Source organism: Melghirimyces thermohalophilus (genome assembly GCF_900102685.1).
Classification (GTDB): domain Bacteria; phylum Bacillota; class Bacilli; order Thermoactinomycetales; family DSM-45169; genus Melghirimyces; species Melghirimyces thermohalophilus.
The window spans coordinates 1-57,671 of the sequence record NZ_FMZA01000019.1 but is presented as its reverse complement, the minus strand read 5'-3'; the positions used below and the strand labels follow the sequence as shown (position 1 = coordinate 57,671).

At 54.7% G+C, this 57,671-nt stretch carries 59 protein-coding genes, 2 tRNA genes, 2 rRNA genes and 1 other annotated feature (1 of these 64 running past the window's edge); of the genes, 2 read left to right on the top strand and 61 right to left on the bottom strand.

From position 1 onward, the window contains the following. The 16 genes from folK to BLP91_RS13425 form a co-directional block, all read right to left on the bottom strand. Positions 1-374, bottom strand: the 5' portion of a protein-coding gene (gene folK / locus BLP91_RS13500) for a 2-amino-4-hydroxy-6-hydroxymethyldihydropteridine diphosphokinase (protein WP_091572137.1). 181 nt of this gene lie to the left of the window's left edge; only the first 374 of its 555 coding nucleotides appear in the window; it begins with the start codon at positions 372-374; its stop codon lies beyond the left edge, outside the window. Beyond that, complete coding sequence (gene folB, locus BLP91_RS13495; RefSeq protein ID WP_091572134.1) at positions 367-732, bottom strand: dihydroneopterin aldolase; 366 nt, start codon at positions 730-732, stop codon at positions 367-369. The genes folK and folB overlap by 8 nt, the downstream gene beginning before the upstream one ends. Then, entirely contained in the window at positions 732-1,586 is an 855-nt protein-coding gene (gene folP, locus BLP91_RS13490) for a dihydropteroate synthase (protein WP_091572131.1), read from the bottom strand. The genes folB and folP overlap by 1 nt, the downstream gene beginning before the upstream one ends. Positions 1,587-1,638: 52 nt before the next feature. Beyond that, positions 1,639-2,238 (bottom strand): anthranilate synthase component II, encoded by a 600-nt coding sequence (locus tag BLP91_RS13485; RefSeq protein WP_091572129.1) that lies wholly within the window; start codon positions 2,236-2,238, stop codon positions 1,639-1,641. 171 nt (positions 2,239-2,409) lie between these two features. Further along, entirely contained in the window at positions 2,410-3,336 is a 927-nt protein-coding gene (gene cysK / locus BLP91_RS13480; RefSeq protein ID WP_091572126.1) for a cysteine synthase A, read from the bottom strand. 99 nt (positions 3,337-3,435) lie between these two features. Continuing rightward, positions 3,436-4,323 (bottom strand): Hsp33 family molecular chaperone HslO, encoded by an 888-nt coding sequence (hslO, locus tag BLP91_RS13475; RefSeq protein WP_091572122.1) that lies wholly within the window; start codon positions 4,321-4,323, stop codon positions 3,436-3,438. Positions 4,324-4,385: 62 nt separating this feature from the next. Beyond that, on the bottom strand, positions 4,386-5,153 hold the full coding sequence (locus tag BLP91_RS13470; protein WP_091572119.1) for a type III pantothenate kinase: 768 nt from the start codon (positions 5,151-5,153) through the stop codon (positions 4,386-4,388). A 175-nt stretch (positions 5,154-5,328) separates the two neighbouring features. Next, a complete protein-coding gene (locus BLP91_RS13465; RefSeq protein WP_091572117.1) occupies positions 5,329-7,029 on the bottom strand; it encodes a formate--tetrahydrofolate ligase in 1,701 nt (566 codons plus the stop codon). An 84-nt stretch (positions 7,030-7,113) separates the two neighbouring features. Then, positions 7,114-9,066, bottom strand: coding sequence for an ATP-dependent zinc metalloprotease FtsH (gene ftsH, locus BLP91_RS13460; RefSeq protein WP_091572114.1), 1,953 nt, complete (start codon positions 9,064-9,066; stop codon positions 7,114-7,116). A 63-nt stretch (positions 9,067-9,129) separates the two neighbouring features. Next, positions 9,130-9,675 carry a hypoxanthine phosphoribosyltransferase gene (gene hpt / locus BLP91_RS13455; RefSeq protein ID WP_091572184.1) on the bottom strand — a complete coding sequence of 182 codons (546 nt, stop codon included), beginning with the start codon at positions 9,673-9,675 and terminating at the stop codon, positions 9,130-9,132. A gap of 120 nt (positions 9,676-9,795) precedes the next feature. Beyond that, the gene (tilS, locus tag BLP91_RS13450; protein WP_176757987.1) at positions 9,796-11,211 is read right to left on the bottom strand and encodes a tRNA lysidine(34) synthetase TilS; all 1,416 of its coding nucleotides are present in this window, start codon (positions 11,209-11,211) and stop codon (positions 9,796-9,798) included. Between the two features lie 171 nt (positions 11,212-11,382). After that, the gene (gene spoIIE, locus BLP91_RS13445; RefSeq protein WP_091572109.1) at positions 11,383-13,872 is read right to left on the bottom strand and encodes a stage II sporulation protein E; all 2,490 of its coding nucleotides are present in this window, start codon (positions 13,870-13,872) and stop codon (positions 11,383-11,385) included. A gap of 441 nt (positions 13,873-14,313) precedes the next feature. Beyond that, the gene (locus tag BLP91_RS13440) at positions 14,314-14,796 is read right to left on the bottom strand and encodes a ribonuclease FAU-1 family protein (protein WP_176757986.1); all 483 of its coding nucleotides are present in this window, start codon (positions 14,794-14,796) and stop codon (positions 14,314-14,316) included. Between the two features lie 177 nt (positions 14,797-14,973). Then, positions 14,974-15,050: transfer RNA gene (locus BLP91_RS13435), tRNA-Met, on the bottom strand. A 63-nt stretch (positions 15,051-15,113) separates the two neighbouring features. Then, positions 15,114-15,189, bottom strand: a tRNA-Met gene (locus tag BLP91_RS13430). Positions 15,190-15,244: 55 nt separating this feature from the next. Continuing rightward, positions 15,245-16,489 (bottom strand): exo-beta-N-acetylmuramidase NamZ family protein, encoded by a 1,245-nt coding sequence (locus BLP91_RS13425; RefSeq protein WP_091572105.1) that lies wholly within the window; start codon positions 16,487-16,489, stop codon positions 15,245-15,247. Between the two features lie 203 nt (positions 16,490-16,692). Between BLP91_RS13425 and BLP91_RS13420 the strand changes: the two genes are divergently transcribed. Further along, the gene (locus BLP91_RS13420) at positions 16,693-18,030 is read left to right on the top strand and encodes a TrkH family potassium uptake protein (RefSeq protein ID WP_091572102.1); all 1,338 of its coding nucleotides are present in this window, start codon (positions 16,693-16,695) and stop codon (positions 18,028-18,030) included. On the opposite strand, the gene BLP91_RS13415 is transcribed toward BLP91_RS13420, so the two are convergent. The 32 genes from BLP91_RS13415 to BLP91_RS13260 form a co-directional block, all read right to left on the bottom strand. Next, positions 17,997-18,332, bottom strand: coding sequence for a hypothetical protein (locus BLP91_RS13415; RefSeq protein ID WP_091572100.1), 336 nt, complete (start codon positions 18,330-18,332; stop codon positions 17,997-17,999). The genes BLP91_RS13420 and BLP91_RS13415 overlap by 34 nt on opposite strands. A 121-nt stretch (positions 18,333-18,453) precedes the next feature. Then, a complete protein-coding gene (locus tag BLP91_RS13410; protein ID WP_245662274.1) occupies positions 18,454-19,026 on the bottom strand; it encodes a superoxide dismutase family protein in 573 nt (190 codons plus the stop codon). Positions 19,027-19,141: 115 nt separating this feature from the next. Beyond that, positions 19,142-19,528: an FtsB family cell division protein gene (locus BLP91_RS13405; RefSeq protein WP_176757985.1), complete on the bottom strand. Its 387-nt coding sequence runs from the start codon at positions 19,526-19,528 to the stop codon at positions 19,142-19,144. Between the two features lie 52 nt (positions 19,529-19,580). Beyond that, a complete protein-coding gene (gene yabQ, locus BLP91_RS13400; RefSeq protein ID WP_091572092.1) occupies positions 19,581-20,165 on the bottom strand; it encodes a spore cortex biosynthesis protein YabQ in 585 nt (194 codons plus the stop codon). Further along, positions 20,162-20,458, bottom strand: a complete 297-nt coding sequence (gene yabP / locus BLP91_RS13395) for a sporulation protein YabP (protein ID WP_091572089.1) — start codon at positions 20,456-20,458, stop codon at positions 20,162-20,164. The genes yabQ and yabP overlap by 4 nt, the downstream gene beginning before the upstream one ends. A 64-nt stretch (positions 20,459-20,522) precedes the next feature. Next, positions 20,523-20,801, bottom strand: a complete 279-nt coding sequence (locus tag BLP91_RS13390; RefSeq protein WP_091572086.1) for an RNA-binding S4 domain-containing protein — start codon at positions 20,799-20,801, stop codon at positions 20,523-20,525. A 2-nt stretch (positions 20,802-20,803) separates the two neighbouring features. Further along, positions 20,804-21,133 carry an HU family DNA-binding protein gene (locus tag BLP91_RS13385; RefSeq protein ID WP_425412230.1) on the bottom strand — a complete coding sequence of 110 codons (330 nt, stop codon included), beginning with the start codon at positions 21,131-21,133 and terminating at the stop codon, positions 20,804-20,806. A gap of 126 nt (positions 21,134-21,259) precedes the next feature. Then, positions 21,260-22,753 carry a bifunctional methyltransferase/pyrophosphohydrolase YabN gene (yabN, locus tag BLP91_RS13380; protein WP_091572082.1) on the bottom strand — a complete coding sequence of 498 codons (1,494 nt, stop codon included), beginning with the start codon at positions 22,751-22,753 and terminating at the stop codon, positions 21,260-21,262. A 14-nt stretch (positions 22,754-22,767) separates the two neighbouring features. Then, the gene (locus tag BLP91_RS13375) at positions 22,768-24,402 is read right to left on the bottom strand and encodes a putative polysaccharide biosynthesis protein (protein WP_091572080.1); all 1,635 of its coding nucleotides are present in this window, start codon (positions 24,400-24,402) and stop codon (positions 22,768-22,770) included. 137 nt (positions 24,403-24,539) lie between these two features. Then, on the bottom strand, positions 24,540-25,082 hold the full coding sequence (spoVT, locus tag BLP91_RS13370) for a stage V sporulation protein T (RefSeq protein ID WP_091572077.1): 543 nt from the start codon (positions 25,080-25,082) through the stop codon (positions 24,540-24,542). Positions 25,083-25,425: 343 nt separating this feature from the next. Continuing rightward, the gene (locus BLP91_RS13365) at positions 25,426-26,466 is read right to left on the bottom strand and encodes a peptidylprolyl isomerase (RefSeq protein ID WP_176757984.1); all 1,041 of its coding nucleotides are present in this window, start codon (positions 26,464-26,466) and stop codon (positions 25,426-25,428) included. After that, positions 26,453-29,995 carry a transcription-repair coupling factor gene (mfd, locus tag BLP91_RS13360; protein ID WP_091572074.1) on the bottom strand — a complete coding sequence of 1,181 codons (3,543 nt, stop codon included), beginning with the start codon at positions 29,993-29,995 and terminating at the stop codon, positions 26,453-26,455. The genes BLP91_RS13365 and mfd overlap by 14 nt, the downstream gene beginning before the upstream one ends. A 160-nt stretch (positions 29,996-30,155) precedes the next feature. After that, on the bottom strand, positions 30,156-30,386 hold the full coding sequence (locus tag BLP91_RS13355) for an anti-sigma-F factor Fin family protein (protein WP_091572071.1): 231 nt from the start codon (positions 30,384-30,386) through the stop codon (positions 30,156-30,158). A 115-nt stretch (positions 30,387-30,501) separates the two neighbouring features. After that, on the bottom strand, positions 30,502-31,062 hold the full coding sequence (pth, locus tag BLP91_RS13350; protein WP_091572069.1) for an aminoacyl-tRNA hydrolase: 561 nt from the start codon (positions 31,060-31,062) through the stop codon (positions 30,502-30,504). An 82-nt stretch (positions 31,063-31,144) separates the two neighbouring features. Next, entirely contained in the window at positions 31,145-31,792 is a 648-nt protein-coding gene (locus BLP91_RS13345) for a 50S ribosomal protein L25/general stress protein Ctc (protein WP_091572067.1), read from the bottom strand. A 91-nt stretch (positions 31,793-31,883) separates the two neighbouring features. Next, on the bottom strand, positions 31,884-32,834 hold the full coding sequence (locus tag BLP91_RS13340; protein WP_091572063.1) for a ribose-phosphate diphosphokinase: 951 nt from the start codon (positions 32,832-32,834) through the stop codon (positions 31,884-31,886). A gap of 38 nt (positions 32,835-32,872) precedes the next feature. Then, on the bottom strand, positions 32,873-34,246 hold the full coding sequence (glmU, locus tag BLP91_RS13335; RefSeq protein ID WP_091572060.1) for a bifunctional UDP-N-acetylglucosamine diphosphorylase/glucosamine-1-phosphate N-acetyltransferase GlmU: 1,374 nt from the start codon (positions 34,244-34,246) through the stop codon (positions 32,873-32,875). 241 nt (positions 34,247-34,487) lie between these two features. Further along, positions 34,488-34,781 (bottom strand): septation regulator SpoVG, encoded by a 294-nt coding sequence (spoVG, locus tag BLP91_RS13330; RefSeq protein ID WP_091572058.1) that lies wholly within the window; start codon positions 34,779-34,781, stop codon positions 34,488-34,490. Between the two features lie 105 nt (positions 34,782-34,886). Continuing rightward, positions 34,887-35,261, bottom strand: a complete 375-nt coding sequence (locus BLP91_RS13325) for a RidA family protein (protein WP_091572055.1) — start codon at positions 35,259-35,261, stop codon at positions 34,887-34,889. Continuing rightward, positions 35,239-36,096 carry a pur operon repressor gene (purR, locus tag BLP91_RS13320; RefSeq protein ID WP_091572053.1) on the bottom strand — a complete coding sequence of 286 codons (858 nt, stop codon included), beginning with the start codon at positions 36,094-36,096 and terminating at the stop codon, positions 35,239-35,241. Before purR ends, BLP91_RS13325 begins: the two co-directional genes overlap by 23 nt. Positions 36,097-36,154: 58 nt before the next feature. Next, on the bottom strand, positions 36,155-37,036 hold the full coding sequence (gene ispE, locus BLP91_RS13315) for a 4-(cytidine 5'-diphospho)-2-C-methyl-D-erythritol kinase (RefSeq protein ID WP_091572050.1): 882 nt from the start codon (positions 37,034-37,036) through the stop codon (positions 36,155-36,157). 173 nt (positions 37,037-37,209) lie between these two features. After that, a complete protein-coding gene (locus tag BLP91_RS13310) occupies positions 37,210-37,362 on the bottom strand; it encodes a small, acid-soluble spore protein, alpha/beta type (protein ID WP_091572047.1) in 153 nt (50 codons plus the stop codon). A 510-nt stretch (positions 37,363-37,872) separates the two neighbouring features. Further along, complete coding sequence (gene veg, locus BLP91_RS13305) at positions 37,873-38,151, bottom strand: biofilm formation stimulator Veg (protein ID WP_091572045.1); 279 nt, start codon at positions 38,149-38,151, stop codon at positions 37,873-37,875. Positions 38,152-38,302: 151 nt separating this feature from the next. Continuing rightward, positions 38,303-38,776, bottom strand: a complete 474-nt coding sequence (locus tag BLP91_RS13300; protein WP_091572042.1) for a ribonuclease H-like YkuK family protein — start codon at positions 38,774-38,776, stop codon at positions 38,303-38,305. 70 nt (positions 38,777-38,846) lie between these two features. Then, a complete protein-coding gene (rsmA, locus tag BLP91_RS13295) occupies positions 38,847-39,737 on the bottom strand; it encodes a 16S rRNA (adenine(1518)-N(6)/adenine(1519)-N(6))-dimethyltransferase RsmA (protein WP_091572040.1) in 891 nt (296 codons plus the stop codon). Further along, the gene (gene rnmV / locus BLP91_RS13290) at positions 39,721-40,308 is read right to left on the bottom strand and encodes a ribonuclease M5 (RefSeq protein WP_091572037.1); all 588 of its coding nucleotides are present in this window, start codon (positions 40,306-40,308) and stop codon (positions 39,721-39,723) included. Before rnmV ends, rsmA begins: the two co-directional genes overlap by 17 nt. Next, positions 40,305-41,084 (bottom strand): TatD family hydrolase, encoded by a 780-nt coding sequence (locus tag BLP91_RS13285; RefSeq protein WP_091572034.1) that lies wholly within the window; start codon positions 41,082-41,084, stop codon positions 40,305-40,307. Before BLP91_RS13285 ends, rnmV begins: the two co-directional genes overlap by 4 nt. A 51-nt stretch (positions 41,085-41,135) precedes the next feature. Beyond that, the gene (gene lepB / locus BLP91_RS13280) at positions 41,136-41,669 is read right to left on the bottom strand and encodes a signal peptidase I (RefSeq protein ID WP_245662273.1); all 534 of its coding nucleotides are present in this window, start codon (positions 41,667-41,669) and stop codon (positions 41,136-41,138) included. A 158-nt stretch (positions 41,670-41,827) separates the two neighbouring features. Next, the gene (gene metG, locus BLP91_RS13275) at positions 41,828-43,807 is read right to left on the bottom strand and encodes a methionine--tRNA ligase (RefSeq protein ID WP_091572032.1); all 1,980 of its coding nucleotides are present in this window, start codon (positions 43,805-43,807) and stop codon (positions 41,828-41,830) included. A 322-nt stretch (positions 43,808-44,129) separates the two neighbouring features. Further along, positions 44,130-44,371, bottom strand: a binding site (T-box leader). Positions 44,372-44,446: 75 nt separating this feature from the next. Then, the gene (locus tag BLP91_RS13270) at positions 44,447-44,911 is read right to left on the bottom strand and encodes a GNAT family N-acetyltransferase (RefSeq protein WP_091572029.1); all 465 of its coding nucleotides are present in this window, start codon (positions 44,909-44,911) and stop codon (positions 44,447-44,449) included. A gap of 14 nt (positions 44,912-44,925) precedes the next feature. Then, the gene (locus BLP91_RS13265) at positions 44,926-46,764 is read right to left on the bottom strand and encodes an ATP-binding protein (protein WP_091572026.1); all 1,839 of its coding nucleotides are present in this window, start codon (positions 46,762-46,764) and stop codon (positions 44,926-44,928) included. A gap of 49 nt (positions 46,765-46,813) precedes the next feature. Beyond that, entirely contained in the window at positions 46,814-47,770 is a 957-nt protein-coding gene (locus BLP91_RS13260) for a DNA double-strand break repair nuclease NurA (protein WP_176757982.1), read from the bottom strand. A 273-nt stretch (positions 47,771-48,043) separates the two neighbouring features. Here BLP91_RS13260 and BLP91_RS13255 point away from each other — a divergent pair, with 273 nt between their 5' ends. Further along, on the top strand, positions 48,044-48,316 hold the full coding sequence (locus BLP91_RS13255) for an AbrB/MazE/SpoVT family DNA-binding domain-containing protein (protein WP_091572021.1): 273 nt from the start codon (positions 48,044-48,046) through the stop codon (positions 48,314-48,316). A 90-nt stretch (positions 48,317-48,406) separates the two neighbouring features. Here the strand turns inward: BLP91_RS13255 and BLP91_RS13250 are convergent, their stop codons facing one another. From BLP91_RS13250 to BLP91_RS13190, 13 genes are all read right to left on the bottom strand, one after another. Further along, complete coding sequence (locus BLP91_RS13250; RefSeq protein WP_091572018.1) at positions 48,407-49,402, bottom strand: DUF7916 family protein; 996 nt, start codon at positions 49,400-49,402, stop codon at positions 48,407-48,409. Next, a complete protein-coding gene (locus BLP91_RS13245) occupies positions 49,402-50,877 on the bottom strand; it encodes a PTS transporter subunit EIIC (RefSeq protein ID WP_091572178.1) in 1,476 nt (491 codons plus the stop codon). The genes BLP91_RS13250 and BLP91_RS13245 overlap by 1 nt, the downstream gene beginning before the upstream one ends. Positions 50,878-51,030: 153 nt before the next feature. Further along, positions 51,031-51,918: a 16S rRNA (cytidine(1402)-2'-O)-methyltransferase gene (gene rsmI, locus BLP91_RS13240; protein WP_091572015.1), complete on the bottom strand. Its 888-nt coding sequence runs from the start codon at positions 51,916-51,918 to the stop codon at positions 51,031-51,033. Continuing rightward, a complete protein-coding gene (locus BLP91_RS13235; protein ID WP_091572013.1) occupies positions 51,899-52,180 on the bottom strand; it encodes a GIY-YIG nuclease family protein in 282 nt (93 codons plus the stop codon). Before BLP91_RS13235 ends, rsmI begins: the two co-directional genes overlap by 20 nt. A gap of 81 nt (positions 52,181-52,261) precedes the next feature. Next, positions 52,262-52,609 carry a DNA replication initiation control protein YabA gene (gene yabA, locus BLP91_RS13230; protein ID WP_091572010.1) on the bottom strand — a complete coding sequence of 116 codons (348 nt, stop codon included), beginning with the start codon at positions 52,607-52,609 and terminating at the stop codon, positions 52,262-52,264. A gap of 72 nt (positions 52,610-52,681) precedes the next feature. Further along, entirely contained in the window at positions 52,682-53,485 is an 804-nt protein-coding gene (locus BLP91_RS13225; RefSeq protein WP_091572008.1) for a PSP1 domain-containing protein, read from the bottom strand. Then, positions 53,445-54,470 carry a DNA polymerase III subunit delta' gene (holB, locus tag BLP91_RS13220; protein WP_091572005.1) on the bottom strand — a complete coding sequence of 342 codons (1,026 nt, stop codon included), beginning with the start codon at positions 54,468-54,470 and terminating at the stop codon, positions 53,445-53,447. The genes BLP91_RS13225 and holB overlap by 41 nt, the downstream gene beginning before the upstream one ends. Positions 54,471-54,488: 18 nt before the next feature. Further along, entirely contained in the window at positions 54,489-54,821 is a 333-nt protein-coding gene (locus BLP91_RS13215) for a cyclic-di-AMP receptor (RefSeq protein ID WP_091572002.1), read from the bottom strand. Next, positions 54,818-55,459, bottom strand: coding sequence for a dTMP kinase (tmk, locus tag BLP91_RS13210; protein ID WP_091572000.1), 642 nt, complete (start codon positions 55,457-55,459; stop codon positions 54,818-54,820). The genes BLP91_RS13215 and tmk overlap by 4 nt, the downstream gene beginning before the upstream one ends. Before the next feature lie 31 nt (positions 55,460-55,490). Next, positions 55,491-56,915: an aminotransferase class I/II-fold pyridoxal phosphate-dependent enzyme gene (locus tag BLP91_RS13205; RefSeq protein WP_176757981.1), complete on the bottom strand. Its 1,425-nt coding sequence runs from the start codon at positions 56,913-56,915 to the stop codon at positions 55,491-55,493. A gap of 31 nt (positions 56,916-56,946) precedes the next feature. Then, entirely contained in the window at positions 56,947-57,153 is a 207-nt protein-coding gene (locus BLP91_RS13200) for a sigma factor G inhibitor Gin (RefSeq protein WP_091571993.1), read from the bottom strand. 216 nt (positions 57,154-57,369) lie between these two features. Beyond that, positions 57,370-57,486, bottom strand: a 5S ribosomal RNA gene (gene rrf / locus BLP91_RS13195). A 71-nt stretch (positions 57,487-57,557) separates the two neighbouring features. Next, a 23S ribosomal RNA gene (locus BLP91_RS13190) occupies positions 57,558-57,671 on the bottom strand; the annotation flags it as partial.

Sequence of the window (57,671 nt, the reverse complement as noted above, 5' to 3'; positions counted from 1 at the left end):
AAGGAACGGTCAGTCATGCGAGGATGGGGCACGACCAGCTGTTCCTCCTGGATGATACGGTCATCGTAGAGGAGCAGATCGAGATCGATGGTGCGAGGCCCCCATCGTATCCGTCGCACCCGGTGAAGCTCCTGCTCCACATCCAATAAAATGTGCAGCAAATCCATCGGAGATCGGGTGGTTTTTATTTCGGCACAGGCGTTGAGAAAGTCGGGCTGGTTCAGGTAGCCGACGGGGGCGGTCTCATAGACGGAGGAGAGTTGGGTGATCCGCACCCCGTTCCGGTCTTCCAGGCGGCGAAGCGCTTTTTCCAGATGAGCCATGCGCCGCCCCAGATTGGTACCCAACCCGATATAGGCAATCGCTTCAGTCATGGGGTCGTCTCCGGGTAATCTCCACCCCGACGGAATCGTAGTGACCGGGGATGGGCGGGTCCGGTTTGGTGATGCGGACCTTCACCTCTTGCAAGGAAAAGGTCTCCAGCAGACGCTGGGCAATCCGTTCCGCTAGGGTTTCCACCAGCGCGTAGGGTCCCGCCTCCGTCTCCTTTTTCACCATTTCATACACCTTGCCATAATCGACGGTCCGATTCAAATCATCCTGGCGAGCCGCCGGTGCCAAGTCCAAACCCAACTCCAGGTCGACGAAAAAACGCTGCCCCAATCGGTTTTCCTCAGGATAAGCACCATGATATGCGTAAAATGCCATCCGGTTGAAAAAGATCCGGTCCATCAAACCCCTCCTGCAGCGTTCACCATGGCGTCCGTCATCCGGGACACCCGGACCATTTCTTTTACGTCATGGACGCGGACGATGCAGCAACCTTTGCTGATGCCAAGGGCGACAGTGGCTCCGGTTCCCTCTACCCGCTCCTCCACCGGCAGATCCAGGGTGCGGCCGATGATCGATTTGCGGGAGGTGCCGAGCAATACCGGAAAGCCCAAGGCGACGATCCGTTCCAGGTTGCGCATCACGATCAGGTTTTCCTCGTGGGTTTTGGCAAAACCGATCCCGGGATCCAGGATGATCCGCTCATCCTTCACCCCAGCCTCCCGAGCCAAGGTGACGCTCTCCATCAGGTCGCTTTCCACCTCGTCCATCAGGGAGTGGTATCGAGCATCCAACCGATTGTGCATTAAAACAACGGGAACATCCAGCTCAGCGGCAACCCGGGCCATATCCGGATCTTTTTTGAACCCCCACACATCGTTGATCATATGGGCCCCAGCCTCCACCGCTTGGCGGGCCACTTCCGCTTTATAGGTATCCACGGAGATAGGCACGTGAACCTTCCGGGACAGCTCCCGCACCACGGGAACCACCCGCGTGAGCTCCTCTTCAAGAGAAACGGGATCGTATCCCGGTCGAGTGGATTCGCCGCCTACGTCAATGATTTCGGCACCGTCGGCCACCATCTGTTGCGCGTGGCGGAGAGCTTGTTCCAATTGATGATGTTTTCCCCCATCGGAAAAGGAATCCGGTGTCACATTGAGGATTCCCATCACCACTGTCCGACGATCGATGGGTAATGTGAAGGGACCGGCCTGAAGCGGCCGGATCCCAGTGTTTTCCGTTGCTTGGATCATGCCGATATCTCCTTCATCCTGGGCCAATCGATGCCCGTTGGTTTTCGTCGGATCAGGTAATGACCCCTTTCGCCGGAACTGCATCGGTATAGGTCTTTAGAAAGTTGGCCAACAGCCGTTTTCCATGGTCGGTAATGATCGATTCGGGGTGAAACTGGACACCTTCCACAGGGAGTTCCCGGTGACGGATTCCCATCACTTCCCCTTGATCGGTCCAGGCGCTCACTTCGAAGACCGCGGGCAAGCTCCCTCGATCGACGATCAGAGAATGGTAGCGGGTGGCCTGGAAGGGCGTGGGGATTCCTTTAAACAGGGATTTCCCGTCATGCTTTACCGAAGAGGTTCTTCCGTGCATCAACCGATCCGCCTGGATCACCTGCCCGCCGAAGGTTTGGGCAATTGTCTGATGGCCGAGACAAACCCCCAAGATCGGAATCCGACCGGCAAAATGCTGCACGGTCTCCAAACTGATGCCTGCCTCCCGCGGTGTTCCCGGACCCGGGGACAGAATGATCGCCTTGGGGGCTGTTTTTTCGATCCCGTCGGTGTCGATCCGGTCGTTCCGGACCACCTGCAGCTCTTCTCCCAGTTCACCCAGAACCTGCACCAAATTATAGGTAAAGGAGTCATAGTTGTCGATCATCAAGATCATTGCTCTTCTCTTCTCCTCTCGTCTCCACTCGTCGGTCACTCGTGATGGATTGAACAAGCGTCCCAGAATAGGAAACAATTCTCCCACCAGTTTACAACAAATCGGGAAATGAAAAAAGGTTTCCCTCCGCACGCAAAAAGGCCCTGCCAAAATACAGGGCCTTTTTGAACGTCAGCTTTCAAAGCGATACAGATCGGTGGTGAGATAGCGTTCCCCGTTGCTGGGAATCACTGCCACCACTCGTTTGCCTGCTCCCAGGCGACGGGCGATTTTCAAGGCGGCAAAAACAGCGGCGCCGGAGGAGATTCCGCCGAGGACTCCTTCTTCCCGGGCCATGCGGCGGGCCCATTGGAAGGCTTCCTCGTTGTCCACGGTGATCACTTCGTCATAAATCTCCGTATCCAAAATTTCCGGTGTAAATCCGGCCCCCAGTCCCTGAATCTTGTGAGGGCCCGGCTGGCCGCCGGACAATACCGCTGAAGCGGAAGGTTCCACTGCCACGATGTGGATTCCGGGAAACTTTTCCTTCAGCACGCGTCCCACGCCGGTGATCGTGCCGCCGGTGCCGATGCCAGCCACGAAAGCGTCGATCTTTCCCTCCATCTGCTCCACCAGCTCCCGACCGGTGGTCTCCTGGTGGATGCGGACGTTGGCCGGGTTGCTAAATTGCTGCGGCATAAAATAGTCCGGATGCTTTCGGGCCAATTCCTCCGCTTTGGCAATCGCTCCCTTCATCCCGTCAGCCCCGGGAGTGAGCACCAGCTCCGCACCATAGGCCCGGAGCAGGTTGCGCCGTTCTACGCTCATGGTATCCGGCATCACCAACATGGCTCGGTAACCTTTAGCAGCGGCTACCATCGCCAAGCCGATCCCCGTGTTACCACTGGTCGGCTCTAGAATGGTGTCCCCCTCTTTCAGCAGCCCTTTTTCTTCCGCGTCTTCGATCATGCTGAGGGCGATCCGGTCTTTGACGCTGCTAGCCGGGTTGAAGTACTCCAGTTTTAGATAGACATCGGCGTCGGCCTTACCCACGATCCGATTCAATTTCACTACCGGTGTACGTCCGATCAATTCGGTAATGTTGTTGGCTGCGCGCATAAAAGAACCTCCCGCTCAATCCCTTTAAATTCGGTTGGATTTAATGGTTTTATTGCATGCAATAGCTGAAAGGCCTGTCAATCGCTACTAATTCGGCTGTCACGCTCTGGCCTCATCCCGCAGCCGCTCCAGTTCTTCTCGGGGAACAATGTAAGCCTCATTACAAAAGTGGCAGATCACTTCCGCTTCTCCCCGCTCCTCGATCAGACTGTTCAGCTCTTCTTTTCCCATACTGCGAAGAGTATTGTAGATACGCTCCAGAGAGCAATGACATTGGAAGGCGAGGGGTTGAGTTTCGGTCACTTCCAGTTCGTCTCCCAACACCCGGCGCAGCATATCCTCCGGCCGATCCCCTCTTTCCATCAATTTAGTGATCGGCGGCATGTGGGCGATCTGCTGTTCCAATTCCCCGATCAGGGATTCATCGGCTCCCGGCAGCACCTGGATGATGAAGCCGCCGGAGTGGAGGATGGAGGCGTCCGGGGCGACCAGCACCCCTACGCCCACCGAAGAGGGAACCTGCTCGGAAGCGGTCAGATAGTAGGTGAAATCATCTCCCAGCTCCCCGGAGACCAGCCGGACGCTTCCCCGGTAGGGCTCTTTCAGCCCCAGGTCCTTCACCACATTGAGCAAACCATTGCCGACAGCATCGCCCACATTCAGTTTTCCCTGGGCGTTGTTGGGCAGGTCCACAGCCGGATTTTCCACATATCCACGCACATGCCCCTGGCCGTCCACATCGACCAAGATCTGCCCGAGAGGACCGTCTCCCTGAACCTGGATCGTCATCGCATCCCGCTCATTTTTTAACATCATCCCCATCATCGCCCCTGCCGATACGGTCCGACCCAGAGCAGCGCTGGCGATGGGCCAGGTTTGATGGCGCCTTTGCATCTCATTCATCATCTCGGTGGTGGTGCAGGCAAACCCCCGCACAAAACCGCCACGGGCTGTTCCGCGTACGGTGTAATCCCCATTCGTACTCATCGTCATCCCTCTTTCGTCGGTCGATGAAAAAGGAACCCCGTTAAACGGGGCCCTTCCACCTCTTATCTTTGATTCCGCTCATAGATCAATTTTAAACCCCTCAGCGTCAATAAAGGATCCACATGGTCGATGGTTCGGGTCTCCTGGCAAATCATCTCTGCCAGCCCCCCGGTGGCGACAACGGTAGGAGGTTGTTTCATCAGGCGTTTCATGCGGGAGACAATCCCATCAACCATTCCCACATATCCGTAGTAGACACCAGCTTGAATCGATTTGACCGTGTTGCGACCCAGGACCGAATCCGGTCTGAGGATCTCCACCCGTGTCAGTTGGGCTGCCCGTTCGTACAAAGCTTCGGTGGAAACGGTAATCCCCGGCGTGATGGCTCCGCCTACATAACGACTCTTTTCGTCGATGAAACAGAAGGTGGTAGCCGTGCCGAAGTCGACCACAATCACCGGCGGCCCGTAGCTATCCAGAGCGGCGACGGCGTTGACAATGCGGTCCGCTCCCACTTCTCGCGGGTTTTCGTATTGGATGTTAAGACCCGTCTTCACCCCGGGACCGACGACGAGAGGGTCCACCCGGAAATATTTTTTTGCCAACAATTTCAGCACATAGGTGAGGGGGGGAACCACAGAACAGATGATCAATCCTTCGATCTCTTCCATCCGGATCCCCACATGGCTGAACAGGTTTTTCAACCGCATGCCATATTCATCCTCTGTCGATCCCCGGTCGGTATGCACCCGCCAATGGTACAGAAGTTCCTCCCCTTTATATATACCGAGCACGATATGAGTGTTGCCGACATCCATCACCATCAACATCAGATATCCACCTGCTTTTAGGTATCAGGCCGGTCGAAACCATTTCTCAGGTGGATGGAAACAGTGTTCCACTGGCCTGCCAGGGTAAAAAAGTCCATTCCCATCATAGCAGGGGTTTGTCTGTAGTTCAATTATCCATTCCGCTTTCATCGGGCTCAACAGAAACGCTTGGGCCTTAAAACAGCCCGTACACCCGGCCCGCGGAATCTATGTCCATGTTTAAGGCGGCGGGCTGTTTTGGCAAGCCGGGCATGGTCATCACATTTTCGGTCAAAGCGACCAAAAAGCCAGCCCCGATCGAAGGTCGGATGTCCTGGATGTGAAGGGTAAACGCTTCCGGCCGCCCTAACAGGGAAGGATTGTCAGAAAGGGAAAAGGGAGTCTTGGCCATGCAGATGGGAAGCTTATCCCAACCATGGGCATCGCATGCTTTGATGCGTTCTTCCGCCTTGGCGTAAAACGCAACTCGGCCGGCCCCGTACACCTTTTCAGCGATGGCGGCGATTTTGTCGCGAATGGGCTGTTCCAGGGAATAAAGAAAGTGGGAGCGGGCGGTACCGGCTTCCGCCAGCCGAATCACTTCCTGTGCCAACTCCTCTCCGCCGGCGCCCCCGTGAGCCCACACCTCGGTCCTAGCGGCGGGAACGCCTCGCTCTTCACACCACCGACGGATATAGGTCAACTCTTCTTCCGTATCGTCAGAAAAGCGATTGATGGCAACCACACAGGGGAGGCCGAAATGATGGATCGTCTCCAGATGGCGTTCCAGGTTGGCCATGCCTTGGCGGAGGGCCTGCAGGTTGGGCTGGGTCAACTCGCCTTTGGGAACGCCTCCGTGCATCTTCAACGCTCGTACAGTGGCTACCATGACAACCACATTCGGTTGCAACCCGCCGGCACGACTCTTGATATGAATAAACTTTTCCGCTCCCAAGTCAGCACCGAAGCCGGCCTCGGTGACGGTATACTCCGACAATTTCAGGGCATGGCGGGTGGCGTTCAGGGAGTTGCAACCGTGGGCAATGTTGGCGAAAGGTCCACCGTGAACAAAGGCGGGGGTGTTTTCCGCCGTTTGCACCAGATTGGGCCGAAGGGCATCCTTCAGCAACAAGGTGGCCGCTCCTTCCACTCCCAGATCCGACACAGTGACCGGAGAACGATCATAGCGGTAGGCCACCACCGTCCGGCCGATCCGCTCTTTCAGGTCCTCCAGGTCCTGGGCCAAGCACAGAATCGCCATCACTTCCGAAGCGACGGTGATGTCAAAGCCGTCTTCCCGCGGGACGCCGTGAGCTTTCCCGCCGAGACCCACCACCACGTTGCGCAGAGCCCGGTCATTCAGGTCGATCACCCGCTTCCAGACGATGCGCCGAGGATCGATGCCCTGTTGGTTGCCCTGATGCAGGTGGTTATCAATCATGGCTGAGATGGCGTTGTGGGCGGAGGTGATGGCATGGAAATCCCCTGTAAAGTGCAGATTGATATCCTCCATCGGCAACACTTGGGCATAACCGCCACCGGCAGCTCCCCCCTTGATTCCCATGCTGGGGCCGAGGGAAGGTTCCCGCAAGGCGACCGTCGCCTTCTTTTTCAGCCGATTCAGCGCCTGACCCAATCCGACGGTGACCGTGGACTTTCCCTCTCCGGCAGGAGTCGGACTGATCGCCGTCACCAAAATCAGCTTCCCGTCAGGACGGGTACGGATTCGATCCCACAAATCGTAGGACAGCTTGGCCTTATAGGTTCCGTAAAGTTCCAAGTCTTCCTCCGTCAGACCCAACTGGCCGGCAACCTCTACAATCGGTAGTTTGTCTACCTGTCGGGCAATCTCAATATCAGCGGGAACGGCTGGCTTTGTTCCGGTTTCACGATTCACAGGGATCCCTCCTATTCCGGAATTTTCGTAAGCGCTTTCATCCTTTGACACAAAAAAGGATGCGCCGCGGCATCCTTTTTCCGATCAGGCTTTGTGATCTTGATCGCCTTCTGGATTGTCCCCGTCTTCCGCGGGAGAGTCATCCGTTTGATCCGATTCATGGGTTTCCTCTTTGCCTTGAATGTGGACGGCGACATCCGAGTCCGAGTCATCATCGATCGGTTTGTCCAGCTTTCCTTTTTCCATCAGCTGACGGATCTCTTCCGCATCGAGGGTCTCTTTCTGATACAGGGTCTGAGCGATCAACTCCAGCTTATCCCGTTTCTCCAATAGGATATTTTTGGCCTTGCTGTAGCAGTCGTTGATCATTTCCTGCATTTCTTTATCGATCTCATAGGCGATCGCATCGGAATAGTTTTGTTCGTGGCCGAGATCCCGTCCGAGGAAGACCTGACCTTGGCTCCGTCCAAACTGCATCGGCGCCAGCCGTTCGCTCATTCCGTACTCGGTGATCATGGACCGGACAATGCTGGTCGCCTTTTCAAAGTCATTGTGGGCTCCGGTGCTGATCTCCCCGAAGATCACTTCTTCAGCGGCGCGGCCCCCTAACAAGCCGGTCACCCGGTCCAGCAACTCGTTCTTGGTCATCAGGAAGCGGTCTTCTTTTGGAAGCATGACAACATAACCACCGGCTTGCCCACGGGGGACGACGGTGATCTTGTGCACTTCATCCGCATGCTCCAAGAAGTAGCCCACCACGGCGTGACCGCCTTCGTGGTAGATGATCGTCCGTTTTTCTTTTTCGCTGATCACCCGGCTTTTCTTCTCGGGACCAGCGATCACCCGGTCGATCGCTTCCTCCACTTCCAACATTCCGACGTCTTTCTTGCCTTTCCGGGCAGCCAAAAGAGCTGCTTCGTTGAGGAGGTTTTCCAGGTCCGCTCCCGTAAACCCGGTGGTGCGCTTGGCGATCGTCTTCAGTTTGACATCATCGGCCAAAGGCTTGTTCCGGGCATGGACCTTGAGCACTTCCTCCCGGCCTTTAACATCGGGGCGATTGACGGTGATCTGCCGATCAAACCGTCCCGGACGCAAGAGGGCAGGGTCCAGAATATCCGGGCGGTTGGTGGCAGCCATGATGATGATCCCTTCATTGGCGCCAAAACCGTCCATTTCCACCAAGAGCTGGTTCAACGTCTGCTCCCGTTCGTCGTGGCCGCCGCCCAGGCCCGCACCTCGCTGCCGGCCAACCGCATCGATTTCGTCGATGAAGATGATACAGGGAGCATTTTTTTTCGCCTGCTCAAAGAGATCGCGCACGCGGGACGCCCCCACGCCGACAAACATCTCGACAAAATCGGAACCGCTGATACTGAAAAAGGGCACGCCGGCCTCACCGGCCACAGCCCTAGCTAACAGGGTTTTACCGGTTCCGGGCGGTCCGACGAGGAGAACCCCTTTGGGGATCCGGGCTCCCACGGTGGCAAATTTCCGGGGATCCTTCAGAAAGTCAACCACTTCGACGAGCTCTTCTTTCTCTTCATCGGCTCCGGCAACGTCACCGAAGTTGACTTTCTTCTTCTCCTCGTTGTACATCTTGGCTTTGCTCTTGCCGAAGTTCATCACTCGGTTGCCGCCGCCTTGTGCTTGGTTGAGCAAGACAAAAAAGAGGAGAAGGATGAGAACAAAGGGAATGATCGACGTAAAGAGCGTAATCCAGACAGAATCGCCCTTCGCCTTTTCAAACGTCGTCTTTACTCCGGCCTTCTGCAGGTCTTCCACCAAGGTTCCGCCTTGGTAAGGGCCGTTGCTGACGAACATCTTGTCCGTCCCTTTGTACTTCCCTTCGAGGTGGTAAGTATTTCCTTCCGGACGTACAGTCACTTCCCCGATTTTCCCCTGTTCCAGTTTTTGCTGGAACTCCGTATAAGATAAGTTATCCGTCTCCGTTCCGGGGTTCCATAGAACATTGACAATCCCGACGGTGACAAGGATGAGTATGATATATAATCCGGAATTCCGGAAGATGGTTTTCATCCTTGACCTCCTCTCAAAAATACCACTTTCATCATTTTACCACAGGCGGAAATTGGCCACAACTCAACCTGCATCGCCGTAAATTTCCTTTTTCAAGATTCCGATGTAAGGGAGATTCCGGTACTTTTCGGCATAATCCAGCCCGTAACCCACCACAAATTCGTCAGGGACTTCAAAACCACAATAGTCCGGTTTCAAGCCCGTGGTGCGCCGCCCAGGTTTATCCAACAGTGTAACCACTTTGACAGAGGCGGCATTCCTGCGGCGCAAAAGATCCAACAGATAGTTGAGAGTTAAGCCGCTGTCAATGATATCCTCCACCACAATGACGTGCCTTCCTTCCACTGTGGTGTCCAGATCTTTAATAATCCGTACCACACCAGAGGACTTGGTCGAATTTCCATAGCTGGAGACGGCCATGTAGTCCATCTCCAGATGGGTATCGATCGCCCGGACCAAGTCGCTCATAAAGGGGGCAGCTCCCTTCAGGACACAGATACATAAAGGATTGAGGTCCTTGTAGTCCTCAGTGAGCCGCTGGCCTAATTCCGTCACTTTCTCCTGTATTTGCGACTGAGAAAATAATACTTCCCGTATGTCTTCGTGCATGGAAACCTCCTGGAATTCGCGAAAATGATCAGATGCCAATGATCACCCTTCTCCATTCACAGCGGGGAGGGTCCTCATCAACAAGTCCTGCAACGTTATGTATGCCCGTAACCTTTGAAGTTACCCGCAGCCTGGAACATTCCCGTCCCATAACCACTCCAGATGAAGATAGCGACGGGTTTGTCCCGTCACCATGGCTTGATCGGACCGGGTGACTCCGGGGATCCAGATCACTTCCTCGCCGGCGACCACCAAGGGGAGTCCCTCGCGACGACGGCGGGATATCTTGGCATCGATCAAGACATCCTTCACCTTTTTGCTTCCACCCAGACCCAGGGGACGGATACGGTCGCCAGGTGCCCGGGGACGGGCGATGAGCGGTGGCTGCAGCCGATCCAAGTCAAAAAGAGCCCGGCTAGGGGAAGGTTGGAAAGCAGCGCGGTCTCCGATCCAACTCTGGATCGTACCCTCAGGAAAGGAGTGCTCCCCTGGAACCGACAGAACGACCGGGTTAAAAGCAGTTTCCTCAGAAGGGACAGCGGGTGGAGAGGTCATGATCCAGAGGCGGCTGTATTCCCGCTCTGCCCACAGTTCTCCGGGCAACGGGACTAAGGCGGAAGGGTTGGAACCCCCCGCCAGCTTCCGCACCTTCTCCACGCTGTCCAGGGTAACTTCCTGTTCATTTCGTTGTGCGAGACAATTTAATATTAGTTTAATCACCCTTCTTTGTAAAGCGACATCGGCTTCCAGGAGAGAGGGAATATGGAGCGCCACCTTCCCCTCTTCCCGCGCCTCAACCACCTTGTCCGATTCCTGCTTCGCCAATTCCTCCCAGTAGCGCTCTTCCTCAGCAGCTATCCGGGACAACTGCAGAATCGCCTTCTGAAAGCGGGGATTGTAGGTTTCCAGTTGAGGCACCAGCTCCAGACGGATCCGGTTTCGCATATAGCGGGGATCGCGGTTGCTGGGATCCTGCCGGGGGCGGAGCCCATGCTCCGCACAGTACGCCTCCACCTCCGACCGACGCACCTCCAGCAACGGGCGCACCAAGTGAATCCCCTCCCACTCTCGCGCCAGCGGAATGCCCGTCAGCCCCGAGGGACCCGTCCCACGCAGAAGCCGCATCAGCACCGTCTCCACCTGATCATCTGCCTGGTGGGCCAAAGCCAGTCGATCCGCCCCAAAGGATGCCACAGCACGGCGAAAAGCCTCATACCGCAGCTTACGGGCCACTGCCTGTCGATTTGCTCCTCCTTTTGCCAATTCCCCTTTCACATCAACCCGCTCCACGCGACAAGGAATCCCCCACGCCTCACAACGCTCCGACACATAGCGGGCATCGGCATCGCTCTCTTCCCCGCGCAACCCATGGTTCACATGGACCGCCGACAGCTGCCAGTGGTACTCGGAACGGAGCCGGTTGAGGGCGTGGAGAAGGGCGATCGAATCGGGACCGCCGGAAACACCGACGGTCACCAGGGACCCTTTGGGCAGCAAGCGCTGTTGCTCGATCGTTTGTCTCATCTGTTCCAGCATGTTGGACCTCCCGTTGATGGATCCTCGCGATGGAAGCAGGAAAACCCGGGGGAATTCCTCCCCGGGTAATCTACCCTGACCATTCATGATGCAAGCAGGGGTATCAACTTACGGACATTGTAGCTATTTTCGACGTCGGAATCAATTTTTGCCTTCCAGGATCCAGAACCGTCACAAACCTGCCACATGCTTCCGCTCCAAGCGGGAGGCGCCTGGCAAGCGGATGGTGGACCACTCGGGCACGTGGCGATCCACCTTGGCCACCACCACCGTCATATCGTCATCGATGACCCCATGGTGCTGGCGGACCACTTTCTCCAGCAAACAGTCGGCAAACCCCTGGGGATCCTTGGTGTCAATCCCGGCAATCAAGCGTTTCATATAGGCCTCTTTGTCGGAGGCATGGCGAGGAGCTTCGTAAATGCCGTCAGTCATCATCACCACAAGATCCCCCGGCTGCAGCTGAAAGTCGACCGGCTCCACGTCAATATCGTTAAGAATTCCCAGAGGCGGATTGCCGGCGGAAATCATGATCACCTCTTTGCCCCGTTTGACAAAGCCTGGGGTGGATCCGATTTTCAGGAAGCGGGAACGGGCGGAATTGAGATCAACCATAGCAAGGTCGATGGTGGCAAACATTTCGTCCGTCGACCGCAGGCTCAGGATGGAGTTGATCGTCTCTACTGCTCTCTCTTCCTGAAATCCAGACTGCAACAATCTTCGCAACAGCTCCAAGGCAGCGCTGGATTCCTGCTGGGCCCGAGTCCCATTGCCCATCCCATCGCTGATGGCGACAGCGTACTTGCCGCTGCCCACGTTCATGTAGCAGTAACTGTCGCCGGACAACCACTGCCCACCCTTCGCTGCTCCCGCCGCTCCGGTCTTCACTTCAAATCGCTGGGCGGACCCCAAGGTAACCACCGCACCGGAGGAGCGTTCGTGAACCACTCCTTTACGCTGCACAGCGATGGGCTCGCCGACGATTTCGGTGAGCAACGGGGCGATCAATTTGCGACACTCGTCCAGGGCATCGCTGTGAGGCAAGGTGACTTCGATTTCCACCTTCCCCTCCTCCAGGTTGATCACCTCCACCCGCTGAATAGACAACCCCAACTCTTCCAGCGCCTGATGGATCTGTTCCTCCTGGGCGGCCATCACCTGGGTTTCGTTTTTGATCTCTTCTCCCAGACCGGCCATCACTTCGGAAATTCCCTCCAGCTGCTCTGATACGAGGCGGCGGGTCTCCTTTAACCGATCTCTCCAGATCATGTCCTGTTCATAGGCGCTGTAGCCCTCCTGGATCAGCTCCAACACCTTGTCCGCCTTCATGCAGTGATCCGACCAGGAGGCTGGCGAGGTGAGGGGCTTTTGGGTCCCGTGCAATTCCACCAGCGCCATGAGGTCGGTCATCCCGTTGTAGGTGGTGACAAAGTTTTTTTCCCAACACTGCCGGTACAAAGGACAGCTCCGGCAGGAGTGATCCATCACCTCATCGATAAACCGGTTCATATGACTTTCGTCGCCCTGATGGTCGCGAGTGGTGTCCTCGCGAAAACTTTTCGCCATCTCGCTAAACAGCTCGGTAAACTGTTCCACCTTAGCCGCGGTCACATCCCGCAACCGGCGAATATAATCATGGCGCGCCGCATCATTTTCCGCCGTCCCAGGGACGAACCGAGCAACCGACTGGACGAGGCCGTTAGGGGTGGCCAAAAAGAGGAACATAGCCAGGACCGATTCACGCAAGGAGATCCAGACCTCGGCGGAACCGCCCCCGTAGAGGGAAAGGATGGAGGTGCCTAATAAAAATCCAACCGCAACTCCCCATTTTCGCGCTTCTTTAAACAACCCCGCCAACATCCCGGCAAAAGCTAATAGGCTGATCTGAACCATGGCCCGGGGATCGGCCAGAGTGAGGATCATTCCCGTCACGACCCCCATAGAGGCTCCCAACATGGCTCCCCCCACCAAAGCCAGAATCATGATCAGGTACCGGGAGACCACGTGGATCATGGACATATCTCCCAGGTTCCAGCCAAGGGTGCCGGTGATCACAGAGCTGGCCAAAATGGCCAGACAGATAATCTCCTCATGGCGGAGGGAATACTGTTTACGCCGGACGGTAAACAGAGGTAACGACTGGACGAAAATAAAGGTTAGGATGAAGGAGAGAAATACATCCACCCCGGCCATCATCCCAGTATAAGGGGTCCACCCGCTCAGATACAGTCGGAGCAGATGGGCTCCGGCAGCGGATAGCAACACGACGAAAGGGGCGTAATTCAGATGCCCTTTACCCAATAGGTGAAAAAGCTTCTGTACCACCAACAGCCAGATCAGCGAACCGGAGATCCATGCGGCATGGGATGTGCCCAGGGTGGACGCTCCCATCACCAAAGCGATCATCGCCAAGGGCCACTGCCTCCGGCACAGATGCATCACCACCCCCATATAAGCGATGGCGAAGGGGGATAAGGAGTCGAGAATCATTGCTCTCCCCAACAGAAAGCCCATCACCAGTACGGGCAAGTTCCAAGCAGATAACAGGCGGCTTTTTCGCTTTGCTTCTCTTTTTTGTTTTTGTGCTTGCATTTGCTCAGGTGCCAGTCTCTGGAATAAACGGGAAAGATAAGACCCTGCACCGGTCATCAAGTTTTGCATGATCGATTCACCCTTTCGTCTTTTTCCATGGCCCGGTCAGAATCGATGCTTGTCTTGATCATGTGTAGGAACCATTATAGACAGGTCTGAGGAGATAAGTTTGTCATAATTGCTGAACGGCGAAAAAAATCTTCCGACATTTTTTAGGCGGCCATCGATCGGCAAAACATAAGTAAGTAAAAACGGATTTTTACCACCCCACCCTCCGACCGTACGTTCTCCTCCTCTTGTCGTCCGATGGCGTCCTGTTACTGTCCATCGGTGTCGATTCCGTTCGAATCGGGACTCATTTCTACAAAACTGTTCAAAATGGTTCAATCATTGACGTGACCAGCACAAAAAAACCATCGGCGTAAAACCGATGGTTGCCTCCGCTTTTGCATCGAACAGCGAGCGAGCTGAAGGGTGTGTCCGGGAATCCGTACACCAGGACGGATCCTCTCACTTCTTCTGCGAGGAGTCCAGAGGAAACATCCGGGCCTCATGTAAATACTTCGGAATAAAAGAGCCTTTTGTCTGCATCCGGATCATTTTATCGAGAGTCCGCAGCGAATAAACCTGTTGCCTTCGTTTCAGCTGCCCTTTCTCGATGGCGGTTGCAAACTCATCCACGTCGATCAGGTGATAGCGCCCGTCCGGATAGACGATGAGATCGAGTAACAGATCCACCATCACATAGCGCAGGCGTCCCACCTGACGCATATCCATCACATCGCAGTAGTAGTACATAAACTCCCCGGTACGATGAAACACCTTGGAAATGGTGTAGCCCTTTTTTACGAAGTAATAGGTGAGAAAGATCCGTTTTCCGTCGGGATTGGGATATTGGGTCGCAAAACAGTGACGACCGTGCCAGTCGCGTACTTTTTCCGTATAGGTCTTATTGATGGTTGTAAATTTGATCTTTTTTATCGTGACATCCACAATACCACTCCTACACCCGAATCGCACTCAGGGCCGGGACGTACATAGGATTCCCCGGGACGCCATCGACCAGTACATCAAGCGGGGCCAAGCTCAAAAAACTCCGCAAGAAAAAGAAAAAAGGCGAATCAGTGCCCCCTTGAACCCATCAAGGGGCTTAACCTCGCCTTCCTCGTCTGGTAGCGGCGGAGGGTTTCGAACCCCCAACCTCACGGGTATGAACCGTACGCTCTAACCAATTGAGCTACGCCGCCACATCGAAAGGGGAGGAATCCGGATTCCGGAGTTACCGAACCCCTCACCCAGTCTTTTTCACTTGGTTGCGGGGGCAGGACTCGAACCTGCGACCTTCGGGTTATGAGCCCGACGAGCTACCGACTGCTCCACCCCGCTGCAGTCACGGACTTTATTATACAGATAAGCCCGTGACTGTGTCAAGGGGCGGGATTTAATTTTTTGGGGGATAGATCAGGTAGTGAGAGCGGAGCTTCTGGAAATCCGCCAACTCCTGCTGCCAGCTCTCCACGATTTCCCGAGCGGGAACTCCCTCATCGATCTGCTTCCGGACCCGGTCAGAGCCGGTCAGTTTATCGATCCAAAACGGTTCCTCTGTCTCTCGCCATTGGAACTCGTCAGGGTATAACCGTTTCGTCTCCTGGATGATGGTAAGGCCCGTCAATATGGGGGAAAATTTTTGGGGATCCTCCACATACACCTGAACGCCTCCCACCACTTCGCCCTCGTATTTGGAAAAGGTGGGGGTAAAGTAAGCTTCCCGGAAGGAGACACCGGGTAAACCCGCCTGATTGAGGGCCTCAGCCAACTCCCACCCCTTGATGTAAGGAGCCCCCACCAGTTCAAAGGGCCGAGTCGTTCCCCTGCCCTCCGACAGGTTGGTCCCTTCGATCATGCCTATTCCGGGATAGACCAAGGCGGTCTCCGTGGTAGGCATGTTGGGGGAAGGAAGCACCCACGGGAGGCCCGTCTCCTCATAATCGTCGGTCCGTTTCCATCCTTTCATAGGGACCACCGTCAGATCCGCCGCTTGGGAAAGGAATTCCCGGTTAAACAGTCGGGCCAGCTCCCCCACCGTCATGCCGTGTCGCTGCGGAATGGGGAACAGCCCTACAAAGGAAGCATACTCCGGATCCAACACCGGGCCTTCCACCTTGGTACCGCCGATGGGATTGGGCCGGTCGAGGACGATAAATTCCTTTCCCGTCTGGGCCGCCGCCTCCATAGCATACGCCATGGTATAGATATAAGTATAAAAGCGGCTTCCCACATCCTGGATGTCAAAGATCAATACATCAACACCCTCAAATTCGGGAACCATCTCCTTCGGCTGTTTACCATACAGATTGATAAAAGGAAGGCCCGTCCGCGGATCAATAGTGGAGCCTGGGGTATCCCCTGCTTGTTCCGTCCCCCGCACCCCGTGTTCCGGACCGTATACCTTAACCACATCGATGCCCGCCGCCAGCATGGCATCCAAACCGTGTCGATAATCGGAAGTGACCCCCGTTGGATTGGTGATCAGCCCCACTTTTTTCCCGGCTAGCTGTTCCGGGTGATGGAGCAGCACATCCAACCCGGTTTTCACTTTGCCGTTCCCTCCCTCGGCTCCCGGGATACCCATCAGGCCGAACATGAATATCACCACCAGAGCCAATCCCAGCGCTCGTTTCCACATGTCCTTTCTCCTCCCTTTCCTCCGGGAGACTGGGGTATGACCATTTCCGGCCGAGTTCCGCTGGTGTCCATCTGCTCCCACAACAGGATTCCTCGATTGGTTTTCTTTTTCTCCTTTTTGATCGGAAGTCCTTTCTTTTCTTTTACCTTTAACCATGATATATATGTTGGGTAACGCTTTTGCGTTGAAAGGATGTAGGGAACATGAATGTAAAAAAACTCTCACCAGCCCAATGGCTGTTTACCATCTATCTGGCAGCCGCCGCCTTGTCCAGCGTGCTGCTTTATCTCCCCTTTTCCCACCAGCCCGGGGTTGAGATCCGTTATCTCGACGCCTTGTTCACCGCGGTCAGCGCAATCAGTGTGACGGGGCTGACGGTAGTGAATACAGCCGACACCTTCAGCCCGATCGGCATCTTTTTTTTGATGCTGATGTTCCAGTTTGGCGGGGTCGGTTTTATGACCTTGGGAACCTTTCTGTGGATCGCCACCGGCCAGCGCATCGGGATTCAACGGCGACAAATGATCATGCTGGACCAAAACCGCCTCGATCTGGCGGGGCTCGTTCGGCTGATTCGAGACATTCTGTTTTTATCTCTAGCCATCGAACTGCTCGGCGCCCTCATTCTTGGCACTTATTTTTATTTTTCCTATTCTTATGGCGTCGAAGCTTTTTTATACGGTCTGTTTAGTTCCATCTCCGCCTTTACTAATGCCGGGTTTGACATTTTCGGCAATTCGCTGGGCAACTTTGCCGACGACTACTTGGTGCAGATGGTCCATATGTTTTTGATGATCGCCGGTGCTATCGGTTTTCCTGTGCTGGTGGAAACAAAGGAATGGTATACCAGCACCAACCGCCACAATTTCCGGTTTTCCTTGTATACCAAGATTACCGTCAGTACCTATTTCCTTCTGTTGTTCTTGGGAACGGTTGCTCTGTGGTTGCTGGAATCCCAGCATTTTTACGCCGACAAAAGCGGAACAGAAGCCTTTTTCTATTCCCTGTTCAATTCCGCCACCTCACGCAGTACCGGGTTGTCCACCATGGATATCCAGGATTACAGCCTTCCCTCTCAATTGTTTCTGTCCCTGCTGATGTTCATCGGTGCCAGCCCCTCCAGCGTGGGCGGTGGTGTCCGAACCACGACCCTGGCTGTGGTCGTATTGGCCATTTACGGCTATGCTCGAGGCAACCGCCATATCCGCGTCTTCCGCCGTCAACTGCTGGATGAGGATATCCGCAAGGCTTCCGTTGTCTTCGCTACCGGAGTCCTGCTGGTGGCCTTGGCCATCGGGGCGGTGGCGATCACCCAACCCCATCACTCTTTGATGAACATCATCTTTGAGGTGACTTCCGCCTTCGGTACCTGCGGTTTATCCATGGGACTCACTCCCGATTTGTCCACAGCTGGCAAGATCAGCATCATGGTGCTGATGTTTATGGGTCGGATCGGGATTCTGGTGCTGTTGTTCCTGTTGCGAAAACAGACGCCGCCGGAAACCTATCATTTCCCCCGGGAGCGGGTCATCATCGGGTAAGGGTTTTTCGGTGGAGTTGGCATCACAAAACCTACACCCATTGAACCCCCCATTAGTCCTTTTGACATGATCGTCTTTACGAGTAACGCTGTGATCATCACTATTGACCCGAGTATAACTCCTGTAATGACCTTCTGCGCTTTTGAATAATCGGAAATCTCTTCTGGCAAACAACTTGCGACAGCAAGCCATAGCATCACCGCTAACACGCCTCCTAAAACGCGGGTTAGGGTGTCCATTTGAAGGAAAATCGCCATCAGTAATGCTACGGCCACCCCGCCGGTTCTGAACCACTTAGACAATCTACTCCACTCTCCTTCAACACAAGTGGTGCCACATCTACTCTGTCAAAATCCTGATTTCACCATCATCAGCACATTAATAAAAGGAAGGACCCCCGAACAGGAGGCCCTTCTTTTTTTATCACTTCTCTTGTATCACGCCGCAGGCCACACGGTCACCGGCATCTCCTGCCGGATCGGTTTTCATGTCATCCGGCTCAGCATGAATCACCAGGGCGGTCCCCCCTTCTTTTAGAAGGGAGTTCTTCCCTTCCTCCAGCGTCGCCCCTTTGGCTGTCGCTGTCAACTCACCTTTGCCGTCGGATCCGATCTCCAGGTTAGGTAGATCTCCCACATGGCTTCCTTGGGGGTTGTCCACTCCGTGGGCTTTATCTTCCGGGTTAAAATGGCCCCCAGCGGATTTGAAGTCCGGCGCTTCACATGTCCCCGTTTCATGGATGTGAAATCCATGCTTGCCGGGTTTGAGATCCTTAGCTTCCAATCGGATCTCCACCCCATCCTCCCCTTCTGTCAGGGTCGCTGTTCCCACCTGATCTCCATCAGCATTCTGCAATTGCGCAGTCGCCGTCATCGTTTGCTGTTGCTCCGTCTCCTGCTGCTCCTTTGAATCGGGACCGGTGGTAGTCCCTTGGGAGCATCCTGCCAGTGGAAACACTGCCAACAGCGCACTTAAGGTCCACATCGTCCAGCGCATCATAGATCCCTCCGCTTAAGTCATTCGTGGTGAAAAATTGGGGCAGGGGGGGAACCTTCAGATATTCCGTCCCGTCCCCGCTCCAACACGCTTTAGATGAACGGGAGCTTGTCCATTACCGCATATCCGGCAAATCCAAGATCTCCTCTCCCGGCTTTTTATACCCCAGTTTCCGAGCCAGTTCAAACAGGTAGGCTTCATCATGAAGCCGATCCACTTCCTGCTCCAAAGCCCGATTTTCTTGTTGCAACTGTTCCAGGTGCTTCTTTTCTTTCAGGAGGTCCATCTCCTTGGAATGAACCTCCCGGGCTTGGACAAATAACTGACTCCCGCTCCACAAGATGATGATCAACATTGTGATCAACCAGATCCAACGACGGCGGCGAACATGGGGTGGGAGCGGAGGGCGAGAGGGGGTGGGCTGATTGGGCGGGTTCGACTGGAATGCCTGTGACGAACGGGAACGAAAGGAAACGACCTTTTCCTCAGACCCTCTGTTCATCATCCCATCATCCTTCTCTGGTGTTTTCAACGATCTCCGGGGAAAGATCCGCTTATGGATCCTCTCTGTCCCTGCCTCTCCACCAGCGGCGAATTTTGTCAACCCCCCGAATCAGGGGGCGAAGAAAGGGATCCACCGGCCGGAGGAGCCGATTTCCCCAGGACTTCAGGCGACGGCCCAGGGGAGCAAACAGCGACAGAGGCAGACGCAGGATCCGTTTCAGCCCTTTATAAATCAGCTGTACGATCCGGGTCAGCAACACCCCCAACCACATGAGGGGCACCCAGATCAACAACCGAAGCACCCGCAGACAGAAGCGGAAAGTCTGAAACACCGCCTCGACTCCCCACTCCATTCCCCGGGAGACACCGGGGCTGAACCAGGTATAATATGTGATCCACCCCGCCAGGATCGCAACCAGGATATAAAAACGAAATTCTCCCCAGTTGCTCCACATTAAAAGAGAAAAAACGAGACCTGCCGCAACCACCCAGTAGAGAAGATCGATCAAGGAGACCGCCCAACCGCCTAAACGAAATCGGCGGGTGAGGATCCGGTACAGATCCAACATCATCCCCATCAGACAGCCCGACCCCAACATCAAGGCCATCGTCACCCACTGGGTATGGAGCGTCACCGAAACAACCTGCCGATCCAGCCCTTGGTCTTTTCCGTCCGGGATGTACCATCATCCAGGTAGTTCATTTCAAAAAATTCCCCGTTGATCGCCACTCTTCCTTGCTCCAGATCCAAGGTTTTAATATGGAGATTGGAACCGCGGACGCCCAGATATCCGCATTCGGTTTGCAGCAGGAACTCCTCACTGTCGAAACTTTCCACGCCGATCACCCCGGTGACATCCAGGGTATTCCGGTCGACCAGGTTCACCTCATGTCTGGGGGCCCCAGACAGAAACACTTCCTCCGCCATCCCATATACCTCCTTTCGGTACATGTTATGACAGAGGACAAGGTTTAGAACCGACGACTCCCATTTAGGAGCCGGTGTGGCCCGCATCATCCGGTGAAGATGGTTCCAGCATTGTGTACAACTCACCCGCTTCGGATTTGCGGGTGGTTTCTTTGAGCGAATCCACCCGAACGCGAAGACGGCGATTGCCGAAGCGAATCAGCACCTCATCGTTTACCGCCAATACCGTGCCGGCTTTCGCCGGGCGGCCATTCACTTCCACCCGCCCTTGGTCACAAACTTCTTTGGCCAGTGTACGCCGTTTGACGAGGCGGGAGGCCTTCAAAAATTTATCCAGGCGCATGTTTACTTAACTGCTTCTTTCAGCTTGCTGCCCGCTTTAAAGGCAGGAACCGTGGACTCAGGAATCTGGATGGTGGCGCCTGTTTGCGGATTGCGACCGCTGCGGCCGGAACGTTTGCGGGTTTCAAAGGTGCCGAAGCCGATCAGCTGAACTTTTTCACCGGATCCCAGCGCATCGGTTACTTCGTCGAGAAATCCGTTGACCACTAATTCCACATCTTTTTTAGTCAATCCGCTTTTTCGGGCGATGTTGCCGATCAGATCATTCTTATTCATGGAAAAACCTCCTTCACAGTCCGTTGTGGGATATACTTTCTGGGCAAAAGAGAAAATTCCTCCTGCAGATCCAATCTTTCCTCAGAAGTTAACCGACATCACACCTCCGCTCCACTTCGCCCACGGTGCCTTGGGGTCATCTTGAAATGGATATTTTAACATAACGCTTCAAGCAGAGCCATGCTACTCCTTCGATTCCCCTTTAAAAGCATTCCCATCCCACTCTTCTTCTTTAGCCGCATCCCACCAGCGGTCCAACTGTTCCAGGGGAAAGGACTCCACTTTCCCGCCTGCTTTCCGGGCAGCCTCCTCCACCTTGTGGAAACGGCGGACAAACTTGTGGCAAGCAGCCAACAGCGCCTGCTCCGGATCCACATCGTAAAACCGGGCCAGGGCGACGGCGGAAAACAATAGATCTCCTACTTCCCCTTCCCGTTCCTCCGGGGAAGCCGCCATTAACTCCACCAGTTCCTCTTCCAATTTGTTGAGGACCCCGTCGGCTTCTTTCCAATCAAAGCCGACCTTGGCCGCCTTTTTTTGCAGCTTGTGCGCTCGTTTAAGCGCCGGGAAAGTGGAGGGAATCCCCTCCAGCAGCGACTGGCGGGCCTCTCCCTTTGCCGCTCGCTCCCGCTTCTTAATCTCTTCCCACTTGGCCTTCACCTGAGACGAGTCTTCCGCCGATTCATCGCCAAAAACATGGGGATGCCGGCGCACCAGCTTGTCCGCCAGGTTTTGTACTACGTCCCGAAGATCGAAGTCTCCGGTCTCGGAAGCGATCTGCGCGTGGAGAAGAACCTGGAGCAACACATCCCCCAGCTCATCGGCCATCGATTCCCGATCTCCCTCGGCCACCGCTTCGAGGAACTCATAAGCCTCCTCCAACAGATACGGGCGCAGGCTTTCGTGGGTTTGTTTCCGGTCCCAGGGACACCCGTCGGGAGCGCGGAGTCGGGCCACAATCGCCGCCAATGTGGAAAATTGCCGGTGGAGCACAGCTGCATCTTGAGCAGGGGGCACGTAGACGGTACTCAGATTGCCGTATCGCTCCTCCCGATCCAGCTCAAACAGCGATACCTCGGACACTTGTTCCATTCCGGCCACTCCTGCCGCCGTCACTACAGTGACGGGGAAATCATCAGGATAGACCTCCATCAGGGTCAACTTCACCTCCGAGGCGATCATCCGATCATACACCTGGGCGATCAATTGGTGAAAGCGGGGGTTGAGTTGATCCGCTTGCAACGCGGTCCCGTCCAAAAGTTGAAATCCTTCCACCGGATCCACTCCGAGACAGGCAAACACAGGATCCAGGAAACTGCTCCCTCCCTTCACCTCTACCGTGACGCCGTGATCGTCCCCCTCCCGCAGCAGGATGCCGACGACCTCCTCCGCCACCACCGGATGTCCAGGAACAGCATACACCGGGTCCTTTCCCTCTAACGCCAGGGCGAGGAGGCCATCGGCGATCTCCCGATACACCGAGGGGAAGTCTCCATGCTTTTCGTACACCGCGTCAAAGGTTCGATAGCCCACACCTTCCTCGGCCAACTGGTCGACGACAGGATGCTTCTCTGTGCGGAGCCAAAGCGTCTTCGCTCGGGTCAACAGGCGGTAAACTCCCAGCGGCAGACTCTCCTCATCCCCGTAACCCAGGCCGACCACAGTGATCTTTCCCAAGGAAATCGCCTCCTTCAGTCTTTAAGCAGCCGGAGCTTCTCAAGCAAGGGAATCAACCGGGCCCCCACTTTGGGAACCCGCTCCAGATCTCCGCGGCGGAGCACACCGAAAAGCAAAAGCGCCATTCCGTACACCACCGCTCCCGCCAGGACGCCGCTCAGGGAGGTGGCGCTCATGGCGGCGCGCTGACTCCAATCCAACGTCCACCACGTCATCCCTTGTACGGTGAGCCAAACCGCCGCTCCCATCAACAGGGCTGCTGCGACCAAGGGCCCTTTCGTGGATCCGAGTCGGAAAAGGAAACCGACGCGTTTTTTGAGCGCCAACAGATTCAATGCCGCCGCCGCCGCGTAGCCGAACACGGTAGCTAGCGCAGCTCCCCGGATATCCCACTGGGGAATCAGGATCAGATTGCCTAACAATTTTACCCCGACCCCGATCAGCAGGTTTCGGGCCGGCAAAACCACGTGGCCCAACCCCTGGAGAATCCCCGAAGAGGTCATGGCCAGGGTGGAAAACAAGGCGGTAACTGCCAGGATAGCCAGGGCCTCCGAACCGGCGGCATCTCGATACAACATGATGTTAGTGGGCTGTGCCACCAGTGCCAGCCCCAGGGAGGCCGGTACCCCCATCAGCAGGGTGAGACGGAGGGCGAGAGACGAACGCAAGCCGATACTCCCTTCGTCGCCTCGAGTTTGCGCTTCTGCCACCGCTGGAACGATGGAGAGGGAGAGCGCAGTGGCAAAAAAGGAGGCAAACTGGATCAAAGGCTGCCCCCGGTCAAAAACGCCCTTCGCCTCCACCGCCCGATCCTTGGACCAACCCCCTGCTTCCAAGAGATTGGCTACAGTAAAGGAATCAGCTAAGGAGAAGAGGGGCAGGATCAAGGCCCCCAGTGAAATGGGAATCGACAGCAACACCAGCTGCCGCACCAGCTGACCGAGAGCTTCCCGGTCACGGAAACGGTTCGGTCGCTCAGCTTCTTTCACCAACAGCTGTTGCTGCTTTCGGTTCCGCCCCCAATAAAAAAGCAGAACAGCCAGTCCCGCCGCGGCTCCTGTAAACGCGCCAAACACCGCGCCGGATCCGGCGTAGATCACACCGGCTCCCGACGACATAAACCACCAAGCCAAGGTGAGAATGGTCACCACCCGAACTCCCTGCTCCACTACCTGGGAGACAGCCGTCGGCGTCATATTTTGATGCCCTTGAAAATAACCCCGAATGGCCGACATAACGGGTACCACCAACAGGGCAGTGGAAACCGCTCGGATCGGCAGCGTCAACAGCTCCCGACTGCCCATCCACGTCGCCACCGTCGGCGCTCCGCTGTAAAGGAGCAAAAATAAGAGGATGCCCGAGGCGGACAGAATCACCGATGTGACCCGAAACACCCTTCGGGCCCCCTCTTCATCGCCCCGGGTCAGCCGTTCCGACACCAGCTTGGAAATAGCGATGGGAAAACCAGCGGTGGCCACTGTCAGCAGGGTACTGTACAAAGGGTATACCTGTTGATAAACAAACATTCCTTCATTTCCGGTGATGTTTTGGTAGGGGATTTTATAAACCGCGCCTAGCAGCTTCGTGATAAAAGCAGCCACTGCCAGGATGGCCGCTCCTTTCATAAATGATTGTTTCCCCGGAGCCATCGTAATCCCCTTTCCTTATTTGCGAACACATCCTCCAGTATACACTTCCTGCCGGGGGTTTGCACAATGGCAGACAGAAAAAAGCAGGCTCCCAAACCGCCTGCTTTTCCACGGTGATTCTTCGCTTTTATCTCCCATCACTGTTCCATCTGTTTGCCTAAAAAGGAAGCGGCGATCGACGCCATTTTCATTTCCAACTCACCCATCCGCTCCCCATCCTTTTTGGAGAGGAGGATGACGGCCCCGATGGGGTCACCACCAGCATTAATGGGAACAATGATGTAAGATTCATAAGTCTCCGGTGCATCTTGAATCAGTTCCGCCCGGACGGAGGAGGTTTCCTGATGGGGTTTGCGCTGATCCATACACGTCTCCACGATGCCGCCTACCGGCTTTTCCATATAATCTTTCTTGGAGGCGCCGGCGACAGCGATCACTGAATCCCGATCGCAGATAAGCGTCACCGCATGCAAGTTTTCGAATAAAGACTCTGCATACTCCTGGGCGAAATCACCTAATTCCCCAATCGGGGAGTATTTTTTTAAAATCACTTCTCCATCACGATCAACGAAAATTTCCAGCGGGTCTCCCTCTCGAATACGAAGGGTACGGCGTATCTCCTTGGGAATTACGACCCGTCCGAGATCGTCGATCCGACGTACGATACCGGTTGCTTTCATGGGTCTGGTTGCCTCTCTTTCACGATGATTTTTTCCGATCGATCAGGCCGCTTCTCTTCCCTCTGTTTACTGTTGGTTACGCCCCTAGTATTCATTCATTTCCAGTTTATTATGCGAAGCACATCAAACGAATAAGAAAGCAGAGGAATAGGTCCTCTGCTTTTTTGACTCCTTTTTCCCTTTAAAAGGTGCTAAGTCCCCTTCCACCAGTTAAATGGCCAGCCCTAAGGGTGTCCACCTGCTCGGTTCAACCTTCTTGAAGGCAATGGATATATAAAAACGCCTATCCTAAGCAGGATAGGCGCAGAAGTCATTTCCGTTATTGATCCAGGGTCCGGATGATTTACTTCTCTTTCTCATCGTTCTCCTTATCCCCGGGGATGTCCATCTTTTTCACCTTAACTTCTTCTTTAATGAAATCCTGGTACATCTTTTGGATTTCTTCCTGTTTCATCTGCTCCTTCACCTTGTCGAAGGGCTGCTTTTTCCGTTCATTCACTTTGAGCACATGATAACCGAACTCCGTTTTGATGGGATCGCTGATTTTCTTCAGAGGAAGGGTTTTGGCTGCCTTACCAAATTCGGGCGCCCATTGATCGGGGGTCCCCTCTATTTTTCCGCCCTTATCCTTGGAGCCCGGATCGTCGGAATACTTCTTGGCCACATCGGAAAATTTCTTGCCTTCCTCCAGCTGTTTCTTCACCTTCTCCGCCAGGGCTTTCGCTTCTTTATCGGAGCGTTTTTTCTTCTTGCCTTCAGGATCCTCCTGAGTAGAGATCAGCACATGCTGAAGATCGATGGTGTAGAAGTCTTCCGAGTCCTCATATTTCTTCTTCAGATCGCTTTCCTTCACTTTATTCTCAAAGTAGGCGGATACCTTGTTGTTGTTGATGAGGAACGTTTTCAGATCGGACTCGGTAATGCCGTTTTCCTTCAAAAGACTGTCCATATCCTGCTGTTTCGTTTCTTTTTCCTTACCTTGCGGCATATTCTTCAGCTGTTCCTCAAATTGTTTCAGGGACTTATCCGCCTCTTTTGTGTACTTCTCATCATCCTTTACCCGTTTCACGATCATCTGTTCCGCGATGTACTGCTCCACGATCTTCTTTTTCGCCTCCGGCGAATTGACGAGAGCTGCCATCTGCGGCTGAAAAAAACGGAAAATGTTCAGGTAAAGGTTGAGTTCCCCTTCAGTCACTTTGCCGCCATCATACTCCGCTACCACTTTTTTACTATCCGTGGGCAGCGGTTTTGCTTGTCCATTCGGATTCGTCGAATCCTTCGCGTTGCCGTCCTCCCCACCGGATCCACAACCGGCCACCAGAAGGGAGATCGCTGTCAGCGCGCTCAGCAACGTCAGCAATCGCTTTTTAATGGGCTGCATCTGGAAGTGCTCCTTTCGTTTTGGGAACCGCTTCATATTGTATCAGAAATTGTTCCACCATTTCCAGCCCTTTCGCTATCGGAATTCCCTTTAATCGGAAAGTGACACCGATCCGTTCACCGGAGGAGAGGCGGACACGACCGGGAAAATTTTGAGCGATGCGGAAAAGTTGCTGCCCGTCGACCGTTTCATTTTGGTCCGGGTGCAAGCGGATATGGATCTCCGACTGTTGCTGCTTGATCTCCTCGATCCCATAGCGAATAGCGTACGCCCGCAAACGAGCGATGCGGAGCAGGTTTTGTACCGGTTGCGGGAGATCGCCGAAGCGGTCTTCGATCTCCTCGTCCAAATCTTTTGCTTCCTCCAAGGTGTTGACGGCGCGAATTTTTTTGTAAATCTCGATTTTCTGCTTCTCGTCCTGGATATAGTCGGAGGGGATGTAGGCGTCTACGTCCAATTCGATCACCGGATCAAAAGCGGTTTCTTCTTCCTTTCCACCCTGTTGTTCCTTGATCGCTTCCTTCAACATCTGGGTATACAGCTCAAATCCGACCGAAGCGATATGTCCATGCTGTTCCGCTCCCAGCAGGTTGCCGGCCCCGCGGATGGCCAAATCCCGCATGGCGATTTTAAATCCGGAGCCCAGCTCGGTAAACTCCTTGATTGCCTGCAGCCTTTTTTCGGCTGTCTCCGACAACACCTTGTCCCTTTGGTAAGTGAAATAGGCATAAGCAATCCGGTTGGACCGGCCCACCCGGCCCCGCAGCTGGTACAACTGGGACAAGCCCATCTTGTCCGCATCGTGGATGATCAGCGTGTTGACGTTAGGGATGTCCACTCCGGTTTCGATGATGGTGGTACTGACCAACACATCATACTCACCATCCAGAAAATCGAGCATCACTTTTTCCAGTTCGGTTTCCGCCATCTGCCCGTGGGCGACAGCAATCCGGGCATCAGGAATCAGCATCCGGATCTGGTCCGCCTTTTTGTCGATATCATGAACCTGGTTATATAGAAAGTAAACCTGCCCGCCCCGGGCCATCTCCCGTTCGATCGCTTCCCGGACGAGGGCAGCGGAGTATTCCAAAACATAGGTTTGCACAGGAAAGCGGTTTTCCGGCGGTGTTTCGATCACCGACAAGTCCCGAACCCCCATCATCGACATATGGAGGGTGCGCGGAATCGGAGTCGCTGTCAGGGTGAGCACATCGACATTGCTCTTCAGTTGCTTGATCTTTTCTTTGTGTTTCACCCCAAAACGCTGCTCCTCGTCGACGATCAACAGGCCCAGATCTTTAAAGCGGATATCTTTGGACAACAGGCGATGGGTACCGATAACAATATCGACGGTGCCGTCCTCCACCCCTTTGATGGTTTCCCGTTGCTGTTTGCGGGTACGAAAACGGGACAAAACATGAATCTCCACCGGGAAGTCGGCAAAGCGCTCCCGGAAGGTTTCGTAATGCTGCTGGGCCAGGATGGTGGTGGGAACCAGCACCGCTACCTGCTTTCCATCCATGGCTGCCTTAAAGGCAGCCCGGATGGCCACCTCCGTCTTGCCGTAACCCACATCCCCGCATAACAGACGGTCCATGGACTGGGTTTTCTCCATATCCCCTTTGATCTCCTCGATGGAGCGGAGCTGATCGGAGGTCTCCTCATAGGGAAACAGCGCTTCAAACTCCCGTTGGTAAGGAGTGTCAGGGGAGAAAGCATATCCTTTGCTCGCCTGCCGCTTGGCGTAGAGCTGGATCAAGTCCGATGCGATATCTTCCACTGAGGAACGGACTTTGTTTTTAACCTTGCTCCACTCACTGCCCCCGAGGCTGTATACTTTCGGCTTCTTTTCCTCACTGCCCAAATATTTCTGCACCTGATCGATCTGCTCGATGGGCACGTACAACTTGTCATTGCCGGCATATTGCACCACCATGTAGTCTTTGTGGATCCCGCCGACATCCAGTGTCTCTGTGCCCTGGTAACGCCCGATGCCGTGGTTGACATGGACCACGTAATCCCCCGGTTTCAGTTCTTGATAATCCTTGATCTTTTCCGCATGATCCAGTTTGGCGGTGCGCCGGGGACGCCGTCGTTTCTGGGTAAATACCTCCCCTTCGGTGATCACTGCCAACCGGGCGCTCCCCATCTCAAACCCGCCGGCGAGGGAAGCGACCCGAATCGCGGGCACACCGGGCACCAGCTTGCCCTCCTCTGTGGACCGCACCACTTCCATACCGTAATCGGAAAGAACCCGTTCCAGCCTTTCTGCACGATCATCAGTGCTGGCCAAAAACAGCACCCGGTATTTGGATTTGACCCAGCGGTCCCACTCGGTTTTCAGTACGTGCATCTGCCCGTGAAACTGCTGCATGCCGCGGCAGATAAACTGGACGATATTTTGAGGCTGAATCCCGCCGACCTGTCTCATAAAGAGGGAAAGGTAAATGCGCTGATGTTCCTGACGTAAAAAGAGTTCGTCATAGGAACGGGAAATCGATAATTGCGGCAGAAATTCCCCCTGTCCCAACAGGGCAGTCTGCCACTCGCTCTCCTCGCTCTCCACCTGGCGGGCCGACTCCTGAATCCGGGCGGGTTCGTCCACCACCCATACCGTGTTGTCAGGCATATAGTCAGCCAGGGTACGACAATCGGGATAGATTTGACTGATATATTTGTAGATTCCGGTGAATGGCGTTCCGGATTTTAACTGCTCCACTTCCCAGGTGATTTTTTCGACCAGCTTTTTCTTTATCTCGGGATCCTTCACCTTGGCTAAACGCTCTTCCAAAAGATGGGCCACCCGATCTCCGGCTTGATACATCGTCTCCGCATCAGCAAACAGCTCTTTGGCCGGAGGAATTTCCACCCGATCCAATTTTTCGAAAGAGCGTTGATCCGTCACGGAGAAAGGACGAATCGAATCCACTTCATCGTCAAACCATTCGATGCGAACCGGGTGTTGAAAAGTAACCGGATACAGGTCCAAGATCCCGCCCCGCAAACTGAACTCGCCAGGTTTTTCCACCATATCGACTCGCTCGTAGCCGATTTTCACCAGTTGCTCCATCAACGGTTCGATGGGGTGTTCCTCACCCACGGTCAATGTCCGATGATTGCCGGCAATCACATAAGGTGGGGGAAATAACTTTCTGAGCCCGGCAAAAGGAACGACAAATACCCCCTGAAAGCCTTTGGAAAGGTGGGACAACACCTGTATCCGCTCTCCGAGAGTCTCGTGTCCGTCCAGGGCGATCTCCGTCGCAACCAATTCGTTGGCGGGGTAAAGCATCACCCGGTCTTTGGGTAATAATTCGTAAAGATCCTCCACCGCTTTTTGCGCCTGATTCAGGTTGTGAGTCACCACCATCACGGGGCGGTTCGACTCCAAGTGGAGGGAAGCTGCGTACAGCATCCGGGCCGACCCCGTCAAACCGGCCACTAATTGTTCCTTCAACCCGTTTTTCAGTGACTCGATGGTAGCTTGAAACTCATCATCCCTGCGAAATAGTTGGACCAGGGTATCCAAATAGGTTCATCCTCCCCTCCTGTATATCGTACACTCCTGCCACCAACATACAAAAAGCAGCCTCAGCTTGGGACAGCTAAGGCTGTATCTCTTTATCTCCTGCAAACCGTCACTGTCCTGACGCCGTCCCCGGTCAGGCCTTCTGTCGACGGCAGGCCACTTACTGAAATGGACGGGTCAATAGGGACAGTTCCGGATTTCTGTTCAGCATTTCCTGGCACGATTCACAAACCACTCGAACGGTTGTTTGACCGTCAGGATCATAGGATATTATATCCTTCCGCTCTTCCGGGGTCAACCAATGGAACCCCAGTTGCATTTCCGTCACTTGATCATCGTCGATGTATCCGATAGCCGCGTCACAATACCGGCAGAGGTACTTTACCGTCATCCTATGCCCCCCGTAAGCAACATATTCGGCTACAGTATCTCCTATTGGAAGGAATCCTATTCCTTTTTGGTTTAGGGGTTAGGGATTCGGAATGGGGGAAAGAATGACCTTTAATCTATCGGTTATAACGGTTCATCACTTCTGCAAAGGGGTGATCGATCCATTCCTGCACCGCCCGGACAGAACGGGTGACCGCTTCGGCGACGGCTTTTTCCTCCGCTCCCTGAAAACGGGACAGGACAAAGTCCGGAATCGGCATCGGCGTCGACGGGCGGCCAATCCCGATTTTGATCCGTTTAAACTCTCGTGTACCCAGGTGGTCAATCACCGATTGCACTCCCCGGTGTCCGCCGGCACTGCCTTTCAACCGCAACCGAATTTTTCCCGGGGGCAGATCGAGATCGTCGTAAACCACCAACAGGTCCTCCCGATCACCTTTTAGCCAGTCCAGAGCCGGGCGGACCGATGCACCTGACAAGTTCATATAGGTTTGGGGTTTCATGAGGATGACCTTCTCACCGCCGGCGTGCCCTTCGCCCACCTGCGCTTTCCACTTTTCTTTGTTGACAGAAATCCCCCAGGATTCCGCCAAACGGTCAATCACCTCAAAGCCGATGTTGTGGCGGGTTCGTTCATATTTTAATCCCGGATTGCCCAAGCCTACGATCAATCTCATGGCGGTCCTCCTCTGACACAGGCAGGGCGCAACGTTTGCGTTGCGCCCTACCCTTTTGCTCTATCTATTTATTCGCTAATCGTTATGATTCTTCCTCTTGATTCTCCTTCGCGCGGTCCTCCGCCTTTCCCGCTTCGGAGGCAGCCTCCGCTTCCTCCTCCGCTTCTTTCTCCTGTTCCACCTGCGGTGGCAAGACGGAGGCGACCACTTCTTCCGAATCCGTTACAATTTCTACATTCTCAGGAACGTTCAGCTGGCCGACCGTAATGGAATCGCCGATATCCAGCTCGCTGATCTCCCCTGTGATCCGTTCCGGAATGTCACCAGGCAGGCAGCGGACGTGGACGGTGCGCAATTGAGTTTGCAAGATGCCATCCATCTTGACCCCTTGTGGCTGCCCTTCCAACTCAACGGCAACTTCGGCTTCAACCATTTCGTTCATCTTAATTTCTTTAAAATCGACGTGGAGAATTTTGTCCTTGATCCGATCCTGCTGAACTTCTCGGACCATCACCTGACGAGACTGCCCGTCGGGATACCGAATCTGATAAACTCCCGACATCCCTTCTCGCTGCAGCGCTTTAATAAGCTCACTGCTCTCCATATGGACCAGCTCATTTTCCATCCCTTTTCCATAAACAACAGCCGGCACGCGTCCTTCCCGGCGCAGCCGGGTCAAGTTTGACCGCGGTTGACTGTCGCGTTTTTCTACAGCGATGGTATAAGCCATGAATTCGGTTCCCCCTTCATTTTATAGAGAGCATCCATTTTTTCCATTCTTACTATGGATTCCCTATACTCATGAAGGCTAAACATGTCCATCAATCAAACAGCTTGCTTACGGAAAGCTCCTTGTGAACGCGGATGATCGCTTCGCCGATCAGGGAGGCGACAGACAAGACGTGCGTCTTGTCCAGCTGTTTTTCCTCCGACAACGGGATCGTATTGGTCACCACCATCTCCTTGATGCTGGATTCGCGAATCCGGTCGATCGCCGGGCCGGAAAAGACCGGGTGGGTACAGCAGGCATATACTTCCTTTGCCCCATAATCCAACAAGGCGTTGGAGGCCAAAGTGATGGTGCCAGCTGTATCGATGATATCGTCAATAATGATACACCGCTTCCCTTTCACATCGCCCACGATATTCATCACTTCCGCCACATTGGGCTCCGGGCGGCGTTTATCGATGATCGCGATGGGGCTTTCCAGGCGTTCGGCCAGCTTCCGCGCGCGAATCACACCGCCATGGTCCGGAGAAACGACGACCACGTCTTCCAAACCTTTGTCCCGGAAGTAGTCGCCCAAAATCGGAACCCCCAACAGATGATCGACAGGGATGTCGAAAAAGCCTTGGATCTGGGTGGCGTGAAGATCCATGCTGATGATACGGTCTGCCCCTGCCGTCTCAATCAGATTGGCCACCAGTTTGGACGTGATCGGATCACGAGCCCGGGTTTTTCGGTCCTGCCGGGCATACCCGTAATAGGGGATCACCACGTTGATCGTCCGTGCAGAGGCCCGCTTGCAGGCGTCCACCATGACCAAAAGTTCCATCAGGTTCTGGTTGACCGGATGACAAGTGGACTGGATGATGTATACATCCGATCCCCGCACACTTTCATCCAGACGCACGTGGATCTCTCCGTCGCTAAACCGACCGACGACGGCTTTGCCGAGGGGCACCCCGATATGTTCAGCAATCTCCCGCGCCAGTTGCGGATTTGAATTACAGCTAAAAACATGCAATCGCCCTTGCGTTTCCGTGGACATCTTTCCCCCAACCCTCCACTTTTAATGAAAAAATAAGTTCAGTCTTGCTTGCGGAGCTTTCGTGCGTACTGTTCTTTGTTGGTTTGCCGTTGTCGAGCGATGGCCAGCGCATCCCCCGGCACATCCTCTGTCACCGTTGATCCAGCCGCCACATACGCTCCGGCTCCGATGGTGACTGGGGCTACCATATTGACATTGCAACCGATAAAGGCTCCATCTTCAATCACGGTCTGGTATTTATTCTGCCCATCATAGTTGACGGTCACCGCTCCACAACCGATATTGACCCCTTCCCCGACACGGGAGTCACCGACATAACCCAGGTGGGAGATTTTGCTTCTGCGCCCCAGCTCGGTCTTTTTCACATCGACAAAGCAGCCTACCTTGCTTTCTTCTCCCAATACCGACCCCGGACGAACATAAGCGTAAGGGCCCACTGTTGCGGCGCGCTCCACCCGACTGTCCTGGATGACAGAGTAACGGATCACCGTGCTCTCCTCAGCCACCACATCAGTCAGTTCGGTCTGGGGACCGATCTCACAATCGGATCCGATTCGCGTCTTTCCCTTTAGGATGGTACCCGGATGCACCACTGTATCCGCACCAATTTCCACACCCTTCTCAATATAGGTGTGGTCCGGATCGACGATGGTGACGCCGTTTAGCATATGTTGTTGCAGAAGACGACGGCGCATCTCCTTTTCCGCCTCGGCCAGTTGAACACGGTTGTTGACCCCTTTGGCTTCACCAGGATCACTGACACTCTGGGCGCTGACCCGATGTCCTTCCGCCTTCAGGATCGTAATCACATCGGGAAGATAATATTCTCCCTGAATATTGTCGTTGTCCACTTTTGAAAGTGCTTTCCATAACAGACGGTTGTCAAAGCAGAAAGTTCCCGTATTCACTTCCCGGACCCGACGTTCCTCTTCCGATGCATCCTTATGCTCCACCACCCGGTCGACGGAGCCGTCCTCCCGGCGGATCACCCGTCCATAGCCTGCCGGGTCCGGCAAAACTGCGGTCAGGATCGTAGCGCCCGCTTGAGATTCCCGATGGTGACGAATCAGATCTTCCAGCGTCTCTTTGGTGAAAAGAGGATGGTCTCCGTTTAGGACCAGGGTCACCCCGTCTTTACCGACCAGCGCCTCCTTTGCCTGCATCACCGCGTGGGCCGTTCCCAACTGTTCCGTCTGGCGGGCGAAGGTGGCCCGGCCCTCGAGGTGATGCTCCACCGCTTCCGCTTCATGTCCCACCACAACGACGCATTCCTGTGTCCCCACATCCGACAGCGTATCGATGATATGGTCAATCATCGGTTGGCCGCAGACCGGGTGCAAAACCTTGTGTGTCTTTGACTTCATGCGGGTACCTTTTCCCGCGGCTAACACGACGGCAAACACATTTTCCATTGAAGTGAAGCCCCCCTGAATTCCCTTGCAAAAAACTCCACATCCGACTATATCCCAAAGATTTTTTCGATGCAACACAGGGCGATTTGTAAGAAAAAACCATACAGAGGGCCCCCTAATCTATATGAAAACAGGGGTCCGTGATCGGACCCCTGTTGTTCTTCATTTCCGGCCTGTCGTGGTTCTCTTCTGCACTTAAAGAGCCCGATGGTAACACGACTTGAACCTCTCGGTCTCCCTGTCAGGAGGCGCTGTCTCCGACCGCCGGGTTGATCTCTCCATCGCCGGCGCGATGGTACTCTTCCAGGACAGCCATCTCCACCTTCTCCCGGGTATCGGGAGAGATCGGATGGGCGATATCCCGAAATTCACCATCCGGCCTGCGTTTGCTCGGCATCGCGACAAACATCCCGTTATTGCCGTCGATCACCCGGATATCATGAACCACAAACTCGCCATCGATCGTGATGGAAGCGATGGCTCGCATCCTGCCTTCACGATTGACCCGGCGCAGGCGAACATCCGTGATTTCCATCCCTCTTCACCACCCATTTCCAGAGATGATGTAATTCACATATTCTAGAAGTGTGGTGAATTTCCTTCATGTTCCCACCAACGTTTTTGGAAATTTTCCATGATTTTATTCAACAATAGCCATCGCTTCGATTTCCACTCGCACGCCTTTCGGCAACTGGGCGACCCCGACACAGGAACGGGCAGGCTGATGCTGACTAAAAAACTCGGCGTAAACCTCATTCACTTTCTGAAAGTCACCCATATCCGTCAGAAAGATGGTCGTTTTGATCACTTGATCCAGACTGCTGCCCGCTGCTTCCAGCACCGCCCTCACATTGTTGAGCACCTGGCGTGTCTCTTCTTCAATCCCACCTTCCACCCGTTCTCCTTCAGGAGAGAGTGGGATTTGACCTGAGGTAAAAAGGATAGAACCTTGGCGGACGGCCTGAGAATAAGGTCCGATCGCTTGCGGCGCTTTATCGGTCTGAATCTTTTCCATGAAGGATTCCTCCCTGTTGCTCCATGTTGAAATTTCCCGGTACCACCCGGATCTTCTTTTCCTTTACATCCACTTCGGCCACTGTTGTCAAGGAGATGTAATCCTCTACTAACCGCTCCTCGACCAGGCTGTCTGTCATCACACCGACGCCCACCACATCCGCGTGAAACTCGTGCAACAGATGGATCATCCCGCGTATCGTTCCGCCCGCCTTCATAAAATCATCGATAATCAAAACCCGGGCCCCTTCCTGCAGGCTGCGCCGGGACAACGAAAGGCTCCCGAGACGTTTGCTCGATCCAGAAACGGTATTGATGGTTACCACGGAGCCCTCAGTAATGCGGTTGTGTTTGCGAACAATCGCTACCGGAACCCCGAGATGGGCGGCTGCAGCATATGCCAGCGGAATGCCTTTGGTTTCCACTGTCACCACTGCATCCGCCCCGCTGCGGGCAAAAACGGAAGCAAAGATGCGCCCCAAGTCCCGAACCAGGGCACTATCCCCCAGGAGATCCGACAGATACAGGTAACCCCCGGGCAGGATGCGCGCCGGATCAGCCAAGCGGCCGCACAGCTGGTCGATCTGATCGCGGGCGGTCGCCGGATCGACTCCGGGAAGAAAGCGGGCTCCCCCTGCAGCCCCGGAGACGGTTTCCAATTCCCCTAATCCCTCCTCCTGACACACCTCCTGGATAATGGCCAAATCCTCACTGATGGAGGATTTGGCCGCCTGGTAACGTTCTGCAAAGGAACTCAGGGTTAACAGGCGGTGAGGATTTTGCATCAATTCCTGGGTCATATGGACCAAGCGCGAACTTCGCTTCCACTTTTTCATGAACATCCTCCGCTAAAATCCGAATGTTATTAGCAAAAATATAGCATTTTATACGTCTTTATTCAAGTCGGTTGGGTTCCCCCAGCCCTCCAAGAATTCGGACCGCGTACACTTGTCGGCAAAAACCACGGAGGCTGTTTACCACCCGCCGGGCGGCATTCTCCTGCTCCACCAGACTGAACACCGTCGGACCGCTGCCGGACATCAGTACACCCGGCGCCCCGAAACGCTGCATCTTCTCTTTCATCAGACGTACCTTTGGATACTGATCCAGCGTCACACTCTCCAGTACATTGGACAGGCCCTGGCAGATACCGTGAAAATCCCCTGCGGCCAGCGCTGCTTCCATCTGTTCCAGCTGGGGGCGTTTCTCTACCTTCTCCTGGCGGAAGGCCCCAAATACTTCTGCTGTCGATACGCCGTGGGGCGGTTTTGCAAGAATCACCCAACAGGGAGGCGGCGGCGGAAGGGGGGTCAGCCGTTCTCCCCGCCCCTGGGCGATCGCTGTCCCGCCTAAAACGCAAAAAGGAACATCGGAACCGAGTTCCACCCCCAACTCCGCCAGTTCCTCCAGGTTAAGCCCCAGTTGCCACAACTGGTTTAAACCTTTCAGGGTGGCGGCCGCGTCGGAACTCCCTCCGGCTAAACCGGCGGCGACGGGGATTTTTTTATCGATCTTAATGTGGACCCCCTTGTTTATATTGAATCGCCCTTTGATCAATTGTGCGGCCCGGTAGGCCAAGTTCCGGTCGTCAAAGGGGACAAAGCCCGAGCTGCTTTCCAGTTGGATTCCTCCGGCCGCCTTTTCCGTGAGATCGATTCGGTCGGCAAGGTCGATGGTGGTCATCACCATCTCCAATTCATGATAGCCATCATCCCGTTTATGTAAGACATCGAGGGTCAGATTGATTTTGGCCGGAGCTTTTATGCTCACATCCATATTTTCGCCCCCTTTCTGACACCTTTTCATTAGTTCAAGACCGCGTTGGCCTATTTATTGTAACATTGCAAACCCCCCCGTAAAAGAAAATACAGCGGGGATTTTCCCCGCCGCTATCCCGCAACCGAATCATTTGTTCTTCCGGAACGAAAGTATTAAAGACAGCCCCAGGGTTATCGGTCTGACATCCGTTCCTCGGCGAGCTCGATCGCCCGTTTCACCATATTTCCGGCGTCGCGGGCTTTGATCCCGCCCCAACCTTCCTGTTGAACCACGTCATAAAAACCCAATTCCTTGGCCAGTTCAACTTTCATGTCTTCCGACATAATACCCCTTCGTGCCACCTGAAATCCTCCCTTTGTTTTCGACTGCGGGCTGCGTTTAGTATTTACCCTCGTCCACCCACCTGATTCCTCCGTCTTAAAGCAATGTGAAAAGCGAGTGGCAGCATTGATCCGAAGCCACTCCAACTGCACCATCAGGCACAAGTCTCATCAGCTCGCTTTGTTCCCGGTCTCGCCATATTTTCCTGCAGAGAAGTATAGACCGTCCAGCCAATCATCCTGCTGCGAAGGGACAAATCCGTCTTGTAAGTAAATGGTGAGTCGCCCGGAAGCGCCCTTGCATGCTGATTCTCCGCAGGGTAGAACAGCGTCCTCACCTTTTGTCGTCAACCCTATCGGTTCGTGGCTCACGGGTGCAAAGACGCTCTTTCAGGTAAACCGCTTCCCTCGCACAAAGACCTGCCATTGATCGCCATGCTTTTAGGGCATCCCCTCCGCAAGGAACATAAAAAAATCCGATCCGTGTGATCGGATTTAAACCCGTATATATTATTAAACATCTTTTACGTATTTGACCGGGACTTGTCCCTCATCTTGGAACACTGTCAATTGTACGGTCTCGGTCAGAATATCGGCGTAGCTGTAAGAGACCCGTTCAAAGGAGTGTTGGTCTTCGTCCAGTTTAACGATGAATACGGAGGGGTATGTCTCCTCTAAAACCCCACTCCGCTCAATGGTTTTGCGACGTCCACTGTTGGCTTTCAAGCGGATTTTCTGTCCGATGTAGCCATCCAAAGTCCGTTTTATTTCAGACAACGCATTCCTACCCATTTTCGCTCGACCACCTCACTCGATACTAATTATAGCACGGTGAGGTCCATTTGTCAAAAAGTGAATTATAGCAGGGGAACAAGCCTTGTGTCAACGGGTTTTCGCCATATGACAATAAAAGTGAAATACTGACAATATTTTAGATGAATATTTATTTGGTAAACCGGTCCGCTACGGAGCTGGCCGCGTAGGCATCCGGTTTAATCTTGGCCGTATATCCCACGGCTGTCACCCAACCCACCACTTCCTGAATCAGCTTCCGCGTCTCCCCTTGTCGGCCCACATCCAAGTGAACCTCCACGGGCAATTCCAAGGATGCCCCTAAAAACCCTTTCTCCTTTAACCGTTCCATCAGGTCTAAGCTGTACTCCGTCTCTTTGTAAATCCGAAATCGGAGATCCAACAGGGGGCGGCTTCGCTTTTTCGAGTAGTAAAACAAAGCCCCTTTACCCACCCGGTGTAATATGATCGCTGTGACAAACAAGGTTTCCTTATGGTTGGTCTGGGAATCGGTCCCGATCACCATTTTGTACACGGCATTCCGATCTTGTTCGATAAAAGCATAAATATCGGATATGATCTGGTCCAGGCTGATGCGCCCGGTACGTGGATGGTAGAACTGCACCCCATTCCCCTCCGAAGTTCCCGACTTCTCCGGGTTGTTAACCTGTGCCGCCGGGGTGGGTTTTCTTATACTATATGAGAACTCCTTCCACTTCATCCAAGCGGTTGGCCAGCCGAGCAAACTCCTCCAGGGAGAGCGTCTCCCCCCGCCGTTGCGGGTCGATCCCAGCCTCCTCCAGCCAACCGATGATCTTTCCTTTTTGCTTTCCGGTAAAAAGCCCGTGGGACAAGGCGTTGGAGAGGGTCTTTCTCCGTTGACCGAAGGCCGCCCGAACCACTGCAAAAAAGAGCGACTCGTTCCGCACACTTACCGCCGGACGCGGCCGGACATCCAGACGGACCACAGCGGAATCCACCCGGGGGCGGGGAACAAACACATGGGCGGGAACCCGAGTCACCCACTGGGTTGTCGTGTAGTAGCGAACCGCCACCGTCAGCGCACCATATGCCTTGCTGCCCGGCTCGGCCATCATTCGTTCAGCCACTTCCTTTTGAATCATGATCACAATTCGATCCAAGGGAAGCTGTTCCTCTAAAAGGCGCATCAAGATCGGCGAGGTGACATAGTAGGGGAGGTTAGCCACCACATGAATCGGGGAACACCCCGCCAACTGTTCCCGGATCAGGCGATGAAAGTCGATCTCCATCGCATCCCCGTGATGGATACCGACGTGGGGCCGATCAGCGAAGAGCTGATTCAGCAAAGGGAGCAATCGCTGATCTAACTCGACTGCAACCACTTTTTTGGCCTCCTGAGCCAGGCGCTCCGTCAGTGCCCCAATTCCGGGTCCAATCTCCAACACGCCGGTATCCCCGCCCATTCCCGCCGCCTCGATCATTCGGTCCAAGACCTGTCGATCGGTTAAAAAGTTTTGTCCGAGACTTTTTTTCAAGTGCAGACCGTGTTCCGCCAGCAGCCGACGCGTCCGTTCCGCAATTCGCTCCTCAGTCATCGCCAACATCCTTTCCCACTCGGGCCAGCGCTTGCTCAAACTCTTCTCTGGTGATACGCAGCAGGTGGAGCCTCCGGAAAAACTGCTTGGCATTGCCGTACCCGATGCCTAGAATTTCAGCCAACTGCTCCCGCAGCTGCCGGGAATCCGGCCTGCCGACCAAGCCCGCCTTCATGTACATTTCCCGGGAAATCCTCATGTGATACGGCGGGGCTTCCTCCCAGCGAGCGGACTGAAGTGCCTGGCGGATCGCCTCGGGAGAAGCGTACTCCACCCCTACCCCTCTTTCGCCGACGGCTTCCTCCCGGGAGACAAAGGCGTGTTTGCAACCAGGCACCGCCTGGGAGACGATGCGTCGAATCCGTTCCCCAGCCCCATCGGGATCGGTCAGAATAATCGCTCCCCGGGAGCGAGCCGCCCGTTCCACCTGAGCAATCACCTCCGGTCCCACCGCCGATCCCCTCGTTTCAATCGTGTCCGCCTCTACCGCCCGGCGGACAGCAGCGGTATCCTTTTGTCCCTCAACCACAATCACTTCTTTAATCCATGTCTGTTTGATCGGCCCCACCTTTTCTGTCATTGGCCGTCCTCGATTTGGAACAGGCGGTTGGCGTTTTGATACGTATGACGAGCCAATTCTTCCAGCGGCATCTCACGCAGTTCCGCAATTTTTTCCGCCACCAGCCGAACATAACCCGTCTCGTTCCGTTTGCCTCGGTTGGGATGGGGAGCCAAATAGGGACAATCCGTCTCCACCAGCAGGCGGTCGATGGGAACTCGCTTAGCGATCTCCTTGGGCTGACGGGCGTTTTTAAAGGTGACGGGGCCACCGAGGCCGATCATGAAGTTCATATCGAGACACTCTTGCGCCATCTCCCAATCTCCGCCGAAACAATGCATCACTCCGCCCACTTCTTCCGCTTTTTCTTCCCGGAGCAGGCGGACCACATCTTCATCAGCTTCCCGGTTATGGATAATGATCGGGAGGTTGAGTTCTCGGGCGAGACGAATCTGCTGTCGAAACACACTCTCTTGAATACCTTTGGGCGATTTGTCCCAATGATAATCCAATCCCATCTCACCCAGAGCTACCACTTTGGGGTGATCCGTCAACTCTTCGATCCAATCCAGATCTTCTTCCGTGCAATCGATAGCATCCACTGGATGCCAGCCCACGGCGGCATAAATAAAGTCGTAGGAGTCCGCCAGTTTCAGGGTATCCTGGATGGTCTCCCGGTCGAAACCGACGTTCAGGATGCGACTAACCCCATACTCTTCCCGGGCTCGCCGAATCACTTCTTCCCGTTCTCCTTCAAATTGACTGTCATTTAAGTGGGCATGGCTGTCAAAAAGCATGGTTTCCCTCCTGTTTCTTGCTTACACACGCGGGCATTCCGCGAAGGGCACCTACCAGAATAGAATCTGAAACGCCTTGGGCGGCGCTACAATCACGTCGGCCCGGCCGACGACTTCAGACTCCCGGATGGCGCCGATATCCCGGCTGTCCCGGCTATTACTTCTATTGTCTCCCAGCACAAACAGATGACCCTCCGGAACGACGGTTTCCGGCATGGTTTGTTTGATCCGAGTACCGGCAAAGGTTTCCCGTTTGATGTAAGGTTCCGCCAAGGTTTTTCCATTACGGATCACGCGACCTCCTTCCACCGCGATCCGGTCTCCCGGTTTACCGATCACCCGTTTGATGTAATCCCGGTTTTCCTTTGTGTGGAAAACGATAATATCCCCGTAATCCGGTTCGGAAACATCGTAAACCAACAAATTGACGATCAACAACTCTTCTCCCTCAAAGGTGGGAGACATGGATTGTCCGTGGACTTCATAAGGAGCGAAAAGGAATACCCGGATGACGAGCATCAGAGACGCGGCTACCATCAACGCCGTCAACCATTCGTTAACGGCGCGCTTCACCCTCTTCCCCAACCAAACCCCCTCCAAACCCTATGCTCTTTTTTCTCCTTCTCCTTTTCGACCCACGAAAACCCAGTCCCTGCCAACCGACACAGGGATTCCACAAAAAACGGGGACTTCTCCAGAAAAATTCAGCAGAAAAAGCCCTCCGCTTGAGGGAGGACTTTAATTTATTTCAGACGTGTTCCCTCAGAAAGCCCATCTGGGACAGTGGAAACAACCACCCGGTCGCCCTCGGTTCCGGCGAGGATCATTCCTTGGGACCGCTCCCCGCGCAGCTTGACAGGTTTCAGGTTGGCGACCACGACCACCTTCTTGCCGATCAGCTCCTCCGGCGAATAATGCTGGGCGATTCCGGAGACCACCTGGCGCTGTTCAAAACCGAGATCCAGCTGGAGTTTTAAGAGGCGGTCGGCCCCCTTTACTTTTTCCGCTTCCAGTACTCGCGCCACTCGGAGATCCACTCTGGAAAAGTCGTCGATGGTGATGGTCTCTTCCAGATCGGTCGGCTGCTCCTTCGCTTCTTCCTTCTGCTTCGGTTGATCGGATTCCCCGGATTCACCGACGGGGGTACCTCCCATCATCCGCACGATGGCCTTGGCTTCCTCCTCCACTTCCAAGCGGGGGAAGAGGGGTTTCCCTTTTTGCACCTTGGTTCCAGCGGGATAAGAGCCGAAACGGTACAAGCTTTCCCAGGACGTAAATTCCCCGTCAGCAAGACCCAACTGCTCCCACATGCGAGCCGGCGTCTTCACCAGGAAGGGTTGAATCATGATGCTGACCATGCGCAGGCTTTCCACCACATGATATAGGACTGAGCCCAGGATCTCCTTTTTCTCCGGATCCTTGGCCAGCTCCCAGGGCATCGTCGCCTCCAGGTAACGGTTGGTGCCCCGCACCAGCTCCCAGATGGAGACCAACGCCACGGAAAAGCGCATCTGGTCCATGGCCGCCTCCACTTTTTGCACCGTCTCTTTGGCCAGTTTCTCCAACTTCTCCTCTTCGCCGGTGGCATGAGGCACCCGCTCTGGAATGACACCCCCGTTATATTTGTTCACCATCTTGAGGGTGCGGTGAAGAAGATTGCCCAAATCATTGGCCAGGTCGGCGTTGGTCCGTTCCACGAATCCTTCCGGTGTAAAGACGCCATCATCGCCGAAGGGCACCTCACGCAACAGATAATAACGCACCGGATCCAACCCGTAACGATCCACCAACGGCACAGGGTCGACTACATTGCCTTTGGACTTAGACATTTTGCCGTCTTTCATCATGAAAAACCCATGACCGAAGATATGTTTGGGCAAGGGTAGATCTAGCGCCATCAGAGTGATCGGCCAGTAAATGGCATGGAAACGGACGATATCTTTACCCACCAGGTGGACATCGGCTGGCCAGTAGGTCTGGTAGCGGGCATCCTCCTCTGTGCCGTAGCCCAGCGCCGAGATGTAGTTGGTCAAGGCGTCGATCCAAACATACATAACATGTTTGGGGTTGCCCGGCACCGGGATTCCCCAGTCAAAGGTGGTGCGGGAGACGGCCAGATCCTCCAGACCCGGTTTGATGAAGTTTTGTACCATCTCGTTTTTCCTGGACTCCGGCTGGATAAAGCCGGGGTTTTCTTCGTAATACTTCAGCAGGCGGTCGGCATATCTGCCCATGCGAAAGAAGTAAGATTCCTCCCGGACCTTCTCCACCGGGCGTCCGCAGTCGGGGCAGTTTCCCTCTTCCAGCTGCCGTTCTGTCCAGAAGGATTCACAGGGCGTGCAATACCAACCCTCATACTCATCCAAATAGATGTCCCCCTGGTCCAGCAGCCTTTGAAACAGCTTCTGAGCCACCTGTTTGTGGCGGTCCTCCGTTGTCCGGATAAAGTCATCATAGGAGATCTCCAGTTTGTCCCACAGATCCCGGATCCCTTGGACGATGCCATCGACAAAAGCCTGCGGCTCTTGCCCTTTTTCTTCCGCACGCCGCTGGATCTTTTGTCCGTGTTCGTCGGTTCCCGTCAAATACATCACATCGTAACCACGCAACCGTTTGTAGCGGGCCATGGCATCCCCCGCCACCGTAGTGTAAGCGTGGCCGATATGCAGTTTGTCATTGGGGTAATAAATCGGTGTGGTGATGTAAAAAGAAGGCTTGGTCACGGCAATCGCTCCTCGTTAAGAGTCTAAGGCCTTTTCCGGAATATTCATCTTGGAAGGGAGACCGTTGTGTATCTCCCAAAGGAGAGCTTTTGCACCAAAGGCACACCCATGGGATGAGCCGGCGCCTTTAAGCAGATGAAGCATCGAACCCCGCAGCCCCCGAAGCAGGATGATTGGCCACAATCCCCTCCATGCCGGACGGCATAGCGAAGCCGGAAACGAAGGGCCCCGGCGAAAGGTACCCTCTGGTGCGACGGAACTGGGGCACTCGATCCCCAGGCAGAACAAAGTACTGAAGGGGCACAAAAAAACCCTCACCCAGCCATGGGGCGAGAGATTCTCCTCACGCGGTACCACCCAAGTTTAGTGCCGCCTCACGGCAGACACCCTCTAACAGTGATCACACTGTCCCGGTAACGACGGGTACGCCCACCCCTACACACCGGCGGCTTCAGAGTGGGTTCTCGGGGGCCATGTTCACCTTTTGCACCCATACCGGCTTTCACCTTCCCCGGCTCTCTGTCATGGGCGCTCCAGGTTACTCTTCCCCGTCATCGAATGGATGGGATCGTTTTTCTCAAAAACCATTATAGACAAAAAAATTATGCCTTACAACTGAACAGAAATAATTGACCACAATCACCAGTCGATGCGCATCCGGGGCAACCTCCTTCCCGGAATCGACCCGGACGGGACCTCCTCGATCCGACGTCCGCCCATGCGGCGGTAAAATCCTTCTGCGAATGGATCCGCATCCCAAATCATCGCCCGACACCCCATTCCCCGGGCGATGGCTACGGACCGCTCCCACAGGCGCCGACCCCAGCCCCGGCCCATAAAGGCGGGATCGACGAAGAGAGAGACGAGCCGCATCACCCCTTCTTCTCCCTCGGGAACGAGTTCAATAAAGGCGACGATCCGATCCGCTTCCACCGCCACTTCCACCTGGTGTCGCATCCGCTCCGGCGTCATCGTCAATTCCTCCCGGCAGGCAGCCATAAAGGCTTCATCATAGCCCCAATGAGCCTTGGATCGGATGGCCAAATCCGTCAGCACCTTTTCCTCTCCAACCCGGGCCCGCCGAATCCGCTTCTCCTCGACCATGTCCCTCCCCTTTCTCATTTGGCATCATACCGAGTGACGAAGGGGGATTCCTTTTTTACAATCCGCCCCATTTTCGACCATTCTTCCAGCTCCTGTTTCAACCGGTCCACATCCCAGTCCAGACCGCATTCCCGATTGATGAGGCTAACGGCGTCCAGTAAGTCGGTGTCAAAGAGGGGCAGCCGCTCCTGAATCACGTGGAGCACCCGGTCGTCCCGGTCGGCTTTCACCGCTTTCAACTCCTCAAAGGGATTGTCCACATGGGGGCTGTCGGTGTAAGCCGCTCGAATGCGCACAAATACCGTACGGCCGAAGAGAGCCGAAGAGACAAAGGTATCTCCGGAACGGAGATAGGGAAGCCTTTTGCCCTCCTCCGCTGTCAAATCGGTCTCCTCTCGCAGAGTGGCGATATCCGTACCCCGCACGGTCCGAAAGACAAATTTGGTGTTTAGCTGGGCTGTCACCGTCTCATCCAACAGGGTGGGCCGCTGGGTGGCCAGGATCAGGAAGGCTCCATATTTCCGTCCTTCCTGAGCAATCTCCTTCAGAATCATCTTAGGCGGGGAATCCACCCCTTTGGGGGCGAAGTTGTGGGCTTCGTCGGTCACCGTGACAAAGGGAGGGAAAAAAGTCCCCTCCTCCCCGTTCATGCGGGCATCCTTGTAGTCCCTGCGCTTGCGGTAGAGGGCGCCGATCACATAAGTAGAAAAGACCTGCAGCACCCAGGAAGGTCCCTGAACCACCACCAGACGGCCTTGCTCCAGCCCTTGCTCGATCGGCCGGATATCCTGCTGGAACAGCCCCGCCTTGTCCAGCCGGTTCAACCGCCACTGAACCCCTTTGACCGACGCCAGAGGCAGGCTGCCATACTGTTGATGCAGCTCGATCAAGTCTTTGACCCGCTCCACCTCCGTCGGGGTCAAATCATCTTCCCTGAGACGCTTCTTCAGTCCTTGGACCCCTTCTTCGATCGCCTGAGCCACATTGTGGAGGCGGTCACTGAAGGATGGATAGGAATCCCGGCGCCGGTGAAGAGATTGAATCACATTGACCATCGACTCGGACAGACTGCCGCCTGCCGCTCCGATCAGACTGACCACATCCCGGGTGGAGAGATCGGAAAAGCGTATGCCCACCTCCTGACCCACCTGTACCGATAACCAACGATCATCCAAGTCCGGTGCCCCGTCCCCCCATGCAGCCATGCGCTCGGCGAACTGCATTTCAAAGTGTGGATCGAAAACCAAGGTGGGGATGGACAACTTCATCAACTCTTCCAGCATCACCCGCAGACCGAAGGACTTTCCGGAGCCTGATCCCCCAAAAATACCGATATGGGGATATTGCTGCATGGACTGGATATCGAACAGAAAGGGGACGCCGCGCTGGGGATGCAATTGACCCTCCTCCAACAGCTGAACCCGATCCCGCAAATCCTCGTCCAACGTCTCCCCGAGGGATTCCGTCCCCCGAATCTCCCCGAGAATCAACCCTCTCTCCGGGGTCGTATTCACCAGAAACCTCCGCACCTCTTCGAAGCGGGGAGACCGCACCCCGCAACCGGTGCGAACCGGGTGAGGCGCCTCCGAAAAGAGGCGCAGTTTTGCCAGATTCACCTCATCGGATCCAATATCGTAGCCGATCTGCTCAAGGGAGCGGATCACTTCCGTATCGACGACGGTTTTATCCAGTCCCATAGGAATCAACCGGTTGTAAGACAGGGTTTCCACCACTTCACCTTTGGGATGGTCCAACATCTCATCTTCAATCACCAGAATTTCATTGATCCGAAATTTCCGGTCTTTACTCGCTACATAAACCTCCTGCTGGGTGGTCACACCAACTACTTGCATATCGGTTTCCCCTTTCTCCCTTCTTTATTTCTCCCATCGCGTGCATGGATCAGAGAACCCGATCGCTCCGTTTAGGGACCAGCAGCCGGTGGCGCAAATCCGGATCAATATGCTGCTCCACCATCGCCTCCACCAGGGAGTCGGTCACCCGCACCTCCTGGTCCACGATATCCAACCACAAAGGGATGCCCCGCCCTTGAACCGGTGTCAAAGAATAGACGAGACGAAGCAACTCCTCACGGGCAGCAGACTGGCTCAACAACCCGTCCACACCTACCGGCTGCGGATTCCGGGTGGGGGCGAGCACTGCCTTCCACAAACCGCTGCCCGGCGGCTCCAGTTCCGGCGATATATAAACTTCCCCCGGCTGCATCACCCCGAACAGCACCTCCCGGTCCGAATAATTCCCCTGGCCGGGAAAAAGTGTTCGAGCCAACGCCTGGGTTCCGATCTCCTCCGATACACCGACCAGCAACACCCCGGCCTTCTCCGCTTCATTGGCCAACTCTTCCCACGCTTTTCCATGATCGATACGAAAATGATACAAGGACCCGTCCATCAGGATCACCCCGGGACTCCAACGCCGGACCGCTTCCAGCGCCGTCCCAATTTCCAGTCCGGCCAACAGCCGACCCCGGTGTTGAGCTTCCCGTGCCAACTGCCCTTCCTCCGGTTTTTCTTCCTTCTCCAGCAGAGGGGTATATAGATCGGCGGCCCAGTACTCTTCACCGCCTGTCCCTTTGGCTAGGGCCTGAAAAACGGACAAGGTGTGCGGATGGGTGCCGGGGGTGGAGTTGACAGAACCATCGACACCCACCAGGGAACGTCCCCTCAGCCACGCCTTCATCTCCGGTCCGGACCACTTGGACACCTGGCTAAACTGGCCGATGGTGGCCAGGCGCTCCTTCATCGCCGACCGGTTAAACACTTCTTCAGGATAAACTTTCCGCAGATCTCGGTTGGTCTCCTCCAGCTTCTGCCGTAACTTTTCGGATACCGGAAGCAACATCATCCCTCCTCGCCTCCGACGTGAACAACCTATCTTTTTTCCAGTTTACAAGAAAACAAGAATCCCGTCTGCCCACTCCCAGTCTATCGAAGCTTCGGATGATTAGATGCCTGCAGAGACTTCTGATATTTTGTATAATATTTCGTTGTCTGTTATATTGACTGTTATGGGAATCGCTGGTATGATGATGGTAATCGCCGCTGTCGAAATTTGACGGCTTCGAGACCAAGACCAAAAAAACAGACCAAAAAGTGAGAGGAGACATTCGCAATGCTCAAATCTACCGGAATTGTCCGTAAAGTCGATGAACTGGGCCGGGTCGTAATCCCGATTGAACTTCGTCGCACCTTGGGAATCGGAGAGAAGGATGCCCTGGAAATCTATGTCGACGGAGAACGGATCGTGTTGAAAAAGTACGAACCGGCGTGCATCTTCACCGGCGAAGTGGACGAGACCGTCCGGTACAAAAACAAAGTGGTCAGCAAGAAATGCATTGAAGAAATGTACGAGCTGCTGAAGGAAGAGGAAGGCGTTAAAGCCTGATCGCGATTCCGCGGAAAGCAGACAGGCAAGATAAATTTTCCGCTCAAAAAGGACCCCCGCCGGAGGGTCCTTTTTGAGTTGAATCGGTTATTATTTGAAGCGCGACGGGCGTGTAAGAGACTGGCCCATCCGGCGATAAGTATGCCGCTTGCCCCGCAGGGCGATGGAGTAAGCCATGATATTTTCCGGGGGAGCCATACCGGCAAAACCGGCATCCCCGATATGAAGCACATCCCCGCCGGCGGCTTTGCCATCCAAAGCCAGCCGTTCCAACACGGTTGGTGCCGCCCCTTCCTGGGAAGTGCCGACGGTTAGCATAACCATCATTCCGAAGCGGTGAGCGCGATCCACCCATTGCTTCACATGATCCGGTGTCACCCCGGGAACTGTTCCGGATTGAGGCAGCAATAACACATCCAAACCTGCTTTAGCCAGCTCCTCCAGCACGGATTCCTCCAGCCAGACGTCCTGGTTTTCCCAGGTACCCGCACCATGCATCTTTCCCGCCATCACCGGCAGATCCCGCCCCAGCTCTTCCCGAATGCAGCGGACCTGTGCGGCGACAGCGGACCAGGTAACCCCGGTGCCAGGATTCCCCGTCAGAACCAAGAAGTCGACTCCCTGTTCCACCGCTTTGCGAGCATTCCCCGCCGTCGCCCTGCGCCCCGGCGCAAAGCCTTTTGGCAACTCTCCTTCCGGAATCGGCTCCAGATTGATCCCCACCGGGCGACCGGCGATTCGGCGAATCTCGCCGGCGGTCATCCCCCAACCCATCACCTCTTCCACACCCGATAGGCCGAACTCTTTCAAAAGCTTCGGGTCAGGGCCCGTCCCTTTGCGCGCGGGGAAACCGGCCACGGCGGGCCGGTTCACATCATACAGATTGAGCAGAATCAAATCGGCGCCGAAAGCGGCGGCCAACTCGGGATTGCTGCAACCATCCACCAACGGGGGCACCGTGACCACTGTTTCCGCCAGCACCGTCCGCCCCTCGGCGGCCCGGATTGCGGCCAACAGCCCCCGGCCGGACAAACGGGTGAGCGCGGCCGGATCCAGATCCAAAATACGATTCGTTTTTTGGCTCATCAGGAGGATTCACGCCCGATCAAACGGAGAATCCGCTCTTTCAGCAGCTCTGATTGAGTACCGAACACGGCTTGGTAATAACCAGGCCCGACTCGGATCACCCCGGAAGCTCCCAGTTCTTTCAACCGAGCCTCATCCAAAGGTTCTTCGTCTTTGAGCGTCATCCGCAGACGGGTGATACAGGCATCCAATCCCTCCACATTCTCCTCTCCTCCTATCGCCGCCAACACGTCCCGAGCGAGACGATCCAGATGATTGGAGGAGTCATCCTGGGTCGAGTCTGTCGTCGCTTCTTGGGGTTTCGATTCCTCCATTCGCCCCGGTGTGGGCAAGTTAAACCGACGGATAGCCAATCGGAACACCCCGTAATAGATGACGGCATAAGCGAGACCGATCGGAAGAATCCACCAAGCATTGTGGGACAGGTGAAAATTGACCACGTAATCGATCAATCCCGCTGAAAAACCAAACCCATGTTTCACATCCAAAAGGTACATCAGGGCCATTGAGGTCCCGGTCAACACCGCATGGATCAGATAGAGGACCGGAGCCAGAAACATAAAAGCAAATTCGATCGGCTCTGTGATCCCCGTCATAAACGACGTGAGAGCAGCACTGCCGAGCACCCCACCGACCACAGCCCGCTGGGACGGTTTTGCCTCGTGAATCATCGCCAGACAGGCAGCCGGCAAGGCAAACATCATGACCGGAAAGAAACCAGCCATAAACATGCCCGCGGAGGGGTCTCCGGCCAAAAAGCGGTAAAGATCGCCAGTCACCACATCACCGCCGGGCGTTTCATATTTGCCCAACTGGAACCAGGCGACGGCATTAAAGATATGGTGAAGGCCCAAAGGAATCAACAGGCGGTTCAGCACACCGAAGCCGAAGAGTCCCACAGCACCAGCCCCGATCACCCAATTGCCGACCGCATCGATCCCCGCTTCGATAGGAGGCCAGATAAAGAGAAACAAGATGCCCACCAAAAACATAACAAAGGAAGTGATGATGGGAACAAAGCGTTTGCCGCCGAAAAATTGAAGCCAGTCCGGCAATTGGATATCATGAAAGCGTTTGTACAGATAAGCAGTGATCAGGCCCGTGATAATCCCGCCGAGAACACCCGTCTGATCCAGTTTCACCTGCCATTCCCCGTTGTCCGGCGGAGCCACATTCATGCCGACAATCGAATTGAGCACCATATAACCGGTCACCGCAGCCAATCCAGCCGCACCGGAACTGCCGCTCAACCCGACGGCGACACCGACGGCAAAAAGAAGAGGCAAAAAGCCCAAAATCCCGTCGGCCCCTGCAACCATGGTGTCACCCACTTGTGTGAGCCAAGTACCCTCCACGGCAAATTGGTCCGCCAGGGTATTGATCAATACCCCCAGCGACATCAAAATCGCCGCCGCAGGCATGACTGCGATAGGAAGCATCAAGGCCTTACCCACCTGTTGCAACTTTCCAAACACTGCTTTCAATCGTTACACCCCCAAGAGATTTCAGATTATTACACATTATGAAGGCCGTCCCGCTTTTAGAGCGCCGCCCCCTTGATTTTTCGGCGCTTGGCGAAGAAAGCCATCCAAAGGTAACATTCGCTTTTTTACTACCGAAGTCCTTTTCTACGGATTCCCGGCCGATTCGTCCCCTCGATGGTATGTATGATACACTTCCCTCTTCGGCAAGGAGCGTTCAAGAGCGACCGCTTTGATCGCCTCTTTTTTACCCTTTCCCCGGTGGACGTGCCAGTCCACGTGTTCGGTAACGGTTAATGCCTCCCACCAGGGTTTTGTCTTTTCCTTTGCCCCCTCTTCCGAAGCACCTTCCACTACCACCGTCATCTCGCCGCGAGGCTTTTCCTGCTGAAACCAGGTTAAGCAATCGGAAACGGTACCCCGCAACCACTCTTCGTGCCTTTTCGTCAACTCCCGCGCCACCGCCACCCGCCGGTCGCCAAGCACCTCTTTCACATCTTTCAACATCGGCTGGATTCGGTGGGGAGCTTCATAAAAGACCAGGGTGGCCGGAGTCGGTGCCCATTTTTTCAGCTCTCCGATTCGCTCCTTTCCATGGCGGGGGAGAAAACCGATAAACACAAAGGGCTGTGGCGATAACCCCGAGGCGACGACAGCGGACAAAGCCGCATTGGGACCGGGAATGGGAATTACAGGGATCCCTTCTTCCACCGCTTCCCGAATCAGTTCCTCTCCTGGATCGGACAACCCCGGCATACCCGCGTCACTCACCAAGGCAATCCGCTCGCCTCCTCGAAGCCCTTCGATTAATTCCGAAAGGCGGGAGTAGCGATTATGCTCATGATAACTTATCGATGGCACCGACAGATCCAAGTGAGAGAGCAGTTTGCGGGTATGACGGGTATCTTCTGCCGCTACCCGATCGCACGATGCCAACACTTGCCGCACACGGTCGCTCAAATCCCCCAGGTTTCCAATCGGCGTTCCCACCACATAGAGCTTGCCCCCTGCCTCTTCAAAACTTTTTTGTCGCATCGTCGGCCATCCCCTTCCCGATCATCGCCAACTTCTGTCTTCGGCTCAACTTTTTGATCTCCCGCTCCCTGACCAACGCCTCGGAACGGGTAAGGCCCTCTTCCGTCCAGACCAGGGAAAACGGCCCCCGCCCCCGGGTGTATTTGGCTCCGTTGCCTCTCTCATGCTGCTGGATCCGTTTTGACAAGTGATTGGTGATCCCGGTATACAGTGTTCCGTCGGCACACTCCAGTATGTATAAGACATACTCCTTTTTTGACATGTTCTCCCTCCCGTGACAGAAAGAAAAGTGCCGGTACCCGGCACTTGATAAGGCTGAGTCCCAACCCCTGTTGGGCCAAACTCATTTCTCCTCTTGGGAGGTTTTATTTAGAAAGGAGAGACAAAACAGGCAGTCTCCATTGCCGCGCATATTTCCGTAATGAACATTACAGATGTGAAAACCTTCATGGTAGAGGCGGGCCAGATTATCGTGTCCTTCTCCTCTGGTCTCAACAGGTGCAGGATCCGGCTGATCACCGGACTTCAGCTGGTCCAACTGTTCTCTTAACGCTTCGTTTTCCAGGACTAGACGGGTATTTTCCTCCAGCATTTGAACAATTTGTTCCTTCAACCCGCCCAGCTCTTTATACAATTCCCCGATTTGGTCATCGATCTGGGTCATCCGGGATAAAATGGCCTGCTTGTCCAAGCCCCCCACCTCAAATCACCCGCCGTCTGTTCAGGATCTCCCAGGACCGGCCTTCTACAAGCGAGGTCCGGACTATGCCTGGGCTGTAACTTCTTCCGCCGGATGCTCCACCGTCCGTCCCGATTCGGACAATTCCACCTGCACCCGACGTTCCAGAAGGTTGAGCACTACCACACGGCCAACGCCTTCCGGTGTCGTCACCTGTGTGCCCACATCCGGCATTTTTTGTTTGGCCTCCACGTAGTTGTCATTTTCGTATTTCAAGCAACACATCAAACGACCGCAGAGACCGGAGATTTTTGCCGGATTGAGCGACAGATTCTGATCCTTGGCCATCTTGATCGATACCGGCTCAAAATCCCCGAGAAAAGAGGAACAACAGAGAACCCGCCCACAGGGGCCGATCCCGCCGAGCATCTTCGCTTCGTCCCGAACACCGATCTGACGCAACTCGATCCGGGTCCGGAAAATAGAGGCCAAATCGCGAACCAGTTCCCGGAAATCGACTCGACCGTCGGCAGTGAAATAAAAGATGATCTTGTTCCGGTCAAAGGTGTACTCCGCATCCACAAGTTTCATCCCCAACTTGTGGTTTTTGATCTTCTCGTTGCAGATGGACAACGCTTCCCGGGAAGCAGCCCGGTTTTTTTCCATCTGCTCAACATCTTTGGGAGAAGCGATCCGGATCACTTCTTTCAACGGCAGTACCACTTCTTCTTCCGTCACATGACGGATTCCAGTCACCACCGTTCCAAATTCGACTCCGCGAACAGTTTCAACAATGACCGCATCGTCTTTTTTGATCGGAAGCGATCCCGGATCAAAATAATATATTTTACCCGCTTGTCTGAAACGGACGCCCACGACTGACAACATGATCAAATCCCCCTTGCATGGCCAGTACCATCTGTTCCAGCACCGCCTGGGGTTGAACCGGACCGGTCAAAGCCTTCTGGGCTTGAATGACCGCGTCCATCGCGTTCAGCAGGCCGGAATGTGTCCATTTGGACGCCTGGCGCCGGAGGGAATCGTCGTTTTCCGAGAAGACAGGAGGCTCTTCCATACCCAGCTGGCGGTGTTGCAGATCACGCAACCAGAGCAGAGCCAAACCGAGCAGAAGCTGTATATCCTCCCGGTCGGTATCCCTCGCCAGCCATTCGGTTTGTACCTCCACGAAGGGATCCAGTTTTCCGGAGACGATATCCCCTATCCATTTTATCACTCGCTCGCAAAAAGGGGCAAACTCGTCCCGCTCAACCAGCCGACGGGCTTCACTCACACTGGAGGACAGATGAGCCGCAACTCGGGCGGCCCCGGGATTCACGCTTTCTTCGATCAGCGCCGCCTCAATCCGTCGGGGGTGGAGAGGCTGGAATCGAATCAGCTGACAACGGGACAAGACCGTCGGGGGAAGGTTATGCACATTTTCGGTCAACAGAATGGCGACCCAGCGACTCGCCGGTTCCTCCAAAAATTTGAGAAGGCTATTAGCTGCTTGTAATGTCAGCGTCTCCGCATGCCGCAGAATTAATACGCGTGTGGTCCCTGCCGGAGGACTGTAAGAAAATCTCCGCTGCAATTCCCGGATCTGTCCGATGCCGATGGTTTGTCCATCCCGTTCCGGCAAGATCACATCCGGGTGATTACCATGGGAGATTCGCCGGCAGGAACGACAACGGTCACAAGCGTCGTCGCCCGGTTGTTCACAGTTGAGCGCTTTGGCCCATTCGATCGCTGTTTTCTCCTTCCCTGTTCCTTCCGGGCCACAAAAACAGTAGGCATGAGCCACCCGTTGGTTTTTCAGGGCGTTTTTCAACAGCCGAATCACCCGTTCTTGACCGGCCACCTCTTTTAAAGACATCTCGTTCACCCCTGCGAATTAAAACTGGAGAAACTGGTCGACAGGGAGGACAAATACCGTGGCCCCGCCCACTTCCACTTCGACGGGATAAGGTACATAACCTTCGGCATTGGTTCCCATCGAGGTAATCGGAGACATTATCTGTTTTCGGGAGCGACAATTATCCTGGATCAATTTCAACACACTGTCTACCCGGTCCTCCTCAACCCCGATCATAAAGGTCGTATTGCCCGATTTTAAAAAGCTGCCTGTGCTGGCCAATTTGGTGGCGCGGAGGTTTTGTTTTACCAGCGCATCGGACAGGCGGCTGCTATCCTTATCCTGGACAACGGCAATCACCAATTTCTTCATTTTAAATCACTTCCTCCATGCTGGAGTTTTGTAAGGTCCCCGGTAATTCGTTGAAATACTTGATCCGGAGCTTCTGTGGCGTCGAGAACACAGAAGCGTTCCGGCGCTTTTTGCGCCAGCTTGAGGAATCCCTCCCGCACCCGTTGGTGAAAAGCCGCCTCCTTCAATTCCATCCGGTCTTTCCGGTTACCCCGCTCTTTTAACCGTCGATCGCCCTCCTCCAGCGGGAGGTCCAAGAGGTAGGTTCGATCGGGAACCAACGCTCCGGTAGCCATCCGGTTTACTTCGACCACTTCTTCATGATCCCCTTCGGCACCATATGCCTGATAAACGATACTGGAGTCGACATAGCGATCGCAGATGACGGTTTTACCCGCTTTTAGGGCGGGACGGATCAACTGATCCACTAGCTGGGCTCTTGATGCCGCGTAAAGCAAAATTTCCGCCCGCAGACTCATCTCCGATGCCTGTGGATCCAGCAGGATTTCACGAATCCGATCGCCGATCGGGGTCCCTCCCGGCTCACGAGTGTGGATAACAGGAATTTTGCGCGCCTCGAGATATGCTTTTAGCCGAAGGGCTTGGGTAGTTTTCCCCGCTCCCTCCGGTCCTTCCAGTGTAATCAATAAACCCCTCACCAGTGCTCCTCCAAGGTTGATCTCTTTTGATTTATTTTATCACGTACATTTTTTGGGGGGAACCGGCCAGCAATCCCCGGACACGACCCCCGTGCCGGAGAATGTGGAGAATTCGATCCAGCTGTTGTCGTCCCACCCGCTCCCCCGGAAGCAACAGCGGTACCCCCGGCGGATAAGGGGTCACCATCCGGGTGGCAATCTTTCCTTCAGCATCGGTCAAGGCCACCACTGACTCCGGAAGAGTTCGGAGGCTATCCAATGAAACTTCGCTCTCCATCACCGGTGGGATCGACGGCATCGGTACAGGCTCATCTTCCTCCATTTTACCCACCGCCTGATCCCACTCTGCCAAAGCTTCTACCATCCGCTCCCCTTCCAACGGGCTTGTCCCAGGAGTCAACACCGCCAGCACCTTCTCATGATCAGCCATCTCCATAAATAACCCCCGTCGCTCTAATCCCTCCTGAAGTCGGTACCCCGAAATCTTGCGACGGGCACGAATATTTAATTTCAAGGGATCATTGCCGGGAATAAACTCCTCTCGCAAATGGGTCAAGGTAGAAATGCCTTGGCGAATCAGGGTGGCCCTCTCCAAAGCTTGCTCCAACAATGAAGTCCCTTGTACCGCCATCAAGCGCCGAGCCAGATCGAGAGAAGCCATCAAGGGATAGGAGGGGCTGCTCGATTGGACCACTCTCAACCAATGGCCGACTCGGTCCGGATCCACCCGATTCCCTCGCAAGTGGAGCATCGAGGCCATCGTCATTGCCGGCAACATCTTGTGGGTGGACTGGACAGCAGCATCCGCCCCTAATGCGATCGAACGTCGGGGAAGGGAAGGATGAAATCCAAAATGGGCCCCGTGAGCCTCATCCACCAACAGGGGTACACCAAACCGATGACACATTTCCGCTAATTCAGCGACAGGTTGCAACCGTCCAAAATAATCGGGACTGGTGATAAAAACCCCTTTGACGTCCGGATATCGGCGCAAAGCATACCGAAGGTCCTCCGCTTCCAGTCGACCCCCTTGGGGAATTTCCCCCCTTCCTGATATAAACACCGGTCGTGCCCCGGCTAAAATACAGCCGTGAAAAACGGATTGATGAGAGCTGCGGTGAACGATCAGACGTTCACCTGGACGACAACAGCTGAGAATAAGGGCCAGATTTCCTGATGTGCTTCCACCTACTAAAAAAAAGGTGCGGTCCGCATCAAAAGCTTCCGCCGCCAGTTGCTGGGCTTGGTCAATGGCACCCACAGGCTGATGTAGATCGTCTAACTCCCCCACTTCCGTCAGGTCCAAAGGTAACAGATCACCAAAAAACGATGCTGCTTTGTCATCAAACACCTTTCCTTGCTTATGCCCCGGTACATGAAAATTTCCTTGCGTCACGTTTTGATGCTGTTGAAGCACCTGAAAGAGAGGTGCGACGTACTGCTTTTCCTCCGTCATCCTTCTCCCTCCAAAAAGAGACGAGGACTGTTTAAAGTCCCCGTTCATATCGACCTTGACCATGGGTCCACAAATTTTTGAGTCGCGTGACAAAGTACGGATATTTCTGATCCTTTACGTCAGTTTTTACTATTTCCTGTTCACAATCCTTGCAGATAAACTCATCCAGCACGGCGATCCCTTGTTGGCACCCCTCTTTGCAGACCAGACAGCGGATCTGATCATTCCTTTCTTGCACGATCGACCCACCTTTTCAAGTTTTTCATCCATTCATTCCCCGTTTGATCCCGAATTATTCCCCGATCCCCTCGTCTATTCCATTATATCACGGTTGTCCTTCAGAATTCGGGGGATAGTGTATTATATTCAAATCGGCTTTGGTAAAACAGTGAATCCAGCAAAAGAAAAACCACCCTCCCCGATCGTTGTGGATCGAAGGAGGGTGGTTTCTGTTGCCCGGCGATGTCCTACTCTCCCAGGGGCTCTCGCCCCAAGTACCATCGGCGCTGGAGGGCTTAACTTCCGTGTTCGGGATGGGAACGGGTGGGTCCCCTCCGCCATCATCACCAGACCCTATATCATTCAGGGTTGCACCCTGAAAACCGGATGCGGAATGAGAACCTGTCACCAGTCGAAGCGACTCAGGAGAAGTCCTCGACCGATTCGTATCCGTCAGCTGAACGTGTTGCCACGCTTACACCTCGGACCGATCTACCTTGTCATCTACAAGGGGTCTTACCTGGTCTAGCCAGTGGG

Coding starts and splice junctions, on each gene's coding strand:
- rnmV (WP_091572037.1), bottom strand. CDS start 40,308: ATGACAGAAAAGGTGGGGCCGATCAAACAGACATGGATTAAAGAAGTG.
- purR (WP_091572053.1), bottom strand. CDS start 36,096: ATGAAAAAGTGGAAGCGAAGTTCGCGCTTGGTCCATATGACCCAGGAA.
- pth (WP_091572069.1), bottom strand. CDS start 31,062: ATGAGATTGATCGTAGGCTTGGGCAATCCGGGATTAAAATATGAACGA.
- BLP91_RS13325 (WP_091572055.1), bottom strand. CDS start 35,261: ATGGAAAAGATTCAGACCGATAAAGCGCCGCAAGCGATCGGACCTTAT.
- spoVT (WP_091572077.1), bottom strand. CDS start 25,082: ATGAAAGCAACCGGTATCGTACGTCGGATCGACGATCTCGGACGGGTC.
- BLP91_RS13255 (WP_091572021.1), top strand. CDS start 48,044: ATGCTCAAATCTACCGGAATTGTCCGTAAAGTCGATGAACTGGGCCGG.
- BLP91_RS13340 (WP_091572063.1), bottom strand. CDS start 32,834: ATGTCCACGGAAACGCAAGGGCGATTGCATGTTTTTAGCTGTAATTCA.
- spoIIE (WP_091572109.1), bottom strand. CDS start 13,872: ATGCAAAACTTGATGACCGGTGCAGGGTCTTATCTTTCCCGTTTATTC.
- ispE (WP_091572050.1), bottom strand. CDS start 37,036: ATGGATGTGAGCATAAAAGCTCCGGCCAAAATCAATCTGACCCTCGAT.
- BLP91_RS13470 (WP_091572119.1), bottom strand. CDS start 5,153: ATGTTGATGGTGATGGATGTCGGCAACACTCATATCGTGCTCGGTATA.
- hpt (WP_091572184.1), bottom strand. CDS start 9,675: ATGCACGAAGACATACGGGAAGTATTATTTTCTCAGTCGCAAATACAG.
- BLP91_RS13250 (WP_091572018.1), bottom strand. CDS start 49,402: ATGAGCCAAAAAACGAATCGTATTTTGGATCTGGATCCGGCCGCGCTC.
- BLP91_RS13355 (WP_091572071.1), bottom strand. CDS start 30,386: ATGACGGTAAAGTACCTCTGCCGGTATTGTGACGCGGCTATCGGATAC.
- tilS (WP_176757987.1), bottom strand. CDS start 11,211: ATGCTGGAACAGATGAGACAAACGATCGAGCAACAGCGCTTGCTGCCC.
- BLP91_RS13420 (WP_091572102.1), top strand. CDS start 16,693: ATGAATGTAAAAAAACTCTCACCAGCCCAATGGCTGTTTACCATCTAT.
- rsmI (WP_091572015.1), bottom strand. CDS start 51,918: ATGCGACAAAAAAGTTTTGAAGAGGCAGGGGGCAAGCTCTATGTGGTG.
- BLP91_RS13205 (WP_176757981.1), bottom strand. CDS start 56,915: ATGACGGAGGAAAAGCAGTACGTCGCACCTCTCTTTCAGGTGCTTCAA.
- rsmA (WP_091572040.1), bottom strand. CDS start 39,737: ATGTTGGCGATGACTGAGGAGCGAATTGCGGAACGGACGCGTCGGCTG.
- BLP91_RS13215 (WP_091572002.1), bottom strand. CDS start 54,821: ATGAAGAAATTGGTGATTGCCGTTGTCCAGGATAAGGATAGCAGCCGC.
- BLP91_RS13225 (WP_091572008.1), bottom strand. CDS start 53,485: ATGTTGTCAGTCGTGGGCGTCCGTTTCAGACAAGCGGGTAAAATATAT.
- cysK (WP_091572126.1), bottom strand. CDS start 3,336: ATGCGCGCAGCCAACAACATTACCGAATTGATCGGACGTACACCGGTA.
- ftsH (WP_091572114.1), bottom strand. CDS start 9,066: ATGAAAACCATCTTCCGGAATTCCGGATTATATATCATACTCATCCTT.
- BLP91_RS13405 (WP_176757985.1), bottom strand. CDS start 19,528: ATGAACAGAGGGTCTGAGGAAAAGGTCGTTTCCTTTCGTTCCCGTTCG.
- hslO (WP_091572122.1), bottom strand. CDS start 4,323: ATGAGTACGAATGGGGATTACACCGTACGCGGAACAGCCCGTGGCGGT.
- yabP (WP_091572089.1), bottom strand. CDS start 20,458: ATGGCGGAGGAAGTGTTTCTGTCTGGGGCCCCCAGACATGAGGTGAAC.
- BLP91_RS13365 (WP_176757984.1), bottom strand. CDS start 26,466: ATGCAGCCCATTAAAAAGCGATTGCTGACGTTGCTGAGCGCGCTGACA.
- veg (WP_091572045.1), bottom strand. CDS start 38,151: ATGGGTAGGAATGCGTTGTCTGAAATAAAACGGACTTTGGATGGCTAC.
- folB (WP_091572134.1), bottom strand. CDS start 732: ATGGACCGGATCTTTTTCAACCGGATGGCATTTTACGCATATCATGGT.
- BLP91_RS13310 (WP_091572047.1), bottom strand. CDS start 37,362: ATGTCGGAAGACATGAAAGTTGAACTGGCCAAGGAATTGGGTTTTTAT.
- BLP91_RS13285 (WP_091572034.1), bottom strand. CDS start 41,084: ATGCTTTTTGACAGCCATGCCCACTTAAATGACAGTCAATTTGAAGGA.
- BLP91_RS13390 (WP_091572086.1), bottom strand. CDS start 20,801: ATGCGCCTGGATAAATTTTTGAAGGCCTCCCGCCTCGTCAAACGGCGT.
- BLP91_RS13235 (WP_091572013.1), bottom strand. CDS start 52,180: ATGTCAAAAAAGGAGTATGTCTTATACATACTGGAGTGTGCCGACGGA.
- BLP91_RS13345 (WP_091572067.1), bottom strand. CDS start 31,792: ATGGCTTATACCATCGCTGTAGAAAAACGCGACAGTCAACCGCGGTCA.
- folP (WP_091572131.1), bottom strand. CDS start 1,586: ATGATCCAAGCAACGGAAAACACTGGGATCCGGCCGCTTCAGGCCGGT.
- glmU (WP_091572060.1), bottom strand. CDS start 34,246: ATGGAAAATGTGTTTGCCGTCGTGTTAGCCGCGGGAAAAGGTACCCGC.
- spoVG (WP_091572058.1), bottom strand. CDS start 34,781: ATGGAAATCACGGATGTTCGCCTGCGCCGGGTCAATCGTGAAGGCAGG.
- BLP91_RS13265 (WP_091572026.1), bottom strand. CDS start 46,764: ATGCAAGTAGTTGGTGTGACCACCCAGCAGGAGGTTTATGTAGCGAGT.
- BLP91_RS13425 (WP_091572105.1), bottom strand. CDS start 16,489: ATGTGGAAACGAGCGCTGGGATTGGCTCTGGTGGTGATATTCATGTTC.
- holB (WP_091572005.1), bottom strand. CDS start 54,470: ATGTCTTTAAAAGAGGTGGCCGGTCAAGAACGGGTGATTCGGCTGTTG.
- BLP91_RS13270 (WP_091572029.1), bottom strand. CDS start 44,911: ATGGTCGAGGAGAAGCGGATTCGGCGGGCCCGGGTTGGAGAGGAAAAG.
- BLP91_RS13375 (WP_091572080.1), bottom strand. CDS start 24,402: ATGGCTCCGGGGAAACAATCATTTATGAAAGGAGCGGCCATCCTGGCA.
- BLP91_RS13485 (WP_091572129.1), bottom strand. CDS start 2,238: ATGATCTTGATGATCGACAACTATGACTCCTTTACCTATAATTTGGTG.
- BLP91_RS13410 (WP_245662274.1), bottom strand. CDS start 19,026: ATGCGCTGGACGATGTGGACCTTAAGTGCGCTGTTGGCAGTGTTTCCA.